Annotated in this window: 51 protein-coding genes; 23 read left to right on the top strand and 28 right to left on the bottom strand. The window is 72.2% G+C overall.

The features are described 5' to 3' along the window. Positions 1–38: 38 nt before the first annotated feature. The 9 genes from cydC to deoC form a co-directional block, all read right to left on the bottom strand. Positions 39–2,018 (bottom strand): thiol reductant ABC exporter subunit CydC, encoded by a 1,980-nt coding sequence (gene cydC / locus AB0I42_RS19070; protein ID WP_357538850.1) that lies wholly within the window; start codon positions 2,016–2,018, stop codon positions 39–41. After that, entirely contained in the window at positions 2,015–3,784 is a 1,770-nt protein-coding gene (gene cydD, locus AB0I42_RS19065) for a thiol reductant ABC exporter subunit CydD (RefSeq protein WP_357538849.1), read from the bottom strand. The genes cydC and cydD overlap by 4 nt, the downstream gene beginning before the upstream one ends. Continuing rightward, positions 3,781–4,785 (bottom strand): cytochrome d ubiquinol oxidase subunit II, encoded by a 1,005-nt coding sequence (locus AB0I42_RS19060; protein ID WP_357538848.1) that lies wholly within the window; start codon positions 4,783–4,785, stop codon positions 3,781–3,783. Before AB0I42_RS19060 ends, cydD begins: the two co-directional genes overlap by 4 nt. Before the next feature lie 10 nt (positions 4,786–4,795). After that, positions 4,796–6,052 (bottom strand): cytochrome ubiquinol oxidase subunit I, encoded by a 1,257-nt coding sequence (locus AB0I42_RS19055; RefSeq protein WP_357538847.1) that lies wholly within the window; start codon positions 6,050–6,052, stop codon positions 4,796–4,798. A gap of 112 nt (positions 6,053–6,164) precedes the next feature. Next, on the bottom strand, positions 6,165–7,085 hold the full coding sequence (locus AB0I42_RS19050; protein WP_357538846.1) for a M56 family metallopeptidase: 921 nt from the start codon (positions 7,083–7,085) through the stop codon (positions 6,165–6,167). A gap of 4 nt (positions 7,086–7,089) precedes the next feature. Beyond that, entirely contained in the window at positions 7,090–7,497 is a 408-nt protein-coding gene (locus AB0I42_RS19045) for a BlaI/MecI/CopY family transcriptional regulator (RefSeq protein ID WP_357538845.1), read from the bottom strand. 38 nt (positions 7,498–7,535) lie between these two features. Further along, complete coding sequence (locus AB0I42_RS19040) at positions 7,536–8,366, bottom strand: aldehyde dehydrogenase family protein (RefSeq protein ID WP_357538844.1); 831 nt, start codon at positions 8,364–8,366, stop codon at positions 7,536–7,538. Next, positions 8,359–9,795 carry an aldehyde dehydrogenase family protein gene (locus tag AB0I42_RS19035; RefSeq protein WP_357538843.1) on the bottom strand — a complete coding sequence of 479 codons (1,437 nt, stop codon included), beginning with the start codon at positions 9,793–9,795 and terminating at the stop codon, positions 8,359–8,361. Before AB0I42_RS19035 ends, AB0I42_RS19040 begins: the two co-directional genes overlap by 8 nt. A 2-nt stretch (positions 9,796–9,797) precedes the next feature. After that, on the bottom strand, positions 9,798–10,748 hold the full coding sequence (deoC, locus tag AB0I42_RS19030) for a deoxyribose-phosphate aldolase (RefSeq protein WP_357538842.1): 951 nt from the start codon (positions 10,746–10,748) through the stop codon (positions 9,798–9,800). A 144-nt stretch (positions 10,749–10,892) separates the two neighbouring features. On the opposite strand from deoC, the gene upp reads away from it, so the two are divergent. Beyond that, positions 10,893–11,525, top strand: coding sequence for a uracil phosphoribosyltransferase (gene upp, locus AB0I42_RS19025; RefSeq protein WP_357538841.1), 633 nt, complete (start codon positions 10,893–10,895; stop codon positions 11,523–11,525). Between the two features lie 353 nt (positions 11,526–11,878). Here upp and AB0I42_RS19020 read toward each other — a convergent pair whose 3' ends face one another. After that, positions 11,879–12,361 carry an 8-oxo-dGTP diphosphatase gene (locus tag AB0I42_RS19020; RefSeq protein WP_357538840.1) on the bottom strand — a complete coding sequence of 161 codons (483 nt, stop codon included), beginning with the start codon at positions 12,359–12,361 and terminating at the stop codon, positions 11,879–11,881. Positions 12,362–12,701: 340 nt separating this feature from the next. On the opposite strand from AB0I42_RS19020, the gene AB0I42_RS19015 reads away from it, so the two are divergent. Next, the gene (locus AB0I42_RS19015; protein ID WP_357538839.1) at positions 12,702–13,379 is read left to right on the top strand and encodes a GPP34 family phosphoprotein; all 678 of its coding nucleotides are present in this window, start codon (positions 12,702–12,704) and stop codon (positions 13,377–13,379) included. Positions 13,380–13,545: 166 nt separating this feature from the next. Here the strand turns inward: AB0I42_RS19015 and AB0I42_RS19010 are convergent, their stop codons facing one another. Both AB0I42_RS19010 and AB0I42_RS19005 read right to left on the bottom strand, forming a co-directional pair. Continuing rightward, on the bottom strand, positions 13,546–15,219 hold the full coding sequence (locus AB0I42_RS19010; RefSeq protein ID WP_357538838.1) for a phospho-sugar mutase: 1,674 nt from the start codon (positions 15,217–15,219) through the stop codon (positions 13,546–13,548). 133 nt (positions 15,220–15,352) lie between these two features. Further along, complete coding sequence (locus AB0I42_RS19005) at positions 15,353–17,362, bottom strand: protein kinase (RefSeq protein ID WP_357538837.1); 2,010 nt, start codon at positions 17,360–17,362, stop codon at positions 15,353–15,355. A gap of 769 nt (positions 17,363–18,131) precedes the next feature. Between AB0I42_RS19005 and AB0I42_RS19000 the strand changes: the two genes are divergently transcribed. Continuing rightward, the gene (locus AB0I42_RS19000) at positions 18,132–19,394 is read left to right on the top strand and encodes an amidohydrolase (protein WP_357538836.1); all 1,263 of its coding nucleotides are present in this window, start codon (positions 18,132–18,134) and stop codon (positions 19,392–19,394) included. A 415-nt stretch (positions 19,395–19,809) separates the two neighbouring features. Here the strand turns inward: AB0I42_RS19000 and AB0I42_RS18995 are convergent, their stop codons facing one another. Continuing rightward, positions 19,810–20,727, bottom strand: a complete 918-nt coding sequence (locus tag AB0I42_RS18995) for a DUF4349 domain-containing protein (RefSeq protein ID WP_357538835.1) — start codon at positions 20,725–20,727, stop codon at positions 19,810–19,812. Between the two features lie 148 nt (positions 20,728–20,875). Here AB0I42_RS18995 and AB0I42_RS18990 point away from each other — a divergent pair, with 148 nt between their 5' ends. From AB0I42_RS18990 to AB0I42_RS18975, 4 genes are read left to right on the top strand one after another with little or no spacing between them, the layout of a single operon-like run. Next, positions 20,876–21,505: an MBL fold metallo-hydrolase gene (locus AB0I42_RS18990; RefSeq protein ID WP_357538834.1), complete on the top strand. Its 630-nt coding sequence runs from the start codon at positions 20,876–20,878 to the stop codon at positions 21,503–21,505. 31 nt (positions 21,506–21,536) lie between these two features. After that, complete coding sequence (locus tag AB0I42_RS18985; RefSeq protein ID WP_357538833.1) at positions 21,537–22,559, top strand: hypothetical protein; 1,023 nt, start codon at positions 21,537–21,539, stop codon at positions 22,557–22,559. Next, on the top strand, positions 22,556–23,368 hold the full coding sequence (locus AB0I42_RS18980) for a hypothetical protein (protein ID WP_357538832.1): 813 nt from the start codon (positions 22,556–22,558) through the stop codon (positions 23,366–23,368). The genes AB0I42_RS18985 and AB0I42_RS18980 overlap by 4 nt, the downstream gene beginning before the upstream one ends. Before the next feature lie 42 nt (positions 23,369–23,410). After that, positions 23,411–24,379 (top strand): GNAT family N-acetyltransferase, encoded by a 969-nt coding sequence (locus AB0I42_RS18975; protein ID WP_357538831.1) that lies wholly within the window; start codon positions 23,411–23,413, stop codon positions 24,377–24,379. A gap of 56 nt (positions 24,380–24,435) precedes the next feature. Here the strand turns inward: AB0I42_RS18975 and AB0I42_RS18970 are convergent, their stop codons facing one another. Further along, a complete protein-coding gene (locus AB0I42_RS18970) occupies positions 24,436–24,891 on the bottom strand; it encodes a gamma-glutamylcyclotransferase (RefSeq protein WP_357538830.1) in 456 nt (151 codons plus the stop codon). A 128-nt stretch (positions 24,892–25,019) separates the two neighbouring features. Between AB0I42_RS18970 and AB0I42_RS18965 the strand changes: the two genes are divergently transcribed. Beyond that, on the top strand, positions 25,020–26,423 hold the full coding sequence (locus tag AB0I42_RS18965; RefSeq protein WP_357538829.1) for an NAD(P)H-quinone dehydrogenase: 1,404 nt from the start codon (positions 25,020–25,022) through the stop codon (positions 26,421–26,423). A gap of 43 nt (positions 26,424–26,466) precedes the next feature. Here AB0I42_RS18965 and AB0I42_RS18960 read toward each other — a convergent pair whose 3' ends face one another. Continuing rightward, positions 26,467–27,186, bottom strand: a complete 720-nt coding sequence (locus AB0I42_RS18960) for a DedA family protein (protein WP_357538931.1) — start codon at positions 27,184–27,186, stop codon at positions 26,467–26,469. A 382-nt stretch (positions 27,187–27,568) separates the two neighbouring features. Here AB0I42_RS18960 and AB0I42_RS18955 point away from each other — a divergent pair, with 382 nt between their 5' ends. The 4 genes from AB0I42_RS18955 to thrS all read left to right on the top strand — a co-directional run bounded on the left by AB0I42_RS18955 (position 27,569) and on the right by thrS (position 32,565). Next, entirely contained in the window at positions 27,569–29,233 is a 1,665-nt protein-coding gene (locus tag AB0I42_RS18955; protein ID WP_357538828.1) for a circularly permuted type 2 ATP-grasp protein, read from the top strand. Further along, positions 29,227–30,165, top strand: coding sequence for an alpha-E domain-containing protein (locus AB0I42_RS18950; protein ID WP_357538827.1), 939 nt, complete (start codon positions 29,227–29,229; stop codon positions 30,163–30,165). Before AB0I42_RS18955 ends, AB0I42_RS18950 begins: the two co-directional genes overlap by 7 nt. A 46-nt stretch (positions 30,166–30,211) precedes the next feature. Beyond that, positions 30,212–31,075: a transglutaminase family protein gene (locus AB0I42_RS18945; RefSeq protein ID WP_357538826.1), complete on the top strand. Its 864-nt coding sequence runs from the start codon at positions 30,212–30,214 to the stop codon at positions 31,073–31,075. A gap of 281 nt (positions 31,076–31,356) precedes the next feature. After that, entirely contained in the window at positions 31,357–32,565 is a 1,209-nt protein-coding gene (gene thrS / locus AB0I42_RS18940) for a threonine--tRNA ligase (protein ID WP_357538825.1), read from the top strand. Between the two features lie 24 nt (positions 32,566–32,589). On the opposite strand, the gene AB0I42_RS18935 is transcribed toward thrS, so the two are convergent. Beyond that, the gene (locus tag AB0I42_RS18935) at positions 32,590–33,033 is read right to left on the bottom strand and encodes a DoxX family protein (RefSeq protein ID WP_357538824.1); all 444 of its coding nucleotides are present in this window, start codon (positions 33,031–33,033) and stop codon (positions 32,590–32,592) included. Positions 33,034–33,123: 90 nt separating this feature from the next. On the opposite strand from AB0I42_RS18935, the gene AB0I42_RS18930 reads away from it, so the two are divergent. Then, entirely contained in the window at positions 33,124–33,696 is a 573-nt protein-coding gene (locus AB0I42_RS18930) for a TetR/AcrR family transcriptional regulator (RefSeq protein ID WP_357538823.1), read from the top strand. A 61-nt stretch (positions 33,697–33,757) separates the two neighbouring features. Here AB0I42_RS18930 and AB0I42_RS18925 read toward each other — a convergent pair whose 3' ends face one another. The 7 genes from AB0I42_RS18925 to AB0I42_RS18895 all read right to left on the bottom strand — a co-directional run bounded on the left by AB0I42_RS18925 (position 33,758) and on the right by AB0I42_RS18895 (position 41,860). Beyond that, on the bottom strand, positions 33,758–35,197 hold the full coding sequence (locus AB0I42_RS18925) for a GuaB1 family IMP dehydrogenase-related protein (RefSeq protein ID WP_357538822.1): 1,440 nt from the start codon (positions 35,195–35,197) through the stop codon (positions 33,758–33,760). Positions 35,198–35,350: 153 nt separating this feature from the next. Further along, entirely contained in the window at positions 35,351–37,123 is a 1,773-nt protein-coding gene (locus tag AB0I42_RS18920; protein ID WP_357538821.1) for a biotin carboxylase N-terminal domain-containing protein, read from the bottom strand. A 156-nt stretch (positions 37,124–37,279) separates the two neighbouring features. Beyond that, positions 37,280–37,933, bottom strand: a complete 654-nt coding sequence (locus AB0I42_RS18915; RefSeq protein ID WP_357538820.1) for an O-methyltransferase — start codon at positions 37,931–37,933, stop codon at positions 37,280–37,282. A gap of 35 nt (positions 37,934–37,968) precedes the next feature. Then, positions 37,969–38,586 (bottom strand): nucleoside triphosphate pyrophosphatase, encoded by a 618-nt coding sequence (locus tag AB0I42_RS18910; protein ID WP_357538930.1) that lies wholly within the window; start codon positions 38,584–38,586, stop codon positions 37,969–37,971. Positions 38,587–38,681: 95 nt separating this feature from the next. Further along, positions 38,682–39,809: a type VII secretion-associated serine protease mycosin gene (gene mycP, locus AB0I42_RS18905; RefSeq protein WP_357538819.1), complete on the bottom strand. Its 1,128-nt coding sequence runs from the start codon at positions 39,807–39,809 to the stop codon at positions 38,682–38,684. Between the two features lie 1,306 nt (positions 39,810–41,115). Then, positions 41,116–41,538, bottom strand: a complete 423-nt coding sequence (locus tag AB0I42_RS18900) for a hypothetical protein (protein WP_357538818.1) — start codon at positions 41,536–41,538, stop codon at positions 41,116–41,118. Positions 41,539–41,638: 100 nt separating this feature from the next. Further along, positions 41,639–41,860 (bottom strand): acyl-CoA carboxylase subunit epsilon, encoded by a 222-nt coding sequence (locus AB0I42_RS18895; RefSeq protein ID WP_357538817.1) that lies wholly within the window; start codon positions 41,858–41,860, stop codon positions 41,639–41,641. Between the two features lie 103 nt (positions 41,861–41,963). Here AB0I42_RS18895 and AB0I42_RS18890 point away from each other — a divergent pair, with 103 nt between their 5' ends. The 4 genes from AB0I42_RS18890 (at position 41,964) to AB0I42_RS18875 (ending at position 46,587) form a co-directional block, all read left to right on the top strand. Continuing rightward, positions 41,964–44,312: a protein kinase gene (locus tag AB0I42_RS18890; protein ID WP_357538816.1), complete on the top strand. Its 2,349-nt coding sequence runs from the start codon at positions 41,964–41,966 to the stop codon at positions 44,310–44,312. 38 nt (positions 44,313–44,350) lie between these two features. Continuing rightward, positions 44,351–45,091, top strand: a complete 741-nt coding sequence (locus AB0I42_RS18885; RefSeq protein WP_357538815.1) for a M50 family metallopeptidase — start codon at positions 44,351–44,353, stop codon at positions 45,089–45,091. A 91-nt stretch (positions 45,092–45,182) separates the two neighbouring features. Next, positions 45,183–45,683: a SigE family RNA polymerase sigma factor gene (locus AB0I42_RS18880; RefSeq protein ID WP_357538814.1), complete on the top strand. Its 501-nt coding sequence runs from the start codon at positions 45,183–45,185 to the stop codon at positions 45,681–45,683. Further along, entirely contained in the window at positions 45,676–46,587 is a 912-nt protein-coding gene (locus tag AB0I42_RS18875; RefSeq protein WP_357538813.1) for a hypothetical protein, read from the top strand. The genes AB0I42_RS18880 and AB0I42_RS18875 overlap by 8 nt, the downstream gene beginning before the upstream one ends. A gap of 36 nt (positions 46,588–46,623) precedes the next feature. Here the strand turns inward: AB0I42_RS18875 and AB0I42_RS18870 are convergent, their stop codons facing one another. After that, complete coding sequence (locus AB0I42_RS18870) at positions 46,624–48,189, bottom strand: acyl-CoA carboxylase subunit beta (RefSeq protein ID WP_357538929.1); 1,566 nt, start codon at positions 48,187–48,189, stop codon at positions 46,624–46,626. 136 nt (positions 48,190–48,325) lie between these two features. On the opposite strand from AB0I42_RS18870, the gene AB0I42_RS18865 reads away from it, so the two are divergent. From AB0I42_RS18865 to AB0I42_RS18855, 3 genes are all read left to right on the top strand, one after another. Next, positions 48,326–48,577, top strand: coding sequence for a hypothetical protein (locus tag AB0I42_RS18865; protein WP_357538812.1), 252 nt, complete (start codon positions 48,326–48,328; stop codon positions 48,575–48,577). Between the two features lie 9 nt (positions 48,578–48,586). Next, positions 48,587–49,462 (top strand): biotin--[acetyl-CoA-carboxylase] ligase, encoded by an 876-nt coding sequence (locus AB0I42_RS18860; protein ID WP_357538811.1) that lies wholly within the window; start codon positions 48,587–48,589, stop codon positions 49,460–49,462. 99 nt (positions 49,463–49,561) lie between these two features. Then, positions 49,562–50,134 carry a PH domain-containing protein gene (locus AB0I42_RS18855; protein ID WP_357538810.1) on the top strand — a complete coding sequence of 191 codons (573 nt, stop codon included), beginning with the start codon at positions 49,562–49,564 and terminating at the stop codon, positions 50,132–50,134. A 17-nt stretch (positions 50,135–50,151) separates the two neighbouring features. On the opposite strand, the gene AB0I42_RS18850 is transcribed toward AB0I42_RS18855, so the two are convergent. The 4 genes from AB0I42_RS18850 to AB0I42_RS18835 form a co-directional block, all read right to left on the bottom strand. Next, complete coding sequence (locus AB0I42_RS18850) at positions 50,152–50,643, bottom strand: MaoC/PaaZ C-terminal domain-containing protein (protein WP_357538809.1); 492 nt, start codon at positions 50,641–50,643, stop codon at positions 50,152–50,154. 11 nt (positions 50,644–50,654) lie between these two features. After that, complete coding sequence (locus AB0I42_RS18845; RefSeq protein ID WP_357538808.1) at positions 50,655–51,464, bottom strand: GtrA family protein; 810 nt, start codon at positions 51,462–51,464, stop codon at positions 50,655–50,657. Positions 51,465–51,530: 66 nt separating this feature from the next. Next, positions 51,531–52,067, bottom strand: coding sequence for a GtrA family protein (locus AB0I42_RS18840; RefSeq protein ID WP_357538807.1), 537 nt, complete (start codon positions 52,065–52,067; stop codon positions 51,531–51,533). 52 nt (positions 52,068–52,119) lie between these two features. Beyond that, entirely contained in the window at positions 52,120–53,001 is an 882-nt protein-coding gene (locus tag AB0I42_RS18835; protein WP_357538806.1) for a sigma-70 family RNA polymerase sigma factor, read from the bottom strand. A gap of 434 nt (positions 53,002–53,435) precedes the next feature. On the opposite strand from AB0I42_RS18835, the gene AB0I42_RS18830 reads away from it, so the two are divergent. From AB0I42_RS18830 to AB0I42_RS18820, 3 genes are all read left to right on the top strand, one after another. Then, positions 53,436–55,283: a phosphoenolpyruvate carboxykinase (GTP) gene (locus AB0I42_RS18830; RefSeq protein ID WP_357538805.1), complete on the top strand. Its 1,848-nt coding sequence runs from the start codon at positions 53,436–53,438 to the stop codon at positions 55,281–55,283. An 85-nt stretch (positions 55,284–55,368) separates the two neighbouring features. Then, a complete protein-coding gene (locus tag AB0I42_RS18825; protein ID WP_357538804.1) occupies positions 55,369–56,256 on the top strand; it encodes a hypothetical protein in 888 nt (295 codons plus the stop codon). Positions 56,257–56,309: 53 nt separating this feature from the next. Continuing rightward, positions 56,310–57,080, top strand: coding sequence for an isoprenyl transferase (locus AB0I42_RS18820; protein WP_357538803.1), 771 nt, complete (start codon positions 56,310–56,312; stop codon positions 57,078–57,080). Positions 57,081–57,671: the final 591 nt, after the last annotated feature.

Here is a 57,671-nt window from a genome sequence, read left to right as displayed (position 1 = left end):
TCCGGATCAGGGTGGCCGGCATCACGCCCGGCCATCCCCTAGGCCGGGCCGAGCGCCAGATAGCCGCGCTCGGCGGCCTCCTGGAGCTGCCACTGGTCGCGGTACCAGCCGGGCCGGTGGGCCAGCTCGGCGGCGGTGCCGCGCTGCGTGATCCGCCCGGCGTCGAGGATCAGCACCTCGTCGACGCCGGTGAGCCCGCGCAGCCGGTGGGTGACCAGCACCAGGCTGCGTCGCGGGTCGAGGCCGGCGAGCACACCGTCGAGGACAGCGTCCGCGGCCGTCGGGTCGAGGCCCTCGGTCGGCTCGTCGAGCACGAGTACGGCGGGCGCGGCGAGCAGCGCCCGGGCCAGGGCCAGCCGTTGCCGCTGGCCGCCGGAGAGCTGGGCGCCGTCCTCGCCGACCACGGTGTCCCAGCCGTCGGGCTGCTGGCGTATCCAGTCGAGCAGGCCGGCGGCGGCCGCCGCGGCGGCCAGCTCGTCGGCGTCGGCGTCGGCCCGGCCGAGCAGGAGGTTCTCGCGCACGGTGGCGTGGAACACGTACGCCTCGGCGAGCAGGCCGCCGACGAGCCGGGGGAGTCGTTCCGGATCGTGGCCGAACAGGTCGGTGCCGTCGACGGTGGCCGTGCCGGCGGTCGGCCGGACCGTGCCGGTCAGCACGCCGAGCAGGGTGCTCTTGCCCGCGCCGCTCGGCCCGACGACCGCTATCCGGCGGCCGGCGGGCAGGTCGAGGTGTACGTCGTCGAGCGCCGGGGCGGCGCCGGCCCGGTAGCGCACCGTCACGCCGTCGAGCCGGCAGTCGTGACCGGAGCCGCCCGGCGCCCGGTCAGGCGTGGACCCGGCGCCGGCCGGCCCGGCGGGCATCGGCGGGCTCGGGTCGGCGGGCATCGGCGGGCTCGGGTCGGCGGGCACCGGCGGGCCTGGGGCGGCGGGTGCGGGCGCGGCCGGCCGGTCGGGTCCGAGCAGGTCGGCGACCCGGCCGAGCGCGGTGCGCAGCAGCGTCCACTGCCGGGCGGCGCCGACCAGCGCCAGCGTCGCCTCGACCGCGGCGAGGGTGCCGACGGCCAGCACCCCGACGAGGACCCCGCCGACGTCGGCGCCCAGCGCGGCGACCACCACCGCGGCCACCGTCGCGCCGACGACCAGGGTGCCGGCGCCGTCGACCGCCCAGCCGGTGACCGCGAGCCGGCGTTCGAGCCGGGCGAGTTCGGCGGCCCGCGTCCCGGCCCGGTCGAGTGCTCCCCGGGTCGCTCCGAAGGCGGCCAGGTCGGCCGCGCCCTGGGTCAGGTCGACCGCGTCGACGGCGAGCGCGCCGCGCAGCGGGGCCACCCGGTCGGCCGTACGGCGGGTCAGTGCGGTCGCCGCGACGGGCAGCGCGACGCCGGCGACCAGCAGCCCGGCGAGCAGGCACAGCGCCGCCACCGGGGAGACGAACGCCGTGCCGGCGACCGCCAGCAGGCCGACCACGGTCGCGGCGGCGGCCGGTACGAGCACCCGCAGCACCAGGTCCTGCACGGCCTCGACGTCGGAGACCAGCCGGCTGAGCGCGTCACCGGAACGTTGACCGGCGACCGGTCCGGGCCGGGCGGCCAGCGTCGCGAACACCCGGGCCCGTACGTCGGTGACCATCCGCAGGACGGCGTCGTGGCCGGCGAGCCGTTCGGTGTAGCGCAGCACGCCCCGCCCGATGGCCAGCGCCCGTACCGAGACGATGGCGACGGTCAGGGTGTCGAGTTCGGGGCGGCCGGCGGCGGTCATCAGCAGCCAGGTCGCGGTCGCCATCAGGGCGAGCCCGGCGATCTCGGTGCCGGCGGCGAGCAGCCCCGCGCCGACCAGCCGGGGCAGGTAGGGGCGGGCGAGCCGCAGCACGGTGCGTTCGGCGCCGAGCCGGCGCGCTCCGGCCGGGGTGCCACCGCCGCCCCGGCCACCGGCGCGGGTGTCCGCCCGGCCGCCGGTTCCGGCCGGGGCCGGCGTGGGCGACGGGACCGTTGCGGTCGTCCGGTCGGCGGTGGTGGGCGTCATGCGGTCGCCACCACGTCGGGCGTCGGACGGTCGGGGGTCAGTTCGCGGACCGTCCCGTCGTCGACGCGCAGCACCCGGTCGGCCTCCCGAAGCAGTGCCGGCCGGTGGGCGACGAGCAACGCGGTCCGGCCGACGACCAGGCGACGGGTGGCGTCGAGGACGACCGCCTCGGCGGCACCGTCGAGGCGCGCGGTCGGCTCGTCGAGCAGGATCAGCGGCTCGGGGCCGGCGAACTCGACCCGCAGGAAGGCGCGGGCCAGGGCGACCCGCTGCCGCTGCCCGCTGGACAGGCCGTGACCGCGTTCGCCGAGCAGGGTGTCGAGCCCGTCGGGCAGGCCGAGTACGACGTCGTCGAGGTTCGCGGCGTGCACCGCCCGCCGTACGGCGTCGGCCGGGGCATCGGGGTGGCCGAGCCGGATGTTGTCGGCCAGCGAGGCGGCGAACAGGTGGGCGCGTTGCGGCACCCAGGCGATCCGCCGCCGCCAGGCGTCGAGGTCGACGTCGGCGGGGCCGGCGCCGTCGACGAGCACCAGCCCGGGTTCGTCGCCGGTGGCCGGCCACCGGTCGGCGCCGGTGACGACCCGCCCGCCCGTCGGGGTGACGAACCCGAGCAGCAGGCCGAGCAGCGTGCTCTTGCCGGCGCCGCTGGGGCCGACGACCGCGATCCGTTCACCGGGCCGGATGGTCAGCGAGACGTCGCGCAGGGCGACCGTACGCCCGTAGTCGACGGTCACCGACTCCAGCCGGATCGCGCCGCCCGGCGCGGGGGTGGCCGCCGCCTCGCGTGGGGTGGCCGTGGCACCGGGGCCGGGCTTCTCCCGGGTGGACAGGGTCAGCGCCTCGTCGAGCGCGGTCAGCCCTTCCATGCTGGCGTGGAAGCGGCTGCCGGCGGCCCGCAGCGGCAGGTATGCCTCGGGGGTGAGCAGCAGCACCAGCAGCGCGGTCTGGAGGGTCAGCCCGCCGCCGAGCAGCCGCAGCCCGATCGGTACGGCGACCAGCGCCACCGACAGCGTGGCGACCAGTTCCAGCACGAGTGCCGACAGGAACGCGATGCGCAGGGTGCTCATCGTGGCCCGGCGGTGGCCGTCGGCCATCCGGCGTACGACGTCGACCTGGGCCCGGGCCCGGCCGAAGGCGCGCAGCGTGGGCAGCCCGGCGACCATGTCGAGGAAGTGCCCGCCGAGCCGGGACAGCCGGCGCCACTGCCGTTCGGTCGCGGCCTGCGCCTGCCAGCCGAGCAGTGCGCCGAAGATCGGGATGAGCGGCAGGGTGACCGCGACGATCAGCGCCGAACTCCAGTCGGCGAAGGTCAGCCGGGCCAGCACCGCGATCGGCACGGTGACGCTGAGCACGAGTTGGGGCAGGTAGCCGGTGAAGTAGGCGTCGAGCGCGTCCAGCCCGCGCCCGGTGAGGGTGGCGATCGTGCCGGCCCGCTGGCCGGCGAGCCAGCCCGGGCCGCGCCGGCCGACCGCGTCGAGCAGGTCGACCCGCAGCGCCGCCTTGACCGCGGCGGCGCTGCGGGCGGCGACCACGCCCTGTGCCCAGACCAGCCCGGCCCGGGCGGCGACGGTGACGACGAAGACGGCGAGCGCGGTGCGGTCGAGCCGGCCGTGGATCGCCTCGGCCAGCACGGTCGCGAGCGCGGTCGCCTGCGTGATGACCAGTGCGGCGGCGCCGACCCCCAGGAGTCCGAGCACGGCCAGGTGGCGCCGGGTCGCGGGGACCCGGCGCAGCAGGCGCGGATCGAAGGGGCGGCGGTTGCTCACCAGTACACCGGTGCCCGGCCGTCGGTGCGTCCGCGGAAGACCCACCAGCTCATCAGTTGAAAGCCTAGTAGGGCCGGCAGGAGCGGCAGCGCCGCCCAGGTCAGCAAGCGCAGGGTGGGGTCGCTGGCGGCGGCCTCGGCGACGGTGATGCCGGCGGCCGGGTCGGCACTGGAGAACAGCGCGTACGGCCAGGTCGCGGCCCCGACGAGCAGCACCGGCAGGGCGACCGCGAGCGAGGTGGCGGTGAACGCGAGCCCGGGACGCCGGGTGATCGCGGTGCCGGCGACGGCCAGTGCGGTGACCAGGACCACGAGCATGAGTACGGCCACACCCGGCTGCTGGACGGCGGCGCGTACCCGGTCGGACAGGGCGCCGACGGCGGCGGCCAGGCCGACGGCGCCGATCGCGGCCGGTGCCAGGCGGCGGCCGAGCCGGGCGAAGTGGTCGGCCGGCTCGGCCGGCAGGCGCAGCGCGAGGAAGGCGGCGCCGTGCACGGTGACCAGGGCCAGCAGGGCGAGCGCCCCGGCGGCGACGAACGGGGTGAAGACGTGCCCGACGCCGATGGCGTGCCGCCCGGACTGGAGCGGGACCCCCTGGAGCAGCCCGGCCAGCACGGCACCCCAACCGAGTGCGGCGGTCACGGAACCGGCGATGACGGCGCGGTCCCAGGCGGTGCGGATCCGAGGGCTGGCCGGCCGGCTGCGCAGTTGTACGGCGACGGTGACGACGACGACACCGGCCAGCGCGAGCGCGAGCGCGGGGTACAGGCCGGAGAGGAGTTCGCCTTCGAGGAACGGGAAGGCGCCGATGAGGATGCCGATGGCCGCGACCAGCCAGACCTCGTTGCCGAGGAAGAAGGGTCCGACGGCGTTGAGGATGGCCCGCCGGCCGTCGACGGAGCGGGTGCGGGCGAGCAGCAGCCCGGTGCCGTAGTCGTAGCCGCCGAGCACCAGGTAGGTGGCGAAGAAGAGGCCGAACAGGGCGTACCAGAGGGTTTCCATCGGGGCCTCCTCAGACGAGCGCCGGGTCGGGGCGGGGAGCCGCGGGCTGGTCGTCGACCGGCCGGCCGAGAGCCAGGTCGGGGTGTGCGCCCCGGGCCGCGTACCGGGCGAAGATGATCCAGTTGGCGACCACGAGCGCGCCGAGCAGCAGGGTGAAGCCGATCAGCGAGGTGAGCATGAGCCCGCCGCTGGCCGGGGTGACCGCGTCGGTGGTGCTGAGCAGCCCGTAGACCGCCCAGGGCTGGCGACCGACCTCACGGGTGATCCAGCCGGAGATCGAGGCGAGGAACGGCAGCGGTACGGCGAACAGCAGCAGGTAGAGCGGGAACCGGAGCCGGATGATGTAGTCCCGCCAGCAGAGCGGCACGAGCACGGCGAGGAGCAGCAGACCGAATCCGATCATGATCATCAGTTCGAGTGGGACACCGGTCCATGCCGGTGGCGAGTACTCGCCAGGCCCGAACCGGGTGGTCCACTCGTCTATCAGCGCGGCGCTGTCGGCCGGGTCGCCGCCGAGCTTGGTGGGCTGGGTGGTGGCGAGCACGACGAACTGCGCGAAGCCGAAGCCGACCGTGGCGATCGTGGCGACCGTCGTGGTGACCAGGCCGATCCGCAGCGACCGCCGGAAGAGGTCGTGGTCGGGCGTACGCCGGATCAGGTGCCAGGCGCTGACCCCGGCCATCAGAGTCCCGCCGGTGACCAGCGCGGCGGCGACGACGTGCCCGAGCGCGCTGCCCAACGCGGGGTTGGTGAGCAGGGCGCCGAAGTCGGTGAGGTGCGCGACGCCGTCCTCGATCCGGTAGCCGACCGGGTTCTGCAGCCACGCGTTCGCGACCATGACCCAGAACGCCGACAGGTACGCGGTCAGCGCGACGCCCCAGAGCAGTGCCAGGTGTACGCCCCGCCGCAGCCGGTGCCAACCGAAGATCCACATGCCGAGGAACGTCGACTCGAGGAAGAACGCGACCAGCGTCTCCATCGCCAGCGGCGCCCCGAAGACGTTGCCGACGTAGCGGGACAGCCCGCTCCAGTTGAGCCCGAACTGGAACTCCAGCACGATGCCGGTGCCGATGCCGAGCACGTAGTTGATCACGTAGAGGGTGCCCCAGAAGCGCAGCAGCCGCTCGTACTCCGGCTTCTTGGTCACGAACCAGGCGGTGTGCAGGTAGACGAGCAGGGTCACGAGGCCGAGCGTCACCAGTACGAAGAGGAAGTGCGCCGAGGTCGTCGTGGCGAACTGCAGGCGCGCGAGGAGCAGCGGGTCCATGGCCACCCTCCGGTCTTCGGGCCCAGGCCGGGCCACCATTGCGGGGCAGGCTACACGTAGTTTGCCTACCTATAGGAGTCGGTATCCCGCGTGCCCGGGCGGCTGGCCGGGCTCAGGAAACGAAGAGGGTGACCGGTATTGACACCAGCAGCGCCGCCACGCCCAGCGCCGACGCCACCCGCAGCCGCGGCGGCCGGCCGGTCGCCCGCAGCCGGCGTACCCGGGCGTCGAGATGGCTGTCGGCGATGCCGAGCGCCCCGGCCGGGGTCACCCGCGACGGCGCGGTCGCGAACCGCAGCAACGCCGCCGCCAGCGACTCGTCGGCGTGCAGCCGCCGCGCCTTGTCGTCGGCGCGCATCTCCACCAGCAGCGCCACCTCGTCGTGCGCCGTACGCACCCAGCGCACCCAGGGCAGCGCCCGGCACAGCGCGGTGAACGGCAACAGCACCAGGTCGTGCCGCTCGTCGGCGTGCGCCCGTTCGTGGCTGAGCACCGCCGCCAGCTGCGACCGGTCGAGCAGGGAGAGGGTGCCGGCACTGACCACCACGCGCGGCCGTACGCCGGGCAGGCAGTAGGCCGCCGCGCTCGGATGGTCGAGTATCAGCGCGCCCGGCACCGCCGGATCGTTCCGCGCCACCAGGGTCAGCAGGTCGCGGTGCCGGCGCTGGACGCGCAACGCACCGAGCAGGCTGCGGGCCAGCGTCCCGAGCAGCGTCGCGGCCACCCCGAACCCGATCCCGACCAGCCCCAGGTGCACCACGGTCATCCCCGCCGGCAGCCGGCCACCGAACAGGTCGGTCGCCAGCATCCACAGGGCCGCGCCGGTGCCCGTCCCGTACGGCCCGAGCCCCAGCGCCATCGGCAGGCCGATCGCCGACAACCCGAACGCCAGGCCGAGCGCCTGCCAGCACACGATCGCCACCCGTGGACTGTGCCACGTCCACGAGCGACCCAACCAACCCGTACGCAGCAGCACCTGGGCGGTCACATAACAGGCCAGGAGCGATGCGGCGAAGTGGACGGCCTGGACCACCGGATCAGCCTCGCCGGTCCGCGGCCTCGTCCGCCATGGCCGGCTCGGCCTCGGCGGCCAGCGCCGCCCGCAGCACGTCGGCCTCGGTTCCGGTCACCGACCGGGCGAACCGCACCAGTGCCGCGTCCCGGCTGCCGGCCAGGTCGAGCGCGTCCAGCATCAACTGGGCGATGTATGCCTCGCGGGTCGCCGCCGGCCGGTAGCTCCAGGCCCTACCCTCGCGCTCGCGCTCGACCATGCCCTTGCCGGCCAGCCGGTCGAGGACCGTCATCACCGTCGTGTAGGCCAGCTCGCGGTCGTGCAGTGCCTCGGCGACCTCACGGACGCTCACCCCGACCCGCCCGTCAGCGGCGGGGCCGCGATCCCACAACACGTCCATCACGGCCCGCTCGAGGTCACCCAGTCGTATCACGGGCTAAGCCTACAGCGTGTAGTAGATGCCCGGTGCGGTCAGATCCCCCGGGGATGCCAGACCGTCTTGGTCTCCAGGAACGCGGTCATCCGGTGCACGCCCGGGTCGGCCGACCAGTCCGGTGCGTCCGCCGGCGGGCGGAGCACCCGCTTCAGGTTCTCGGCCGCCGCCCGCTCCAGGTCGGCGGCCAGCTCCGGCTCGGTCACCCCGGTCAGGTCGACGGCGTTGACGTCCATGTGCGCGGCCAGCCACGGCGCGGTCTCGGCCACCCGGCCGGTCAGGATGTTGACCACCCCACCCGGCAGGTCGGAGGTGGCCAGCACCTCGGCGAGGGTGATCGCCGCCAGCGGCGACTCCTCGGCCGCCAGCACCACCACCGTGTTGCCGGTCACGATCGCCGGCGCGACGACGCCGACCAGGCCGAGCAGCGCGGGCGCCTGCGGTGCGACGACCGCCACCACCCCGGTCGGCTCCGGCGCCGACAGGTTGAAGTACGGCCCGGCGACCGGGTTGGCCCCGCCGTACACCTGCGCGATCTTGTCGGCCCAGCCGGCGTACCAGACCCACCGGTCGATCGCCTCGTCGACCTCGTCGGCCGCCAGCCCCAGGCCGACGAACTGGTCGCGGCGGCCCTCCAGCATCTCGGCGATCCGGTAGAGGATCTGCCCCCGGTTGTAGGCGGTCGCCCCGGACCACCCCTTCACCGCCGCCCGCGCCGCGACGACCGCGTCCCGGGCATCCTTACGCGAGGCCAGCGCCACGTTCGAGTCCTGCACCAGATACGACCGTCCCGACTCGCTGCGCGGGAACTTCCCGCCGACGAACAGCTTGTACGTCTTGCGCACCGCCACCCGCTGCCGCTCAGACATCGAGGTAAGCCTCCAGCCCGTGCCGGCCACCCTCGCGGCCGTAGCCCGACTCCTTGTAGCCGCCGAACGGCGAGGTCGGGTCGAACTTGTTGAACGTGTTGGCCCACACCACACCGGCACGCAGCCGGTCGGCCATCCACAGGATCCGGGAACCCTTCTCGGTCCAGATCCCGGCCGACAGCCCGTACGGCGTGTTGTTGGCCTTCTCGACCGCCTCGGCCGGAGTGCGGAACGTCAGCACCGACAGCACCGGGCCGAAGATCTCCTCGCGGGCGATCCGGTGCGCCTGGGTGACCCCGGTGAAGATCGTCGGGGCGAACCAGAACCCGCGGTCGGGCAGCTCGCACGGCGGCGACCAGCGCTGCGCGCCTTCCTCGGCGCCGATGTCGGACAGCGTACGGATCCGGTCCAGCTGCTCCGCCGAGTTGATCGCGCCGATGTCGGTGTTCTTGTCGAGCGGGTCACCGACCCGCAGCCGGGCCATCCGCCGCTTCAGCGACTCCAGCACCTCGTCGTACGCCGACTCCTGCACCAGCAGCCGCGAACCCGCGCAGCAGACGTGGCCCTGGTTGAAGAAGATGCCGTTGACGATGCCCTCGACCGCCTGGTCGACCGGCGCGTCGTCGAAGACGATGTTGGCGGCCTTGCCACCCAGCTCCAGGGTGACCTTCTTACGGGTGCCGGCCACCGAGCGGGCGATCTGCTTGCCGACCTGCGTCGACCCGGTGAACGCCACCTTGTCCACGCCGGCGTGCTCCACCAGCGCCCGGCCGGTCTCGCCGGCCCCGGTCACGATGTTGACCACGCCCGGCGGCAGGTCCGCCTGCTGGCAGATCTCGGCGAACAGCAGCGCGGACAGCGGCGTCGTCTCGGCCGGCTTGAGCACCACCGTGTTGCCCGCCGCCAGCGCCGGCGCGATCTTCCAGGCCAGCATCAGCAGCGGGAAGTTCCACGGGATCACCTGGCCGGCCACGCCCAGCGGGCGCGGGTCCGGGCCGTACCCGGCGTGGGCGAGCTTGTCGGCCCAGCCCGCGTAGTAGAAGAAGTGTGCCGCCACCAGCGGGATGTCGACGTCACGCGACTCGCGGATCGGCTTGCCGTTGTCGAGCGACTCCAGCACCGCCAGCTCCCGGCCGCGCTCCTGGACGATCCGGGCGATCCGGTAGAGGTACTTGGCCCGGTCCCGGCCGGGCATCGGACCCCACACCTTGTCGTACGCCTTCCGGGCGGCGCGCACCGCGCGGTCGACGTCGGCCGCGCCCGCCTCGGCGACCTCGGCTAGCACCTCCTCCGACGCCGGATTCACCGACTTGAAGCTGCCGCCGTCGGCCGGCTCAACGAACTCGCCGCCGATGAACAGCCCGTACGACGGCTTGAGGTCGACCACGGCGCGCGACTCGGGCGCCGGGGCGTATTCGAAGACACCCATGATCAGTCCAGCGTGAAGTAGTCGGGGCCGGAGTAGGCGCCGGTGGTCAACTTGGTCCGCTGCATCAGCAGGTCGTTGAGCAGCGTCGACGCGCCGAACCGGAACCAGTCCGGGTCGAGCCAGTCTTCCCCGGCGGTCTCGTTGACCAGCACCAGGTATTTGACCGCGTCCTTGGTGGTGCGGATGCCGCCGGCCGGCTTGACCCCGACCTGCCGGCCGGTGCGGGCCCGGAAGTCGCGTACGGCCTCCAGCATCACCAGCGTCACCGGCAGCGTCGCCGCCACCGGGACCTTGCCGGTGGAGGTCTTGATGAAATCGCCGCCGGCCAACATCGCCAGCCACGAGGCACGGCGCACGTTGTCGTACGTCGCCAGCTCGCCGGTCTCCAGGATCACCTTCAGGTGCGCGGCGCCGCACGCCTCCTTCACGGCGGTGATCTCCTCGAAGACCTCCAGGTAACGGCCGGACAGGAAGGCGCCCCGGTTGATCACCATGTCGATCTCGTCGGCGCCGGCCGCCACCGCGGCCCGGGTGTCGGCGAGCTTGACCTCCAGCGGCGCCTGCCCGGACGGGAACGCGGTCGCCACGCTCGCCAGGTGCACCCCGGTCCCGCGCAGCACCTCGGCCGCCACCGGCACCATCGCCGGATAGACACAGACCGCCGCCACCGCCGGACAGGACGGGTCGGCCGGGTCGGGGCGTACCGCCTTCGCCGACAGCGCGCGGACCTTGCCCGGGGTGTCGGCGCCCTCCAGCGTGGTCAGGTCGACCATCCGGATCGCCAGGTCGATCGCCCGCGCCTTGGCCGTCGTCTTGATCGACCGGGTGCCGAGCATCGCGGCCCGCTGCTCCGCGCCCACCTGGTCGACACCGGGCAACCCGTGCAGGAAAGCACGAAGAGCCGCCTCTGACCCTGTCACATGGGACAGCTCGGACACCGTTGTCGCCGTCATAGGCCCGAGTCTACGCACGCGCCGATCCCGCGATCCGGCTCGCCGGACGGCGCCCATCGACCCACCTACGCCCGGGACGGGGCCGACGGGTACGCCCACGCCTCGGTAAGGGCAGGTGCGTACGGGCGGGTAGGTTGAGCGATCGTGGACGTACTCGTAGTTGATCATGTTTTGGCCGGCTCGCGACTCACCGCGATGCGCGACGCCCGCACCGACTCGGCGGCGTTCCGCGCCGCCCTGCACGAACTCACCACCATGCTCGTGTACGAGGCGGCCCGCACCTTCCCCGCCGAGCGCTACCCCGTCGAAACCCCGGTCGGCCCCACCCAGGGCACCCGGCTCGCCAACCCGCCACTGCTCGTACCGGTCCTGCGCGCCGGCCTCGGCATGGCCGACGCCGCCCTCGCCCTGCTCCCCGAATCGTCGATGGGCTTCGTCGGCCTCGCCCGCGACGAACACACCTACGAGCCCCGCGCCTACATGGAGTCGCTTCCCGCCGACCTCACCGGCATCCCGGTCCTCGTCCTCGACCCGATGCTCGCCACCGGCGGATCGCTCGAACACTGCTGCCGGCTGCTCACCGAACGCGGCTGCACCGACATGACCGTGCTCTGCGTACTCGCCGCCCCCGAAGGCATCGACCGGCTGCGCCGCTCCGGCCTGCCGCTGCGCGTCGTCACCGCCTCCATCGACGAAGGGCTCAACGACCGGAAGTTCATCGTCCCCGGCCTCGGCGACGCCGGCGACCGCCAGTTCGGCGGTATGCCCCGGTTCTGAGTTGGTTGGCCTCGCCTGCGGCTCGGCTGGCTCGCTCCGCTTCGCGCCGCCTAAGTGCACCGTCTTCGCCCTGCGGGCCGCGACCGCTTCGCGGCGCGGTCCTCGGGCTCCAGACGGTGCGGCGGCGCTCGGTCGACTCGCGACTTCGGTCGCGGTCTAAAGCTGTCCGTTGATTGCTTCGTCGGGGTGTTTCGGTTTGTGGTGGTTGCGGGCGGGGCGCTGTCTGGTTTGTCGGGGGCGTTGGCGTTGTGCGTTGTTGATCTGAGCGGGAGAGACCTATCCGGGCTGGATTAGGTCTCTCCTGCTCAGATCAGCGTTGCTGCCGGCCTTCGCGACGGGGGGTGACGGCGGAGTCAGCTCCAGCTCCAGCTTTGGGCCTTGCCGTCCTTGAAAGGCATGACGCCGTGGAAGACGCGGGGCTCGGGGGCGAAGACCAGGGGCAGGAAGTGGTGGTCGCTCTCCCACATCGGCACCCGGCCGGCCAGGATGTCGGCCAGGTCGGTCCAGAGCAGGGTGCCCTCGGGGCAGTCCTGCTTCGGCTCGCCGGTCCAGGACGGGATACGGAAGACGAACCCGAACCAGTTCTCGCCGGACCGCCCGAAGCCCGGCCACGACACCGTGCCGGCCAGCTCGACGGTCTCGCACTCCAGGCCGGACTCCTCGTGGATCTCGCGGCGCATGCCGGCGACCACGTCCTCGCCCGGCTCCAGCTTGCCGCCGAGGCCGTTGTAGTACCCGTAGTGCAGGTCGTCGGGGCGGGCGTCGCGGCGGAGCATCAGCACCTGCCGGCGGTCGGGGGACAGCACGTAGCCGAGCGTCGCGATGATGGCCTGCACCGGGCCACCTTAAGCGAACCGGCCCGGCCGGGCCGTAGGCGCGGTCGTCCGGCGGCCCGACCGCGAGAACCGGTCCGGCCGCGAGGAGCGGTCCGGCCGCGAGGAGCGGTCCGGCCGCGAGGAGCGGTCCGGCCGCGAGGAACGGCCCGGCCGCGAGGAGCGGTCCGGTGGCGAGGAGCGGTCCGGTGACCGGGCCCGGTGGTGGGGGACCGGCCCGGGCGCTGGTGCGACGGTCGGTACCTCCGGATACGGCGCCGCTGGCAGCGGCGGCGGAGCGTGTCTACGATCGGACGGCCAGGATGGATGCGGGACATGCGCGGACCGACTACCGTTCCGGGCCATGACGTCTGTTGCTCTCGCCGAAGAGCTGCTGCTGCTGGCCTACGACGACGAGTCCGGTAAGGCGACCGGCTCGCGGATCGGCCTGGACCTGGGGATGGCCGCGGCGGTGCTGGTCGACCTGGCGCTCGCCGGCCGGTTGGCCTATTCCGATGGCTCGATGGTCGTGATCGACGAGACGCCGACCGGCTCACCGCTCGCCGACGAGGTGCTGGCCCGGATCGCGGCCGACACCCCGAACAGTCCGGCCGCCTGGGTGCAGCGGCTGCGGCACGGCCTGCGCGACCGCGTGCTCGCCGGCCTGGTCGCCCGTGGGATCGTCCAGGATGTCGACGAGACCGCCCTCGGGTTCATCCACGTGCACCGCTACCCGATGACCGACGCGACGGCCGAAACCGATGCCCGGGACCGGCTGGCGAAGGCGCTCACCGGGGACGGGACGCCCGACGAGCGTACGGCGGCACTGGCCACCCTGATCGCCGCCGTGCGGATGGAGCCGACCCTCGGGCTCAGCGGCTCCGCCATCGACGACGCGCACCGCCGGCTGCAGGAGATCGCCGGCAGCGCAGGGTTCGGCGGGACAGTCAGCCTCGACGAGTCGACCGTACGGCCGTCGGTGGCGCTGGTGATCGCCACGCTGACCCGGGCCATCGACGCCGCCCTCGGCGCCCGCGCCTGACCGGCCGCCGGGCCGCCTGACCGGCCGCCGGGCCGCCTGACCGGCCGCCGGGCCGCCTGACCGGCCGCCGGGCCGCCTGACCGGCCGCGTGGCCGACGAGCCGCCTGGCCGACGGGCAACAGCAGCCCGGGCGCCCGCACCGGTCGGCCCGGGCGCCCGGCACCGGTCACCAGATGCCGAGCGCGGCGGCGGTTTCGGTGCGCAGTGCCTGCAGCGACGCGGCCGCCCGGCCCCGGGCCCCGGGGACGTCGTCCGCGGCGACCGGTTCGATCACCTCGAGGTACGCCTTCAGTTTCGGCTCGGTTCCGGAGGGGCGTACGACGACCCGGGTCGACGCGGTGCGCAGGATCAGCACGTCGGCGGCGGGCAGCAGGTCCTCCGTGGACGTGACCGGCTCGTCGAGCAGCGTGTCGGGGGTGCGGTTGCGGATGTGGGTCATGGCGGCGTCGATCTCGGAGAGGTCGTCGACGCGTACCGAGAGTTGGTCGGTGGCGTGCACCCCGAACTCGGCGGCCAGTTCGTCGAGCCGGCCGGTGAGCGTACGGCCCTCGGCCTTGAGCCCGGCGGCGAGTTCGGCGACGGTCAGCGCGGCGGTGATCCCGTCTTTGTCGCGTACGTGGTCGGGGGCGACGCAGTAGCCGAGCGCCTCCTCGTAGCCGTAGGCGAGGGGCTCGTCGCCCGCCCCGGCCCGGACGATCCACTTGAAACCGGTGAGCGTTTCGTCGAACGGCAGGCCGCGGGCGGCGCAGATGGTCCGCAGCATCGACGACGACACGATGGTGGTGGCGTAGAGGCCGGCCCGGCCCCGGCGGATCAGGTGGTCGGCGAGCAGTATGCCGACCTCGTCGCCGCGCAGCATCCGCCACTTTCCGCCGTCGGGTACGGCGACCGCGCACCGGTCGGCGTCGGGGTCGTTGGCGATGGCGATGTCGGCGCCGGTCTGTTCGGCGAGGGCTGTCAGCAGGTCGGTGGCGCCCGGTTCCTCGGGGTTGGGGAAGCTGACCGTCGGAAAGTCGGGGTCGGGTGCGGCCTGCTCGGTGACGACGGCGGGGGTGCCGAAGCCGGCGCGGGCGAAGGTGGCGGTGAGCACGGTGGCCCCGACCCCGTGCAGCGGCGTGTAGGCGATCGTCAGGTCGCGTGGCCCGTCCCGGTCGATCACGGCGGCGGCACTGTCCACGTACGACTCGACGAGGTCTTCGCCGAGGACGGTGCCGGGGTCGCCGAGCGGCACCGCGGACAGCGGCCCGACGGCCCGGATCGCCGCCTCGATCTCGGTGTCGGCGGGGGGCACGATCTGGGCGCCGGCGCCGGACGGGCCGCCGAGCGCAGTTCCCAGGTAGACCTTGTAGCCGTTGTCCTGGGGCGGGTTGTGGCTGGCGGTGACCATCACTCCGGCCGCCGCGCCGAGCCGCCGTACGGCGTAGGCCAGGACCGGGGTCGGCAGCGGGCGGGGGAGCAGGACGGCCTCCCGGCCGGCACCGGTCGCCACCCTGGCGGTCTGCTCGGCGAACGCCCTGGAGCCGTGCCGGGCGTCGTACCCGATGACCAGCGGGCCGTCGGCGTCGCGGGCGGCGAGCCAGGCGACCAGGCCGGCGGCGGCCTGGGTGACGACGGCGAGGTTCATGCCGTTGGGGCCGGCCCGTAGCGGCCCGCGCAGCCCGGCGGTGCCGAAGGTCAGCGGCCCGGCGAACCGGTCGGTGAGTTCGGCCGCGCTGCCCGGCAGCCGGTCGATCACCTGCCGGAGTTCGTCGCGGGTGGCGGGATCCGGGTCGTCGTCGAGCCAGATCCGGGCGCGCTCGCGCAGTTCGTCTAGTCCGGTCGTGCCGGTGCCGGTTGCCATCCCGTCTTGATAACACGGGCCGGCCCGGTATGCCGCCCCGGCCCGGCCGTCCCGCCGGGACCGGAACCGGCCGGGATACGCCGCGGCCCCACCCCGCCGGAGCGGGATGGGGCCGCTGGTGGTCTGGCGACGGCTATCCGTTGCCGGTCACCTGGAAGGTGCGGGTCATCTCGTCGAAGACCGGCCGGCTCTCCTCGAACCGGGCCTCGGGCGAGGTCAGGTAGAACGAGTAGGCCGTGCCGTTGGCGATGACTGCCTGCCACACGCCGTGCCGCTTGGTCTCGCCGTCACCGCAGGTGTATTCGAGTTCGGCGGCCGGCTGGCCGGCGAGCTCGACCTGACGCAGGACGATCTGGTTGTACGGCTTGGCGCAGGAGGAGGCGTTCTTGTCCAGCCGCCCGGCGGCGGCCTGGAGGAAGCGCATCGGGTCGGTGTTGGCCTTCTCCACCAGGATGCGTACCCGCCGGCCGGAGTCCTCCGGGTCGGTGAAGTCGATCCACACCCCGGTGCCGGTCTGCTTCCAGTCCTTGGGCACGTTGACCGACAGCCCGCGTTCGGCGTGCGTCTGCACCTCGAACGCCGGCCCGGCGGGTTCGGTGGGCGCGACCACCGGTGGCGTGGACGGTGCCTCGTTGTCGGAGCCGTTGAAGACCACGAAGGCGCCGATCAGCAGCAGCACAACCAGCCCGCCGGCGGCGGCGAGCTGGATCTTGCGCGGCCAGCCCTTCACTGTGGTGATCAGGGAGTTTCCGGTGCGCTGTACGCCGGCGACGGCCTGCGAGACGGCACCCGGCCCACCTGCGGCGGGGGGTGCCGGGGCGCCGACGGTGACGACCGGGGCGGCGACCGTGGCCGGGCCGGGTGGCGGCGACGGTCGGGCGGCGATGGTCGGGCCGACCTGGGTGGCCGCCGCGTTCGCGCCGCCGGGCGCCCAGGCCTGGGCGGTCGGCTCGTCCCACCGTTGAGGTTGCGGTGCCGGCATCTCGCCGGTCGCGCCGGGGTTGTCGGGGTCGAGCCCGGCGGCCGCGTACTGGGCCGGGGTCGGCATCTGCCGGCCGGCCTTCCGTAGCGCGGCGAGCCGGTCGGTCAGCGACTCGCCGGGGGCGATCATCGCCCGGCCGCCGATGCTGCCGGTCGGTGCCGGCTGCTGCGGCTTCGCGGGCTGGGCCGGTGCCGGCGCCGCCGGTGGGGTCGGCGGCTGCCAGGCCGGCCGCTGCGCGGGTACGACCGAGTAGGGATCGGTCGTCAGGTGGCCCGGCGCCTTGCTGGCGAGCTGGCCGGCCAGCAGTTCCCGGAGCATGTTGCGGGCGGTGTGGGTGTCGAGCCGGCGGGCCGGGTCCTTCTCCAGCAGCCCCATCAGCATCGGTCCGAGTACGCCGGCCCGGGTCATCGGCGCGGGCGGGTCCTCGACCACGGCGTGCATCGTCTCGATCGGGTCACCGCGGTCGAACGGCGGACGACCCTCGACGGCGGTGTAGAGCGTGACACCGAGGGAAAAGAGATCGCTGGGCGGCCCGAACTCGCTGCCCATGGCCCTTTCGGGAGAGATGAAGTGCGGCGAGCCGAGAACCATGCCAGGGGTCGTGAGCTGCACGTCCGTCGGCATCCGGGCGACACCGAAGTCGGTGAGTACGCAGCGGCCGTCGGAACAGATCAGCACATTGGCGGGCTTCACGTCGCGGTGCAGTACTCCGATTGCGTGCGCCACCTCCAGTGCGCCGAGCAGCGCGATGCCGATCTTGGCGACCGCCCGGAGGGCCAACGGGCCGTCCTCGATCACCATGTCGGCGAGGCTGCGGGCGTCGAGCAGTTCCATCACGATCCATGGCCGACCGGCTTCGGTGACCACGTCGTAGACCTGCACGACCGCGGGGTGTTGCAGAGCCGCCGCGGCCCGCGCCTCGCGCAGTGTGCGTTCGTACATGGCGTCGCGGTCGCTGGGGGCGAGTCCGGGCGGGAGGATGACCTCCTTCACCGCCACGTCGCGGCGCAGCAGCGTATCGGCTGCCCGCCACACCGTGCCCATGCCGCCGTGGCCGACGGCTGCGCGAAGTGCGTACCGTCCGCCGATTGTGGTGCCTGGTGCCGCGCGTCCGCTGGTAGGGCTGATTGGTCCGCCACTCCACGTCGGAATTTGAGTCACAGGAAATGCCGCCGAGGTAATCGAGGGTCCCGGATAACAACCCCTCTATCTTGGCGGTTGGGACGCCAGAAGGAAAAGGCGAGGGTGGACCTCGATCCGAAGTTGACTGGTTGCAGCCGCGCCGTTGCCCTAAGTCCCGAAAGTTGTACGCAGCGTGCGGAATCCCTTACCCGTTCGGCGGAGTGTGGATCCGGCGAACGTGCTCCATTCGCCGAAAGGGGCGCGCCGGCGGCCGCATACGGTCGGCGAAGACTGTGGGACGCTGCGTAACGTGGGGTGTCCGGGTCGACGGGCCCCGCCGGGCCGAAGGTGGGTGCCGCTGCCGCTGCCCGTCGTTTCGTCACGCCCCGTAGGGGCTGGGGTGTATCGGCCGGACCTGCGGGTACCTACGGTGGGTGACGGCGACGGACTGCCTGTGCGGGCGAAACGTGCGCGGGTGTGGCACGGTGGGGAGCGGGCTCGGGTCTGATCGATGTTCGCCGTACGCGTTCGTCAGGACTGGACGACACCTCCACTTGGTGGTGGTCTAGGGGTTTACGTCCGTTTTGTTATGCACCCGACGTGACCATCGCGACTGTCACACGTTGTAGGAGGTGTGCGAGACATGGCGGCGAACGAAACCAGTGCACACGCTGCCGCGCGAGCAACTCAGCAGGGATTTCGTGACTCTGTGCGATCTGAATACTACCGTAACGAAGTTGCGCAGCGTCACCGTCCTCGGTCTAGGCTGTCCAACGGATCACAAACTTCTACTGATCGAGAATTCGACGTGACGAGTGCGTTGACACTGCCCACCAGCAGTCCACTGGCGTCGTCCTGGCCCGAAACTCCGCCCGGGGCCGACGCGTTGCCCGGTCAGCTCGACCGCTGGCTCGCCTCCCGTGGAGCCGAACTGGTAAGCGTGCGTCGCCACATCCACGCGCATCCCGAGCTGTCCCACCAGGAGTTCGAAACCGCCGCGCTGATCGCCCGCGAGCTGGCCGTGGCCGGTCTCAACCCGCGCCTGCTGCCCAAGGGCAACGGAGTCATCTGCGACGTCGGCGAAGGCGACCGGGTCATCGCGCTGCGCGCCGACCTCGACGCGCTGCCGCTGCCCGACACCAAGGCCGTGCCCTACCGCTCCACGGTCGACGGGGTGGCGCACGCCTGCGGGCACGACGTACACACCACCGTCCTGCTCGGCGTCGGCCTCGCGCTCGCCCAACTCGCCGACCGCGACGAGCTGCCCGGCCGCGTACGCCTGCTCTTCCAGCCGGCCGAGGAGGTCATCCCGTCCGGCGCACCCGAGGTGATCGCCGCCGGCGGGCTGAACGACGTGGCCGCGATCTACGCGTTGCACTGCGCCCCCCAACTGGCCGCCGGCCTGGTCGGCGTCCGCTCCGGACCGCTGACCGCCGCCGCCGACACCGTCGAGGTCCGGCTCACCGGCCGGGGCGGGCACACCGCCCGCCCACACCTGACCGCGGACCTGATCCACGCGCTCGGCCGCGTGATCGTCGACGTACCGGCCCTGCTCGACCGGCGGATCGACGCCCGCGCCGGCGTCTCCATGGTCTGGGGACGGGTGCACGCCGGCGAGGCGTACAACGCCATCCCCGGCGAAGGCAGCATCAAGGGCACCGTACGGATCCTCAACCGCGAGGCGTGGCGGGAGGCGCCCGAGCTGATCAGCCAGCTCGTCAAGGACGTCGTCGCCGGCACCGGTGCCGAGGCCGAGGTGGTCTACACCCGGGGCGTACCACCGGTGATCAACGACCGGATGGCATCGGCGATCGTCGCGGGCGCCGCCGGGGCCGCGCTCGGACCCGACAGTGTCGTCGAAGCCGAGATCAGCATGGGCGGCGAGGACTTCGCCTTCTATTTGGACCAGGTGCCCGGTGCGATGATCCGGCTCGGCACCGGCGTCCCGGGCGTCGACAGCGGCTTCGACATCCACCAGTCCGCGTTCGACGTCGACGAGCGGGCGATCGGGTACGGCGTGCGGGTGATGGTGCACACCGCACTGGCCGCACTGGCCGCCGGCACGTTCTGAGCTGGCTCGGCTGGGCTGGCTGGCCCCGCCTCCGGCGGGGCTGGCTCGCTCCGCTTCGCGCCGCCTGAATGCACCGTCTTCGCCCTGCGGGCCGCGACCGCTTCGCGGCGCGGTCCTCGGGCTCCAGACGGTGCGGCGGCGCTCGGTCGACTCGCGACTCCGGTCACGGTCGACCCACGACCTGGTCGCGGTTTACTCGCGGCTCTGGTCGGGGACTACTCGCGACTCCGGTCGGGTCTGTTCGCGGCCCCGGTCGCGGTCGAGTTCGTCGTCTGCTGCGTTGAGGGGCCGGGCCGTCATACGGCCCGGAAGTGGCGGACGGTGCTGGGCCGGTCCGCCCACCCACCCTCATAGGGGAGTTTGGGGTGGGTGGGCGGACGTGGCTCGAAGCGGTGGCCGGCCCGGCGGCCGCGGGTCAGGACCGCGGGGGTGCGGTGACCGTGGCGGGCTCGACCGGCGGGCGGCGGTTGCGGCGCCGGAGCAGCCAGACGAGTGCGGCCACCGGCAGGCCGAGCACGATCAGCCACGGCAGCAGCGCGCCGACGATGGTCAGCAGCACCAGCAGCGATGTGACGAACATCTCCCAGCCGCCCTTGAGGCCCTGGACGAAGCCGAGTTCCTCCCCGTCGCGCTCCGCCTCGGGGCCGAGCAGCACCAGGGTGATCGTGGACAGCGCGGTCAGGTCGTCCAGCCGGCGCTTCTTCGCCTCCAGCGAGGCCAGGTCGGCCTCCCGCTTGGCCAACTCGCTCTCCAGCATCACCAGTTCGGTGAGGTTGGTGGCGCGGGCCAGCAACTGCCGGCCGCTCTCCACCCGGGCCCGCTGGCTGGCGAGCCGGGCGTCGAGGTCGAGGGCCTCCTCGGTGACGTCCTGCGTACTGATGTCGCGCTGCTCCTGGTCACCGAGCCGGGCCAGGTCGTCGACGACCGGGCCGAACCGGTTCGCCGGGATCCGCAGCTCCAGCGAGGCGGTCGAGCGCCGGTCGTCGCTGGTGCGCTTGTCCACCCCGACGAACCCGCCGGCCCCGGTCGCGATCGCGGTCGCCCGTCCGGCGGCCCGTTCGACGTCGTCGACCCGTACGGTGATCGAACCGGTGTAGATGATCGCCCGCTCGTCGATCCGGAACCGCACCGGCGCGCCTGCCGCCGGCTGCCCGGCCCCGGGCCCGCCGCCGGCCTCCGGCGCCGCCGCCACGTCGTCCTGCCCGGACTGCTGCTGGTGGTACGGCGCCGCCGAGTCCGCCGTGGACTCCGTGGTCGAACTGCACCCGGTGAGCGCGAGCGCGGCCGCCACGCCAACGGCGGTCAGGACCACGCCGACCCGTCGTACTGCCATGTCCCCCTCCGATCAGTGCCGTCGCCGGCCCACCCGGTGGCGGTTGCGCCCGCCCACCGTCCGGCGATCCGTCAGACGCGCGGCGCGGGTACGCCGGTTCCGGCAGACTTCCGGGAAGACATCTCGATTCGGTGCCGAGGGAGTCACGATGCAACTGACCAAGTACGGCCACTCCTGCGTCCGTATCGCGCACGACGGAGCGGTGCTGGTCATCGATCCGGGTGGCTTCAGCGAGCCGGCCGCGCTCGACGGGGTGGACGCCGTCCTGATCACCCACGAGCACTTCGACCACATCGACGTGGACGCCCTCGGTGACGCGCTCGCGAAGCGGGCCACGGTGACGGTGCACACCCACGCCTCCGTGCTGCCCAAGCTCGCCGGGCTCGGCGGCGTGGTCACCGCCGTGGAGCCGGGCGACACGTTCGCCGCCGCCGGGATGCGGATCCAGACGTTCGGCGGCTGGCACGCCGAGATCCATCCGGAGATCCCCCGGGTGCCCAACCTCGGCTTCCTGGTCAACGATCAGGTCTACCATCCGGGCGACTCGTTCGACGTGCCCGAGGGGGTGCAGGTCGACACGCTCTTCGTGCCGGTCTCCGCGCCCTGGCTGAAGCTCTCCGAGGCGGTCGACTTCGTCCGCGCCGTCGCCCCGCGCCGGGCGTTCGCACTGCACGACGCCCTGCTCAGCGACGCCGGCCACACCGTCACCGACGCCAACATGAGCAAGCTGTCCGGGTGTGAGTACGCCCGCCTGGAGCCCGGCACCCGCGTCCGCTGACCCGCTGCGCGGCCCGAACGGACACGGCAGGATGGCGGACGTGGCCGATGACATCGAGCAGCGCCTCTACACGGTGCCACCGGACCGGTTCGTCGCCGCCCGTGACGACGCGGTCGCCGCCGCCCGGGCCGCCGGTGACCGCGACGCCGCCCGGCGGATCGCCCGCCTGCGCAGACCCACCCTCGCCGCCTGGCTGGTGAACCTGCTGGCCATCAACCGGCCGGAGCTGGTGGCCGACCTGGTCGAGTTGTCGGCGGCGCTGCGGACCGCCCAACGGGAGCTGCGCGGCGAGCGGTTGCGGGAACTGTCCAACCAGCGCCGCGCTGCCGTGAACGCGCTGGTCGCCGCCGCCCGCGACCTCGCCCGGGCGGCCGAGCCGGCCGTCGCGGCCGGCAAGCTGCCGCTGCCCGAGGTCGAGGCGACCCTCAACGCGGCACTGTCCGACGCGGATGTCGCCGAGCAGGTGCGGTCAGGACGGTTGCTCCGGCCGGTCAGCTACGCGGGCTTCGGCGAGGTGCCGCGCCCCCAGCTGCGGCTGCTGACCGGTGGCGCGGGCCCGGCCGAACCGGCGGCCGGCCCACCGGGGAAGGGCGGGCGGGAGCGGCCCGGCGAGGAGCGGCCCGAGCCGCGGCGGGAGCAGGCCGAGCAGCGGGAGCAGGCCGAGCGGGAGCGCGCCGAGGAGGCGGCCCGGGCCGGGCAGCGCCGGGAGCTGACCCGCGAGCTGACGGCGGCCCGTAGCCGGCAGAAGCGGGCCGAGACGGACCTGCGCCGGTGCGAGGCGGCCGAACACGACGGGGTCGGGGCACTGAACCGGATCGAGGCCGAGTTGGCCGAGGTGGAGCGCCGGAGGGCCGCGGCCGAGGAGGAGATCGGCCGGCGCCGGACGGCCCGCCGCGCCGCCGAACGGGCCGCCAGCACCGCCCGCCGGCACGCCGGTGAGGTCGAGGCGGCGATCGAGGCGTTCGACGCCGAGACTGTTCCACAGGCGGCCCGGAGGGCAGACTCAGGGAGCGCCGGTCGCCGGCCGGCGCCGAAGGAGAGGCGGCGCGGTTGACCCCCGAACAGACCGCCGGCGCCGTCCGGGCCAGCGTGTCGGAGATCGGTACCGCGTTCAGCGAGTCCCCCCGCACGCTGCGCCGGGCCCGGCTGCTCGGCCTTTCCGGCTGGGCGTTCCACGTCGCCGGCCGGGCCGGCGCGCTGGGTGACGTACGTGCCGAGACGGTGGCGGCGGCCCTGGGCTTCATCGCCCCGGAGGCGGTCGCCGACGGCTGGGACGGGGCGCTGCGGGTGGCCGCCCCGGCCGACGTCGCCGCCCACAACCTCGCCGAATGCTGCCGGTGGGGGGTCGAGAACCTGGGCGACTTCCCACGGGTGTCCCGGCTGGTCGAGCTGGCCGGCCGGGTCGTCGAGGCCGCCGACCCGGCCGGCATGCCGCTCTTCGCCGCCTGGCGGGCGATGCCGGTGCCGGACGACTCGCCCGGTGCCCGGGCGGCGGTGCTGCTTCTGCTGCTGCGTGAGCACCGGGCCGGTGCACATCTGCTGGCCGTGCGGGCGAGCGGCATGACCCCGCTGGAGGCGATCATCGCCGGCCCGGAGGGGGAGGGCGGGGCGCTCGCGTACGGCTGGTCGCCACCGTTCCCGCCGGCCGAGCCGCTGATCCGGCGCTCGCTGTGGGCCGACGCGGTCGCCGACGGGATCACCTCGGGCGCGTACGTCGTACTGGGCATCGCCGAGCGGGTCGAACTGGTCGGGCTGCTGGAGAGCACGGTGGCCAGGCTGCGGGCCGCACCTGCCGGTGACCTCGACGACCCGGTGGGTGGGCGGGCGGAGCCGGGCAGTCGGCATGCGGACAGAAGCCCGTAATTCAACGGCGCGGGGCGGCCCGTCACGGGTTCAATGCCAGGCGTGATCCTTCCTGACGGCTGGTCGACCCGGCCCCCCACCATCGACGACGTGCCGGCGCTGCTCAAGGTGACCCATGCCAGCGACATCGCGGCCGTCGGCTATCCCGATTTCCCCGAGTACGAGGTCCGGGAGGTGCTGGAGGCACCGCACACCGACCTCGCCCGCGACCAGCTGGTCGCCGTCGACCCCGACGGGACCGTGGTCGGCTGGGCCTACCTCGACAACCCCAACCAGGCCACCCGCGAGTTCGTCGAGGTCTACGTACACCCCGAACTCGGCGTCCCGGCGCGGGCGGTGCTGCTGTCCCGGCAGCTCGCCCGGGTCGCGGAGAAGGCGGCCGAACTCGGGCTCGACCGGATGACCGTCCGGGCCGGAGCCGTCCCGACCGAGACCGGCTGGGCCGGTGACCTGCGGGCGGCCGGCTTCGGGTTCGTGAAGCGGTACGCCCGGATGTCCCGCCCGCTGGACGGCGTGTCGACCACCCCGCCGGCGCCGCCCGCCGGGGTGGAGGTACGGGTGGTGGACCCGTCCTCCGACGACGACATGCGGACCTTCCACCGGGTGCTGGACACCGCCTTCCGGGACACCCCGGACTACGACCCGATGACCTACGAGCACTGGCGGGAGCGGATCGCCGCGCTGAGCAGCGTCGCCTACGACGAGTGGTTCGTCGCCACCGTCGACGGCGCGGTCGCCGGCATCCTGCAATCGTCCGACCAGGGCGTCGAGGACGACGAGGGCTGGGTGCGCTACCTCGCCGTGCTGCGCGGGCACCGCAAGCGGGGCATCGGCGCGGCGCTGCTCGGGCACGCCTTCGCCGGCTACGCCGCCAAGGGGCGCAAGCGGGCCGGGCTCGGCGTCGACCTGAGCAACCCGACCGAGGCGGCCCGCCTCTACCGCGCGGCCGGCATGACCGCGTCGTACGAGGCCGACATCTTCGAACGGAGCGTCGAGGCGACCGCCGGGTGACCCGGCCGGGCCGGGTGCGGTGCCCCTCGGCGCCGCACCCCGGGGCCGGACCCGGGCTAGGGCGACGTGGTGCGGGTCGGCCGGGTCCGCAGCTGGGCGACGTAGTCGTCCGGCGCGCCCGCCTTCTCCGCCGCGTTGGCGATCTCCGACAGGTACCAGGCGGTCGGCAGGCCGCCCTCGTAGCCGTCGAAGACGAACACCCAGGCGGTGACCTCCCCGTCGAGGGTGGCCACCCGGACGTGTAGCTTGCGGTAGGTCCCGGCTACGACGCCTTCGACCTCGTCAAGCTGGGCAGCGTCCCAGGGATGTACGTCGTAGAGGGCGACGAACACGCGGTCGCCGGGCGACTCGACGACCGTGGTGACGGCACCTTCCCAACCGATCACCCCCTCCCCGGCGAAGGTGAGGCGCCAGCCTTCCAGCCAGCCGGTGCCCACCATTGGCGAATGCGGACAGTAGGCACGCATCCGAGCGGGGTCGAGGTTTGAGCCGTACGCGGCGTAATGACGCACGGCGATGACGATAGCTCGGCGAAGCGGTCGTGGAGAATACGACTGTGCGTGTCGGCACGGATCGAGGGAAGAAAGTCGCGGCGAGTGTTGCCGTGGATACCGAGGGTGACTAGGGAAGGGCGAGTGTCGTGAGCCGAATCGTGATCATCGGAGGTGGGCCGGCCGGCTACGAGGCGGCGCTGGTCGCCGCCCAACTCGACGCCGAGGTCACGGTGGTCGAGGCCGACGGCGCCGGTGGCGCCTGCGTGCTCTCCGACTGCGTCCCCTCGAAGACCTTCATCGCCAGTTCGGACGTGGTGACCGGCTACCGCGACACCGAGGAGTTCGGGGTGCACTCCGACGGGCTCGAGGCGGTCACCGTCGACGCCCTCGCCGTGCACGAGCGGGTCAAGCGGCTCGCGCTGGCCCAGTCCGGCGACATCCACGCCAAACTCGTCAAGGCCGGGGTGATCTACGTCCACGGCACGGCGCGGCTCGGCGACGACACACTCGGTCACACCCACCGGGTGTTGGTGACGCCCGCGCACGGTGACGCCCCGTACTCGATCGACGCCTCGACCGTGCTCATCGCGACCGGCGCTACCCCGCGCGTGCTGCCGTCGGCCCGACCGGACGGCGAACGGATCCTCACCTGGCGCCAGATCTACGACCTGCCGGCCCTGCCCGAGCGGCTCATCGTCATCGGATCCGGCGTGACCGGCGCCGAGTTCGCCAGCGCCTACCTCGCGATGGGCGTCGACGTGACGCTGGTCTCCAGCCGCGACCGGGTCATGCCGCACGAGGACGCCGACGCCGCGATGGCCATCGAGCGGGTCTTCCGGTCCCGGGGCATGACCATCCTCAACAACTCGCGGGCGGCCGGGGTGACCCGTACCGCCGACGGGGTGCGGGTCGAGTTGGCCGACGGGCGTACGGTCGACGGCTCGCACGCCCTGATGGCCGTCGGCTCGGTGCCCAACACCGAGGGCCTGGGCCTGACCGAGTACGGCGTCAACGTCGCGCCGGGCGGCTACGTCGCCGTCGACCGGGTGTCACGGACCAACGTGCCCGGCATCTACGCGGCCGGCGACTGCACCGGAGTGCTGCCGCTGGCCAGTGTCGCCGCGATGCAGGGCCGGATCGCCATGTGGCACGCGCTGGGCGAGGCGGTCCAGCCGCTGCGGTTGCGGACGGTCCCGGCGAACGTCTTCACCGATCCCGAGCTGGCGACCGTCGGCGTCTCGCAGAACGAGGCGGACGCCGGCAGTGTCCCGGCCCGCCAGGTGATGCTGCCGCTGGCCGGCAACGCGCGGGCCAAGATGGCCGACCTCCAGGACGGCTTCGTCAAGCTCTTCTGCCGGCCGGCCAGCGGCCAGGTGATCGGCGGGGTCGTGGTCGCGCCGAAGGCCAGCGAGCTGATCCTGCCCATCGCCATCGCGGTGGAGAACCACCTGACGGTGAACCAGCTCGCCCAGACCATCACGATCTATCCGTCGCTGTCCGGGTCGATCACCGAGGCGGCCCTTCAGCTGATGCTGCACGAGCCGGAGTAGCGGCGCCACCGGCCCGGCGGCCGGGCCAGTGGCGGCAGCGGCGTCACCGGTCCGGTCGGCCCGGCCCGGCAGCGGCGGCGGCCCGGCGGCCGGCCGGGTCGGCGAGCGCCAGCGCCCAGCCGGCGCCAGCGAAGACGACCGCGGCCAGCGCCGCCACCACCAGCAGCCGCCACGCCGACTGGGTGAGCGCCGAGCCGCCGACGTGGCCGACGAACCCGCCGTACGCCGCCCAGCCGAGCGCCGCCGCCGCGTCGTACGTCACGAAGAGCCGGGCCGGATAGCGTGCCCGACCGGCGTGGAAGCACGCCGCCATCCGGCCGCCGGGAACGAACCGGCAGATCAGGATGACCAGCGGCCCGGGCCGGCGCAGCCCGCGACCGAAGCGGCTCGCCGCGCGGCGGGCCCGGGCCCACCGCCGGGCGGCGCCGAGCAGCGGGGCGGTATCCCCGTCCGGCGGCTGCGTGCCGGCGGGGAGTGGTTCGGCGCCCGCGGGCGCGACCTGGCGGGGCCGGCGCAGGGCGGGCAGCCGGGCACCGGCCGGCGTCCACCGGCCGAGCAGGTAACAGGCCAGGTCGCCGGCGAACATACCGGCCGCGCCGACCACGATGGTCAGCCGCAGGTCTAGCTGACCGTAGACGGTCAGCGCCCCGCCGGTGATCATCACCGCCTGGGTCGGTACGACGGGTACGACGGCGTCGACGGCCAGCAGCCCGAGCAACGCGAGATAGGCCCAGGTGGGCGACGCGGTGAGCAACTCGGTCAACGTAACCTCGGCGCGGTCGGCCAGCGGTGGAGAGCCGGCGGTGTCCGGCACTTGACGACGATCGTCACGGTACGCGGCCGGACGCGACAGGTGCCGGACGTGCGCCCAGGTGTCGACCTCGGCACACCGGCGACGGACCGCACGTGCGTCGAACGCCCGCCGGCCGGCGTACCGTTGAGACGCGCGGCCGTCGACCTCCGGGTCCCCGTTCGGCGACGGGTCCGGCCGCCAGCGGGTCGCGGACAGGTCCCGTGTCCGCGACCCGCCATCGTGTCCGTCGCCGGTCCGGTGTTACCCGCCCGCAACGCGGCCGGCGTAGGTTCGACCCACGCGGGGTACGGGGCACTCTGGACCGCGGTCGCGAGCGGAAGGCGGCATCGCCATGGCTGACCTGTTCGAGGACTACCGCCTCGGTCCGGGCTGGGACGAGATGTTCGTCGACCAGGGCCTGCCGCGCGAGACGTACGAGGCCCTGCACGCCACCCTCCAGCCACTGTCGAGCGCCGAACTCGGCGTACGCGCCGACGTGCTGGCCCGCGCCTTCCTCGACCAGGGCATCACCTTCGCGCTCAAGGGCGTCGAGCGGCCGTTCCCGCTCGACATCGTGCCGCGCATCATCGCCGCCGAGCAGTGGCGGACCGTCGAGGCCGGGGTCGCCCAGCGGGTACGCGCCCTGGAGGCGTTCCTCGCCGACATCTACGGCGCCGGCCAGGCGCTCGCCGACGGGATCGTGCCCCGGCGGATCGTGGTCACCAGCGCGCACTTCCACCGCGAGGCGGCCGGCATCAACCCGCCGAACGGGGTACGCATCCAGGTCGCCGGCGTCGACCTGATCCGCGACGAGCAGGGCACCTTCCGGGTACTGGAGGACAACGTACGGGTCCCGTCCGGGGTCAGCTACGTGATGGAGAACCGGCGGGCGATGGCCCACGTGCTGCCCGAGGTCTTCGCCGCCACCCGGATCCTGCCCGTCGAGTCCTACCCGGCGCAGCTGCTGCGGGCGCTGCGCGCGGCCGCGCCGACCGGGGTCAACGATCCCACGGTCGTCGTGCTCACCCCCGGCGTGCACAACTCCGCCTACTTCGAACACGCCCTGCTCGCCCGCGAGATGGGCGTCGAACTGGTCGAGGGGCGCGACCTGGTCTGCCTGGGCAACGAGGTCGCCATGCGGACCACGGCCGGCGAGAAGCGGGTCGACGTCATCTACCGGCGCATCGACGACGAGTTCCTGGACCCGGTGCACTTCCGGGCCGATTCGATGCTCGGCGTCGCCGGCCTGCTCAACGCCGCCCGCGCCGGCCGGGTCACCATCGCCAACGCGGTCGGCAACGGCGTCGCCGACGACAAGCTCCTCTACACGTACGTGCCCGACCTGATCCGGTACTACCTGGGCGAGGAGGCGATCCTGCCCAACGTGGAGACCTACCGGCTGGAGGATCCCGACGTCCTCGGGCACGTCCTCGACCGGCTCGACCAGCTCGTCCTCAAGCCGGTCGACGGCTCCGGCGGTGCCGGCATCGTCATCGGCTCGCAGGCCACCGACGCGCAGCTCGCCGAACTCCGCGCGCGGGTCAGCCACGACCCGCGCGGCTGGATCGCCCAGCGCGAGGTCGCCCTGTCGATGGTCCCCACCCTGATCGGCAACCGGCTGCGGGCCCGGCACGTCGACCTGCGGCCGTTCGCCGTCAACGACGGGGACAAGGTCTGGGTGCTGCCCGGTGGCCTCACCCGCGTCGCGCTGCCCGAGGGCGCGCTGGTGGTCAACTCCAGCCAGGGCGGCGGCTCCAAGGACACCTGGGTGCTCGCCGGCAGCGCGTCGGCCGCCACCCCGGTCGACGACCCGCCGGTCCTCGTCGCGATCCCGGAGCCGGTGGAACCGGTCAGCGTGCCCGCGCCGCGCAGCCCCGATCCCGGGCCGGGGCTCGGCCCGGCGATAGCCCAGCAACAGCAGCAACAGCAGTCCGCCCGGACGAACGGGGAGGAGTCCGCCCGGGCGGTCGGGGAAGGGTCCGCCCGAACGGTCGGGGAGGAGGAGGTCGGATGCTGAGCCGGATCGCCGAGTCGCTCTACTGGATCGGCCGCTACGTGGAGCGGGCCGAGGACACCGCCCGCATCCTCGACGTACACCTGCACCGGATGGTCGCCGACCCGTGGGTCGACGAGGAGGTCGCCTGCCGGTCGTTGCTCGCCGTGATGGGCGTCGCCGGCGCCGACGGGCCGGTCACCTCGGCCCGGGTGGTGGGGCTGCTCGGCCTTGACGAGCAGAACCCGAGTTCGGTGGTCGGGGCGCTGGCCGCGGCCCGGGAGAACGCGCGTGGCGCCCGCGAGACGGTGTCGTCGGAGATGTGGGAGTGCCTCAACACGACCTGGCACGGGCTGCCGGACGCCCGGCGGCGGGTCGAGCAGCAGGGCGTGCACGCCTTCTTCCGTTGGGTCCGGGAACGCTGCTCGGTGATGGCCGGTCTCACCGACGCCACCATGAGCCGCGACGAGGGCTGGCACTTCCTGGTGCTGGGCCGCAGCGTCGAACGGGTCGACATGACCGCCCGGCTGCTGTCCACCCACGTACGCGCCGGCGGCAGCATCCCGTCCTGGTTGACCCTGCTGCGGTCCTGCGGGGCGTGGGAGACGTTCCTGCGCACCTACCGTGGCTCGCTCGACGACCGCTACGCCGCCGAGTTCCTGCTGCTCGACCGGCTCTTCCCACGCTCGGTCTTCGCCGCGCTGTCGCGCGCCGAGGCGTGCCTGTCCGAACTGGAACCCGACCCGGGCCGGGCCGGGGTCGCCACCGACGTGCAGCGCATCGTCGGCCGGGCCCGGACCGGCCTGGAGTTCCGCGGCGCCGACGAGCTGATGACCGACCTGGGTGGCGTACTGGCCAGCCTGGAGGGAACCTGCTCGCAGATCAACGACGCGGTGTCCCGCCGCTACTTCCGGCAGACGTCGGCGGTCTCCTGGGTTTCCGAGGCCGTGGCATGACGAGTTCCGGTCCCCGATCCGCCGGTCGGCAACGGAGGTACGACGCGTGACGGTCAGCAGTTGGCGGTTGAAGATCCAGCACCGGACCGGGTTCACCTACGCCGGCAAGGTCGACTCGTCGTACAACGAGGCCCGGATGTCGCCGCGCAACGAGACCCGCCAGGCGGTGCTGGACGCGCGGGTGGAGGTGTGGCCGACGGCCCGGACCTACCGCTACGAGGACTACTGGGGCACCATCGTCACCGCGTTCGACGTGCACAGCGCGCACGAGTCGTTGCAGGTGACCGCCACCGCCACGGTCGAGACGCTGCCCGCCGGCGACCTGCTGCCGAGCACCGGCGGGGTCGGCTGGGAGGAGTTGGCGACGCCGGCCAACGTGGACCGCTGGCACGAACTGCTGCTGCCGACCCCGCGCACCGCGATCGACGAGGAGCTGACCGAACTCGCCGAGTCGGTGCGGGCGGACCACCCGACCCCGCACGCGGCGGCGATGGCGCTCTGCGAGCTGATCCGCGCCGAGATGACGTACGAGGCCGGGGCGACCGGGGTGCAGACCGACGCGGTGCAGTCCTGGCGCCAGCGCAAGGGGGTCTGCCAGGACATCAGCCACCTGGTGGTGGGGCTGCTGCGGGCGATGGGCACCCCGGCCCGGTACGTCTCCGGCTACCTGCATCCGAACCCGGACGCGGCGGTCGGCGAGACGGTGGTCGGCCAGAGCCACGCCTGGGTGGAGTGGTGGGTGGGCCGCTGGACGGCCTTCGACCCGACCAACGGCGTACCGGTCGGCGAGCGCCACGTCGTCGTCGGCCGCGGCCGCGAGTACGCCGACGTCCCCCCGCTGAAGGGTGTCTATTCGGGGCCGCCCAACACCGGCCAGGGCGTGGAAGTCTCCCTGACCCGCCTCCGCTAGCCCCCGAAGATCCGCGTGATCAGGGACCTGGACGGGCGTGTCGTCGGCGTGTCGGGGGGCAAACTCCCTGATCGCGGTGATCAGAAACGGGTGGCGGCGCGGTGCGCGCGAGAGCTAGGCTGTGCGGCATGCGTAATGCGGCAGTGCTGACGACGACGCCGGGGAACCCCGGCGCGGCGCGCTGACGTAACCAGTCGACGACGAAGCCCCGGGGCGACCGCCCCGGGGCTTCGTCGTGCTCCGCGAGTGGGTCGCCCCCGTACCCGATCGAGGAGACCGACATGGTCGACCACCGCAAGCTCGGCCGCGAGCTGGGCATCTTCCACTCCGACCCGCTCTCCGGAGCCGGCCTGCCGATCTGGCTGCCGGACGGCGCGGCCGCCCGGCACGCGGTCGAGGAGTACATCCGCGAACTGGAGCGCCGGGCCGGCTACCAGCACGTCTACTCACCCCCGCTCGGCCGGCGGGACCTCTTCGAGCTCTCCGGCCATCTCGGGCATTTCATCGACGACATGTTCCCGCCGCTGCGGATGGGCGACGACGAACTGATCCTGCGGCCGGCCCTCTGCCCACACCACTGCCTGGTGTACGCCGCCCGCGGCCGTTCCTACCGCGACCTGCCGCTGCGGATCGCCGAAATCGGCGGGATGTACCGTTCCGAACGGTCCGGCGTGCTCGGCGGCCTGACCCGGGTACGCGCCATCTCCCTCAACGACTCGCACAACTTCTGTGCCCTGGAGCAGGTCGGTGCCGAGGTGGCCGACGTGCTACGACTCACCTCCGAGGCGCACGCCGCGCTCGGCGTACGGCCGGCGGGTTACCGCCTGTCGTTGCGCGGGCCGGGCGTCAGCTACGTCGGGGACGACGAGTCGTGGCGGCGGGGCGAGCAGTTGCTGCGCGAGGCGCTGTCGGGGCTGCCGTACGAGGAGGCGCCCGGCGACGCGGCGTTCTACGGACCGAAGATCGACATCCAGGTACGGGACGCCGCCGGGCGCGAGTCGACCCTGTCCACCGTGCAGATCGACTTTGACAAACCGGAGCGCTTCGACCTGTCGTACGCCGATCGTGACGGTGGCCGGCGGCGGCCGGTGCTGGTGCACCGCAGCCTGGTCGGCAGCATGGAGCGGCTGTTCGCCTACCTGATCGAGGTGCACGCGGGCGCGTTTCCGTTCTGGTTCGCCCCGGTGCAGGTCGAGGTGCTGCCGATCGTTGCCGACCAGTTGCCCGCCGCCGAGGCGTTCGCCCGGTCGGCGGTCGAGGCCGGCCTGCGGGTACGGGTCCAGTCCGACGGGTCGCTCGGCGCCCGGATCAGGGACAGCGCGAAGCGGAAGGTTCCGTACGCGGCGGTGATCGGTGCCCGGGAGGCGGCGGACGGGTTGGTGGCGCTGCGTTCGCGGGACGGCCGGGCGCTGGATCCGCTGCCGGTGGCCGTGGTGCTGCGCAGGCTCACCGAAGCGGTCGCCTCCCGCTCACCGGCGCTGCTCTCCTGAGCGTGACGCGCCGGGCGTGCCAGATCATGGCAGCGCGGCGGCCACGGCCAGCGCGACGAAGAAGATCTGCTCGATGGTGCGGGGCACCAGTGGGGTGGCCGGCCGGCCGTCGAACGGGACCCCGCGCCGGGCCGCCGAGACGTTCGCCGGAAACATCGCGACCATCAGCAGCGCGAGGGCGACGGCGGCCCAGGGGGCGGTGGCCGGGATCAGCAGGCCCACGGCTCCGGCGAGTTCGAGCACACCGGTCACCGTGACCAGCAGTTCGGGGCGGGGCAGGCCGGGCGGGACCATCGCGACCAGGTCGGCCCGGAGCTTGGGTACGAAGTGCGCGCCGGCGGTGACGACGAACATCACGGCCAGCCCGACCCGTAGCGCGGGTTGCCAGGCGTCGAGGGCCCCGATCCCGAGCAGCCCGGTCAGGCGGGCGACGGCGAAGCCGGCGACAAGGGCGATCAAGGGAGCCACGGGTTCTCCTTGTCCAGGTGAACGGGAACTTGTCGACGTCAAGATTTGCTCACGAGAGCCAACTTGTCAACGACAAGATATGGTGGGGGTGTGAGCAAGAAGGATGGGGCGTACCACCATGGCGACCTGCGTCGTGCGCTGCTCGCCGCGGCGGTCGAGGCGATCGGTGAATCGGGCCCGTCGGCGGTCAGCCTGCGTGACCTCGCCCGGCGTGCCGGCGTGTCGCATGCCGCCCCGGCCCACCACTTCGGTGACAAGGCCGGCCTGCTCACCGTGCTGGCCGCGGAGGGCTTCGACCGGCTCGCCGACACCCTGCGACCGGTCATCGCGCAGACCGGAAGCCTGCTGGAGACCGGCGTGGCGTACATCCGGTTCGCCGTCGACCACCGGGCACATTTCGAGGTGATGTTCCGGCCGGAGCTCTACGAGCACGACAATCCGGCCGTGGTCGCCGCCCGGCAGCGCGCCACCGACACGCTCGCCGCGGCGGTCGCCACCCGGGGCGAAGCCGGCGCCGACGCCCGGATGGACGGGCTCGCCGCGTGGTCGATCGTCCACGGCTTCGCGACCCTGTGGCTGGGTGGTGCGCTGCCCGCGGACCTGGGCTCGGACCCGGAGGAGGCCGGGCGGCCGGTCCTCCGCCGCCTCGTCGACCGGCCCTGACCTCGCCCGGCGCGGCTCGACGACTCCCCGGATCCGGTCCCGACCGCCGCCCGGGACCAGATCACCAACTTGTCGGCAGTGGCATCCCCTCGGTGTAACCGGCCGCGCTCTGCGTACCCACCACGGCCCGGGTGTGGAACTCGGCCAGGTTTGCCGCGCCCGCGTAGGTGCACGCGCTGCGCACCCCGGCCACGATCTCGTCGATCAGGTCCTCGACCCCGGGGCGGGCCGGGTCGAGGAACATCCGCGCCGACGAGATGCCCTCCTCGAAGACCGCCTTACGGGCCCGGTCGAAGTGGCTGTCCTCCGCGGTGCGCGCACTCACCGCCCGGGCCGACGCCATTCCGAAGCTCTCCTTGTAACGCTGCCCGTCGGCGTCGGTGTAGATGTCGCCGGGGGACTCGTAGGTCCCGGCGAACCAGGAACCGATCATCACGTTCGAGGCGCCGGCGGCCAGGGCCAGTGCCACGTCCCGGGGATGGCGCACGCCTCCGTCGGCCCACACGTGCCGCCCGAGCCGGCGGGCCTCGGCGGCGCAGTCGAGCACCGCCGAGAACTGCGGTCGGCCGACCCCGGTCATCATCCGGGTCGTGCACATCGCACCCGGCCCCACGCCGACCTTGAGGATGTCCGCGCCCGCCTCGATCAGGTCGCGCACGCCCTCGGCGGTCACCACGTTGCCCGCCGCCACCGGCACCGGCGGGTCGAGGGCCCGGACCGCCCGCAAGGCCGCGATCATCCGCTCCTGGTGGCCGTGGGCGGTGTCGACGACGAGCGTGTCGACACCCGCCGAGATCAGGGCGGCGGCCTTGCCGGCGACGTCACCGTTGATGCCGATGGCCGCGGCGACCCGCAGCCGGCCGTGGGCGTCGAGTGCCGGCCGGTAGAGAGTGGCGCGCAGCGCACCCTTCTGGGTGAGCACACCGACGAGCCGGCCGTCGGCGTCGACGACCGGTGCGAGCCGCCGGCGGACCTGGGCCAGCAGGTCGAAGCCGGCACGCGGGTCGGCGTCGACCGGCACGGTGTGCAACTCGGTGGACATGACGTCGCGGAGTTGGGTGAACCGGTCGACGCCCGCGCAGTCGGCCTCGGTGACGACGCCGACCGGACGGCTGTCGTCGTCGAGCACGACCACCGCACCGTGCGCCCGCTTGGGCAGCAGGTGCACCGCGTCCCCGACCGTGTCGGTCGGGGAGAGGCTCAGCGCGGTGTCGTGCACCAGGTGACGTTCCTTGATCCAGGCGATCACGTCGGCGACCACGTCGATCGGGATGTCCTGGGGTAGCACCGTGATCGCGCCGCGCCGGGCGACCGTCTCGGCCATCCGCCGCCCGGCGACGGCGGTCATGTTCGCCACCACCAACGGGATGGTGGTGCCGGTGCCGTCGCTGGTGGACAGGTCGACGTCGAGCCGCGAGCTGACGTCGGACCGGGCCGGGGCCATGAAGACATCGCTGTAGGTCAGTTCGTGCGCGGGTGCCGCGCCGGATAGAAACCGCACAAGAACATCATGACCCGCGCCGGCCGACCGTGCCGCCGGTGTCACCGGTAGCGTCGTACGAAGATCAGTGGATCTGGCCGGAGCACCCCGCCCCACCAGGCGTTATCCGCCGGTGGCCGGCGACAACCCCGGGCTCGGGGATCAAGGCCGTCGTCAGGCGGACTCGGCGGCGGTGATGGTGCAGATCGCCGCGCCGGCGGTGACGACCGCGCCGACCTCGGCGGACAGGCCGCTGACCACCCCGGCCCTGTGCGCGTTGAGCGGCTGCTCCATCTTCATCGCCTCCAGCACCACGACCAGGTCGCCCTCCGCCACCGTGTCGCCGTCCGCCACCGCGATCTTCACGATCGTGCCCTGCATCGGAGAGGCCAGTGCATCGCCTCCCGCGGCACCCGACGCGCCCGCCCCACCGGCCTTCCGCTTCGGGCGGCGGGCCACGCCAGCCGGTGCGGCGGTGGTCGTGCCGGCACCGAGGCCGGCGGGGAGACGGACCTCGAGCCGCTTGCCACCCACCTCGACCACCACGGTCTCCCGCTCGGCGGCCGGTTCGGCGGCGGTCGTCGCGCCGGTGAACGGCGGCACCGTGTTGTCGAACTCGGTCTCGATCCACCTGGTGTGCACCGCGAACGGCTCGGCGGTGAACGCCGGATCACGCACGACCAGCCGGTGGAACGGCAGGGCCGTCGCCATACCTTCGACCACCATCTCGTCGAGCGCCCGGCGGGCCCGTTCGAGCGCTTCGGTGCGGGTCTCCCCGGTGATGACGACCTTCGCCAGCAGCGAGTCGAAGTTGCCGCCGATCACGTCACCGGCGCTGATACCGGTGTCGACCCGTACGCCCGGGCCGCTGGGCAGGCGCAGCGCGGTGACCGAACCGGGCGCCGGCAGGAAGCCACGACCCGGGTCCTCGCCGTTGATCCGGAACTCGATCGAATGGCCGCGCGGCACCGGGTCACCGGTCAGCCGCAGCTTCTCCCCGTCGGCGATCCGGAACTGCTCGCGTACGAGGTCGATGCCGGCCGTCTCCTCGGTGACCGGGTGTTCCACCTGGAGCCGGGTGTTGACCTCCAGGAACGAGATCGTGCCGTCGGCGCCGACCAGGTATTCGACGGTGCCGGCACCGTGGTAGCCGGCCTCGCGGCAGATCGCCTTGGCGCTGTCGTGGATCTGGGCCCGCTGGCCGTCGGTGAGGAACGGCGCCGGCGCCTCCTCGACCAGCTTCTGGTGACGGCGCTGCAACGAACAGTCCCGGGTGCCGACCACCACCACGTTGCCGTGCTGGTCGGCGAGCACCTGCGCCTCGACGTGCCGGGGGCGGTCCAGGTAGCGCTCGACGAAGCACTCGCCCCGCCCGAACGCGGCGACCGCCTCGCGGGTGGCCGACTCGAACAGGGCCGGGATCTCCTCCAGCGTGCGGGCGACCTTGAGTCCCCGGCCGCCCCCACCGAAAGCCGCCTTGATCGCGACCGGCAGGCCGTGCTCGACGGCGAAGGCGATGACCTCGTCGGGCCCCTTGACCGGATCGGGGGTGCCCGGCACCAGCGGGGCACCCGCCCGCTGCGCGATGTGCCGCGCGGTGACCTTGTCGCCGAGGTCGCGGATCGCCTGCGGGGTGGGACCGATCCAGATCAGCCCGGCCTCGATGACGGCCTGGGCGAAGTCGGCGTTCTCGGCGAGGAAGCCGTAGCCGGGGTGGACCGCGTCGGCACCGGCCTGCGCGGCGACCGCGACCAGCTTGTCGATCCGCAGGTAGGTGTCGGCCGCGCTGTCGCCATCCAACGCGTAAGCCTCGTCGGCGAGCGTGACGTGCAGAGCGTCCCGGTCGGAGTCGGCGTAGACGGCGACACTGCCGAGGCCGGCGTCGCGGCAGGCCCGCACGACCCGTACGGCAATTTCGCCGCGGTTGGCGATCAGAACCTTGCGCACCGTGTGCTCCCTCCGGCGGGCGATGACGGGCAGTTTATCGGCATCGCTGAACCGCTCGACCAGCGTTGAGCGTGTGGGATGTTGCACTCGGTGGGCGTATCCGCCGGCCGGGGTGGGGGCATCACCGACCCACCCCGGCCTCGTCGTACGGGTCGGTCAGCGCTTGCGGGCCAGCGTCAAACCGTCGGCGACCGGCACCATCACCAGGTCGACCCGGTCGTCGCGGAGCACCTCCTCGTTGAAGGTGGCGATCGCCCGGTCCGGCTCGGCCGCCGGGTCGAGCACCCGGCCGCCGCGCAGGACGTTGTCGACCACGATCAGACCTCCGGTACGGACGCGCGGCACTGTTTCGGCCCAGTAGACCGGATAGCCCGGCTTGTCGGCGTCGATGAAGACGAAGTCCAGGTACGGCTCGTCCGGCAGCATCCGCAGCGACTCCGCCGCCGGCCCGATCCGCAGGTCGATACGGTCCTCGACGCCGGCCCGCGCCCAGTAGCGGCGCGCGACCGAGGTGAACTCGGCCGAGATGTCCAGGCACGTCAGGTGCCCGTCCGGCGCCAGCCCGCGCGCGATGGCCAGCGACGACATCCCGGTGAACGTGCCCACCTCGAGCGCCTGCCGGGCACCGGTCAACCGGGCCAGGAAGGTCAGGAAGCCGGCCTGCTCGGGCGCCACCTGCATGCCCGCCTTCTCCGGCAGGAGCGCCAACGTCTCCTCGATCAGGTCCCGTGCCACGGGGTCCGGGGACGAACCGTGCGCGATGACGTACTGGTGTAGTTCATCGGTCAGTACCAGAGGCTTCGTGGTCATCCCCAGACGCTAACCGCGCGGAAGCCCCTGCGGGGTCACCGCCACAGGTCGAAGATCCGTACCCCCAGTTGGGCCAGCAGCCGGCGCAGCAGCGGCAGCGACAGGCCGATCACCGTGCCCGGATCACCCTCGATCCGCTCCACGAACGGCCCACCGATCCCGTCCAGGGTGAACGCGCCGGCGACGTGCAGCGGCTCCCCGGTCGCCACGTACGCGGCGATCTCGTCGTCGTCGACCTCCGCGAAGTGGACGGCTGTCGCGGCGACCGCCTCCGCGTGCCCACCCCGGTCGAGGTCGATCAGGCAGTGGCCGGTGTGCAACACCCCGGACCGCCCACGCATGCGTGCCCAACGCTTGGTGGCATCGTCGGCGTCGGCCGGCTTGCCGAAGATCTCACCGTCGAACGCCAGCACCGAGTCACAGCCCAACACCAGGGCGCCGGACCCGACCCGGCCATCGCGGCGCAACCGCTCGGCGACGGCTTCCGCCTTCATACGGCTGAGTGTGAGACTCAACGTATCCGGGTTGGTCGAGTCGACAGTGGACTCGTCCACGCCACTGACCAGCACCTCCGGTTCGATGCCGGCCGCCTGCAGGGTCCTGAGCCGGGCCGGGCTCGCCGAGGCGAGGACCAGCCGGGGCGCGTCTGTCATTGCCACGGCGAGAACGCTACCGTCCCGGTCGATGCCCATCGGTGGTGCGGCCGGTACGTCTCGTCGCAATGGGCCTGCCAGCGACCGGCGCGGGCTCAGCCGGCACCGCGGCGGCGACGCCGGCTGACGAACAGCGCGACAGCGGCCAGCCCTGCGGCGGCGACCGCGCCGAGAAAGTGGAACCCCGGTCGCCAGCCCTCGGACGGCCCGTGGTCCGGTCCGTCACCGGCGGCCGACGACCGGCTCGGGCTGGGACTCGGGCTGGCGCTCGGGTCGGGGCTCGCGCCGAGCGGCGGTACGTCCGCGGTCAGCGCCGCCACGAGATCGAGAACGCCGTACCCGTACTGCTCGTCCCGGCCGGGCGGTCCCTTGTCGACGGCCGTGGCGGTCAGCCGGTGTACGACCTCTTCCGCCGACAGGTCCGGGAATTTGCTCCGTACGAGCGCAGCCGCCCCCGAAACAATTGCCGCAGCCCCAGACGTCCCCGTCCCCTTCCGGTAGCCGCCGTTGAGCCCGGTGCTGACGATGTCAACGCCTGGGGCGACAATCTCGACCTTGCTTCCGGTGACTGATGTGGGGGAATGATTGCCGTTACGATCCACGGCGCCAACCGCAACAACGCCATCAAGGATTGCTGGAAACGCAAGTTGGGTGTCTCGTGGGTTATTTCCAGCAGCCGCGATAATCAATACGTCTCGTTCGATAGCGCGTTTTACTGACGCTCGTAGCCGAGGTGAAGGGGCTCCCGAGGAGGAGATGTTGATAATTGATGCTCCGCTGTCGATGGCCCATTCTATTCCTGCTGCTAGGTCGTCACTACTTCCGATGGTCGTCGAAGAGGCGTTCCTGATGGGCAGTATTTTTGCACTGGGGGCGATGCCGAGGGCTCCATTGTTTCCGGTTTTGCCGTGCGCAGCGACCAGTCCGGCCATTGCTGTACCGTGGGAGTCTGCATCTTGCTGGCCGTCTCCATTTCCGCCCGGCATCACATCAGTGCCCTCGAGTAGATTGTTGCGTAGATCTGGATGTGCCTGTGTTCCTGTGTCGATGACCGCAACTGTTATGTTCTGACCAGATGTAAGTCTGTGAGCCGCTGAAGTGTTGAGGAAGTCTAGGTGCCACTGATCATTGCGAATTTCATCGGCATAGGTCGGCGTTGGACTGATTAGGGCGACTGTGGTAAGCGTCGCTACTGCCAGCGGAATTGCTAAGCGACGTCTCACCTGTGATGGCCAATCATTGGCCCGGGATCTATGTGATCGGAGTCGTGCGGCGGCACGAGTATCGGGGGGACTCCCCGATCGATTGTCCAGGGGAAGTTTGGATCCCAGTGTCGCTCCTGTTCGTTGTCCCGGTAGTCAGCGGGTTGTAGTGACGATGGTGGCGGTTGGTGACGCGGCAGGCGGTGCGTAGGTGCCGAGTGGTGGCTTCCAATGATGCCGCCGACTGGGTTGATGCGTCGGGGCGGTTGGGCGGCACTTATCGGCTGCCCTGGGTTGCCGATCGGCATGCCTCCGATTATTTGACCGGGTGGCATTGCGCGAGGAATTGCTGAGGGAGTGCCGGGAGTGGGGCCGGCTGATGGGTTATAGCTGATCGAAGTCGGTCGTGTCGGTGGGCTATTTGGCCCTTGCCTCGGGCCTAGCGTTACTGCACTGTCGATAGGTGAAACAATCGTACCGGTAGTTGAGGTGCTCGTGCTTGGCAATGTGGGCGCAGGTAGGGGCGGTGACGGAGAAAGGGTGCCTGCGCCGCCCAAGCTAGGGCCGCCGGAAACCCCGGGTGATGGCGTTGATGGGAATACTTGCCCGATTGGGGCTTCGGCAGTCCATCTTGGTGAGAGTGGTGTTGACGTCGGAATTGGTGCGATTAGTGGTATTGGTGGGCCGCTGCCGGCCGAGTTGCCCCCATAGTCTAGAGCGCTGCCATCTGGGTCTGCTGGAGCTTGCGAAGGTGTATACGGCGGTGGTTGTTTGATTTGGATGCTGGCTTCGACGAGGGTGTTGCTGAGGCTGGACATGAGTGCGCGGGCGCGTGCGTTCAGCTCTTCCAGTTCACGTCTGGTGGCGGGTAGGTTCTCGAAATCCAGGTTGGGCGGCGTGGGCGCGTTCCGATCCTTGAACCGCCGCTCGTGCGACAGTTTCGCCTGGTATCCGGCCTCGTATTCGTCGTGGATTTTCTTGAGTTCCGCCCGCGATGTTGCGATGGCGGCCGTCACGACGCTGAGCGTGCTGAAGTTGGCGACCGCGACGTCGTGGACCTGCTGGACGTGCTGGATCAGGTAGTCGAGGCGGGCGCAGTAGGCGGCCGAGGCCGGGCTCTGTTCGGGTGGCCAGGCGGTGGCCAGGCCTTCCCGGTAGGTCTTCAGTCTGAGCAGGTGGGTCGACGTCAGTTCGTAGGCCCTGGACCAGCCGGCGACCAGTCGCCAGTGGTTGTCGGTCTGCTGGTTTTCCATGAAGGCCCACATGGTTGGCACGTCGAAGAGGTGCCATCCGGTGCGCTCGCCGCGTTCGTTGACTTCGAGGCGCATCAGTGGGCCTGGTCGGTGGTCGCGGCGTCCGGTGCGGCGGCGGCGGTCCGGTCGAGGGCCTGGTTGACGTCGGTGACCGTGGCGGCGCTGAACGCGTCGGTGTCGGCGTATCTCCGGCTGATCTCGGCTGCCGAGGTGGCGAGGCCGCCGGTCACGTTGTGGTAGTGGTAGACGAGATCGGACGTGCTCTGCTGGGACAACTGGTGCACGGTCAGGAACGACACCAGTTCGGCGAAGAGTGCGGCGGGCTGCGGTATCTCGGTCGCCATGTGTTCGTAGACGGCTGACATGTGGGGCGCGTAGTTGTCGCGTACTTCGGCTGCCAGGTTGGCCGCGAACTCCTCCATGGCGCCGATGTCGGCCTCGATGTCGCCGTAGCTGTGCAGCCACCGTGGACCCAGGTGGTCTTCGGCCAGCCCCACGGACCCTCCCCAGCGTCACGATGAGGTATCCGAGGGTAGCTAACTGTCGGGTTGGTTGGCAGCCCGGAACCAGGGCCCGGGCGGGCTGCTGAGCGGTGAATCAGCGCGGGAGGGCGGATGCCCGCCAGCCGTCGGCACCCGGCCGGACGAGCGCGCCTCCGGCGCCGGGGCGGGCGGCCCGGACCCAGGGGGAGAGCCGCGGTGCGGGCGTCGGCGCGGCGGCCGGTCGGGACCGGGCGAAGAGGACTCCGACGAGAGCGGCGAGTTCCTCGGCCGTGGGGGTGCCTCGTACCACGCTGAACTGCGGATCTGCCTCCGACATGCCAGGAGCGTACGCCGCCGCGCCGGCACCGGCACTGACGTACGCCTCACACCCGCGCGTGGCGCAGGTGTGACCCTCAACTCGTCCGGGTACCGTGCACGGGATGTCCGCCGTGCCGTCCCAACTTATCGCCGACCGTTACCGGCTAGTCGAGCCGCTCGGTCAGGGCGGCATGGGCAGGGTGTGGCGGGCCCGCGACGAGGTGCTGCACCGCGACGTGGCGATCAAGGAACTGGTGCCGCCGCCTGGCCTGACCGAGGACGAGCGCCGCGAGATGCGGGAGCGTTCGCTGCGCGAGGCGCGGGCCATCGCCCGCCTCAACCACATCAACGTCGTACGGGTCTTCGACGTCCTGCGCACCGACGCCGACCCGTGGATCGTCATGGAGTACGTCCCGTCGCGGTCGTTGCAGGACGTCCTCGCCAGCGACGGCCCGGTGACCCCGGCGCGTGCCGTCGAGATCGGCATCGGGGTTCTCGGCGCACTGCGGTCGGCCCACCGCTCCGGGGTCGTGCACCGCGACGTCAAGCCGGGCAACGTCCTGCTCGGCGAGGACGGCCGGGTCGTGCTCACCGACTTCGGGCTGGCCACCGTTCCCGGCGACCCCAACGTGACCCGGACCGGGCTGGTGCTCGGTTCGCCGGCCTACATCGCGCCGGAACGCGCCCGCGACGGCAACAACGGGCCGGAGGCCGACCTCTGGTCGCTGGGCGCGACCCTCTACGCGGCGATCGAGGGTGCGTCGCCGTACGCGCGGCCGTCGGCGATCGCGACACTCGCCGCCCTGGCCACCGAGCCGCCCCCGGTCTCCAAGAAGGCGGGCCCGCTCAAGCCGGTGCTCGCCGGCCTGCTGCGCAAGGATCCCGAGACACGGATCAACGCGGCCGAGGCCGAACGGCTGCTCCGTCGCGCCGCCGGCCGACGCCCGAAGATCGGTCTGTCGCTGTTGGAGGGGGCCCGGCGGCCGAGCCCGCTCGGGCCGCGCGAGCCCCGCCCGACCGTCGTTCCGGGGCAACGTACGCCGAGGACCGGCACGCCGGTGTCGCCGGCCCCCGTGTCGCCCGCCCCCGTGTCACCGGCGCCGGTTTCGCCGGCCCCGGTATCGCCGGCAGCCGGCGACGACCCGGCTGTGTCCGTACCGACCGTGCCGGCCGACGAGACGGCCGTGGTGGAACAGTCCCAGGCCGCCGACCGTACGGCGGTGGTGGGCCAGTCGCAGGCCGCGGACCGCACGGCGGTGGTGAAGCCGGCCCAGCCGGAGTCGCCGACCGCGGCGGACCGGACGGTCGTGGTCCGGCAGACCGGAAACCTGACGGTGGGCAAGCCGGCCGACCGCGACGCCCGGTCGGAGCCGTCCAGTGCCGCGGCGGTCGCCGCGGGCACCGCCGCCGGGCAGGATGCCGCCGACACCGCGCCGGCCGATACGTCCGAGCAGGCCGGGACAGCCAAGACCGGCCCGGCCGACGGGACCACGGCCGCCGAAGGCAAGGCGGGCACCGCAGACAAGACCGCCGCCGAAGACAAGGCGGCCATCGAAGACGAGGCGGGCGCCGAAGACAAGGCGGCCGCGCCCGAGCGCTCCACGCCGACGACGGCGAAGTCCACCCCCGAGCCGGCCGCGAAGCCGGCCAGGTCGACCCCGGTTGCCCTACCGGCACAGCGGACCGGAACGGACCCCGGTCGTACGGCCGTGGTCAGCGGTGAGCCGACGACGGTGATCGGGGCCGCCGAGGCACCCGGACGATCCAGTCCCGACCGGAAGCAGCGGATCTGGCTGGGCGCCGCGCTCGCCGTCATCCTGGTGCTGCTGGTCGCTATCCTGGTGCCCTATCTCGGTAACGATGACGACGAGCGGTCCGTCGCCCCGCCGACGGACGTGCCCACCAGCGCCCCGGCCGAAACCGGTGCCGCCGAGACGCCGTCCGCGACGCCCGAGCCCGCTCCGACCAGCGTCGCGCCTCCCAGCCCCACCCCGAGTCCGGAGCCGACCGGACTTGGCGACCCGGTGGTGCCGGAGGGCTGGCGGTTGCACCGGGACCCGACCGGCTTCTCCGTGCCGGTGCCCGAGGGCTGGCAGGTCCGGCGGGAAGCGACCCGGGTCAGGTTCGAGGAGCCCCGGTTCGGCCGGCTGCTGATGATCGACCAGACCGACCAGCCGCAACCCGACCCGGTCGCGGACTGGAGGTCGAAGGAGGGGCACCGGCGGTCGACGACGCGCAACTACCAGCGGGTGGGCGAGATCCGGGCGGTCGACTACTGGGACAAGGCCGCCGACTGGGAGTGGACCTACACCAGCAACCGGGGCAACAAGCTGCATGTCCGCAACCGTGGCTTCATCACCGCCCCGGACAAGGCGTACGCGATCTACTGGTCGACGACCGAGGACCGGTGGAACGACGACCTGGCGATGTTCGACGTGATCGCCGCCGGGTTCCGCCCGGTCCGTAGCTGATCTCGACGTACGCGACCGGACGGGTAGGCTCGCGGACTGTGTCGATCGACGGGCTGACAGACCTCTGGAACCGCCTGTTCGGTGCGCAGCCGGACCCGCCGCCGCTGCTCGTGTTGGTGACGGCCCTGCTCGCGCTCCTGGTGGTGGTGACCCGGCTGCCGTGGCGGATCGGCCGCAACGCGATCACCATCGCCCACGAGGGCGGGCACGCCCTGGCGGCCCTGCTCACCGGGCGCAAGCTGCACGGCATCCGGCTGCATTCCGACACCTCCGGACTGACCCTGTCGGCCGGCCGCCCGACCGGCCCCGGCATGGTGTTCACCCTGCTCGCCGGCTACATCGCCCCGTCCCTGATCGGGCTCGCCGGCGCCTGGCTGCTCGGCGGCAACCGGATCACCCTGCTGCTGTGGATCGCGGTCGCGCTGCTGCTGGCGATGCTCGTGATGATCCGCAACGTCTTCGGCATCGTGTCCATCGTGGTCACCACCGGGGTGGTGCTCGGCGTCTCCTACTTCGCGCCGCCGGACGTGCAGGCCGCGTTCGCGTACACCGGGGTCTGGTTCCTGCTCCTCGGCGGGGTACGGCCGGTCGGTGAGCTGCAGCGGCTGCGCCGGCGCGGCGGGATGCCGGAGTCCGACGCCGACCAGCTCGCCTGGCTGACCCGGATTCCGGGGCTGGTCTGGGTCGGCGTCTTCGGCGCGGTCAACCTGCTGGCCCTGCTCATCGGTGCCGCGATGCTGGCCGCTCCCGCGCTGGACGGGCTCGACCTGCCGCTCTGAGCGCGGTCCGGCCAGCCGGCGGGAAATTCTCAAGATCTGCAACCTCCGGCCGGGTGCCAGGCGTATTGCCTGCGACACCAGGGAGGTGCAGGTGCCCGATACCGAGGGCTTCGACGAGTTCTACCGGTGCAGCCGGCAACGGGTGCTCGGGTACGTCTACCTGTTGACCGGCGACCGGTCCGAGGCGCAGGACGCGGTGCAGGAGGCGTACGTCCGGGCCTGGCAGCGCTGGTCAACCGTCCGCGACCACCACGACCCGGAGTCCTGGGTACGGGTGGTGGCCGCGCGGGTCGCGGTCAGCCGCTGGCGCAGCCTGCGTAGCCGGGCCCGCGCCTACCTGCGGCACGGTCCGGCGGACGAGGCGGCGCCGCCGAGCACGGACACGGTCGCGGTCGTGGCGGCCCTGCGCCGGCTGCCCGAGGAGCAGCGCACCGCGATCGCACTGCATTACCTGGTCGGGCTGCCGGTCGCCGAGGTGGCCCGGGAGACCCGGGCGCCGGTCGGCACGGTCAAGGCGCGGCTGTCGCGCGGCCGGGCGGCACTGGCCGATCTGCTCGCCATCATCGACTCGAAGGAGGCCATCGATGCGTGATCCACAGGCGCCGTCCGTTGCCGACGGCGATCCCGTTCCCGGACCGGCGGTGCTGCGGCAGGTCGCACTCGACCTCGAAGGGGTCTCCTGGCCGGCGCCGGAGGAGATCCGTGCCCGGTCGCGTCGGCGGACCCGGGTACGCGCCACCGTCGGCGCCGTGCCGGTGGTCCTGGTACTCGCCATGGTCTTCGGGTACCTGGCGCCACTGGGCGGTCCCGACGGGAGCCCGCCCGACGTGCCAGCGGCCCTGCCGGCCGGGCCGGGCGGCGAGCGGGTGGAGATCCCGGACAGTGCGGTGTTGCAACCGGAAGACGTCGGACCCGGACTGTACGCCCGTCACCCGGTCGGGCTGGACCTCGACGGCTCACGCATCGACCTGGACAAGCTCCCTTACAAGGGTCCGTCCCCCCTCCCTCGTTGTTACTGGGGGCCGCCCTGGCCCCACAGTACGTGGGCTCGACCGTACAACGCGACCAAGATCCTGTTCGACCCAGAGGCAGGCATATCGAGCCCCGTGGTGGCGTCGCAGTGGGTGTTCCGACAGCCGGTGGAGGACGCCAGCAGCGCTTTCGACGAACTTCGTCAGAAGGTCTCCGAGTGTGCGAGTTACAAAACGTCCATAGTGCCGAGGAAGAGCGATGCGCCGTTCCGCCTGCTCGAGGGGATCGACACCTGGAAGGTGCTGGACGACGGCTTTGTCGGCGACGAGTCGCTGCTGGTGGAGCACCGGACCGTCGTCGAGGAGGACGAGATCGAGCCGGTGCGGGTCCATATGTACGTGGCGCTACGCTTCGGCGACCTGTACGCGGTCATGGTGCTTGTGTCCGACGACCGGCAGCGGACCGACGCGATCGTGGCCCGGGCCGTGGAACGGCTGTGCACGGTGGCCAACTCCGGATGCTGATCGACGCCGGGCGGTGGTCGCCGCCCGGCGGTCCGGTCACAGCGGGATGTTGCCGTGCTTCTTGGGCGGCAACGTCTCCCGCTTGGTCCGCAGCACCCGCAGGGCGCGCACGATCTGCCGGCGGGTCTCGGACGGCGCGATGACCGAGTCGACGTAGCCGCGTTCGGCCGCCACGTACGGGTTGGCCAGGGTCTCCTCGTATTGGGCGATCTTCTCGGCCCGTACGGCGGTCGGGTCGTCGGCGGCGGCCAGTTCGGCGCGGTAGAGGATGTTGACCGCTCCCTGGGCGCCCATCACCGCGATCTGCGCGGTCGGCCAGGCGAAGTTGAGGTCGGCGCCGAGGTGCTTGGACCCCATGACGTCGTACGCCCCGCCGTAAGCCTTGCGGGTGATCACGGTGACCTTGGGGACGGTGGCCTCGGCGTACGCGTAGATGAGCTTGGCGCCGCGCCGGATGATGCCGTCCCACTCCTGGCCGGTGCCGGGCAGGAACCCGGGTACGTCGACGAAGGTCAGCACCGGGATGTTGAACGCGTCGCAGGTGCGGACGAACCGGGCGGCCTTCTCCGAGGCGGCGATGTCGAGGGTGCCGGCGAAGTGCATCGGCTGGTTGGCGACGACGCCGACCGGACGCCCCTCGACCCGGCCGAAGCCGATCACGATGTTCTGCGCGTAGAGCGGCTGCACCTCCAGGAACTCGCCGTCGTCGAGGACGTGCTCGATGACCCGGTGCATGTCGTACGGCTGGTTGGCCGAGTCGGGGATGAGCGTGTCGAGTTCCCGGTCGGTGTCGGAGACCGCGAGGTCCGCCTCGACCGGGAACGTCGGCGGCTCGTCGAAGTTGTTGGCCGGCAGGTAGGACAGCAGTGCCCTGACGTATTCGATCGCGTCGTCCTCGTCGGTGGCGAGGTAGTGGGCGTTGCCGCTCTTGGTGTTGTGGGTGCGGGCGCCGCCGAGGTCTTCCATCGCCACGTCCTCGCCGGTGACCGTCTTGATCACGTCGGGGCCGGTGATGAACATGTGCGAGGTCTGGTCGACCATGACGGTGAAGTCGGTGACGGCGGGGGAGTAGACGGCGCCGCCCGCGCACGGGCCCATGACCAGCGAGATCTGCGGGATGACGCCGGAGGCGCGCACGTTGCGGAAGAAGATCTCGCCGTAGAGGCCGAGGCTGACCACGCCCTCCTGGATGCGGGCGCCGCCGGAGTCGTTGATGCCGACGATCGGGCACCCGGTCTTCATCGCCAGGTCCATGACCTTGACGATCTTCTCGCCGAAGACCTCGCCGAGCGATCCGCCGAAGACGGTGAAGTCCTGGGCGAAGACGCACACCTGACGGCCGTCGACGGTGCCGTAGCCGGTGATCACGCCGTCGCCGTACGGGCGGGTCTTGTCCAGTCCGAAGTTGGTGGAGCGGTGCCGGGCGAGTTCGTCGAGTTCGACGAACGAGCCCTCGTCGAGCAGCATCGCGATCCGTTCCCGGGCCGTCTTCTTGCCCCGGGCGTGCTGCTTCTCCACGGCCCGCGCGGACCCGGCGTGGACCGCCTCGTCGACCCGGCGTTCCAGGTCGGCCAGCTTGCCGGCGGTGCTGTGGACGTTGATCTCGGTGGCGCTCGGCTGTCCGGTCACGTTTGGGATCGTAACGATGGTTCAGGTGTTTGCCGCCGGGCCGTCGTGTGCATTTCACTACAATCCCGCCGGGCGTTTCGTGGTGATTGATCCGCTCGTTAGGCAGAACGTGCTGGTTCTGGGCGTCGCCCTGCTGGCCGGTGGCCTGTGGGTGCTGGTCACGCTGCGTCGCGGCCGGTGGCCGTTCGGCGCCGACCCCGCACCGGTCCGGCACCCGACGGTGAACGGCCACGATCATCCCGGTGTTGTGGACGCGGGACCGGTCCGGGCGGCCGTCCGGCCGCCGGAGTCCGCCATCTACGTGCCACCGCCGCGTGGCACCGTCTACGGCAGCGGCACACCGCCGTACGACTGGCCGTAGGCTGGCCTGATGCCGGGCTCGCCGTACACCGATCTGGACCGTCCGCCGCTCGACCCGCGGGCACTGCACCGGGCGCTGGTCGTACCGGGCGGGTTCTGGACCCGGATCGACGTACGCCGGGAGACCGGCTCGACGAACGCCGACGCGGTCGCGGCGGCCGGCGAGGGCACCCCGGAGGGCTTGGTGGTGGTCGCCGAGCGGCAGACCGCCGGGCGGGGCCGGCTCGGCCGGCAGTGGTCCTCACCGCCGCGGGCGGGCATCGCGGCCAGCGTCCTACTGCGACCCGGCGTCGCCGTACCGGACCGGGACTGGCCGCCGGCCCCGGTCACCGGATACGGCTGGCTGCCGCTGCTGGCCGGTGTCGCGCTGGCCGAGAGCGTGCTTCTGCTGGCCGAGCTGCCCGCCGAACTGAAGTGGCCCAACGACCTGCTCGTCGGCGGGGCCAAGTGTGCAGGCATCCTCGCCGAGTCGGTGCCGTCGGCCGGTAACGGCGAACCGCCCGCGATCGTGGTCGGCATCGGGCTCAACGTCACGCTGCGCGCCGACGAGTTGCCCACCAACCCCGGCGGCCTGCCGGCGACGTCGCTGCGGCTGGCCGGCGCCGCGGCCACCGACCGCGACCCGTTGCTGCGGGCCCTGCTGCGCGGCCTCGCCGACTGGTACGGCCGCTGGCGAGCCGCGGCCGGCGACGCGGACGAGTGCGGGCTGCGCGACGCCTACCTGCGGCACTGCGCCACGGTCGGCCGCGAGGTACGGGTGTCGCTGCCGGGCGGCGAGACCCGCACCGGCACCGCGACCTCGGTGGACGGTGCCGGCCGGCTGGTCGTGGACACGGTGGACGGTCCGACGGCGGTCGCCGCCGGTGACGTGCTGCATCTACGTTGACCGTCGGACCGCCGCAGGACGCGACGGTCAGGTGACCCCATCCGGTGCGGCGAACCGCTACCGTCAGCGCGGATCGATCCGGTACGCGAGGAGGATGGCGTGGCGTTCCCCGATGACGTGCTCACCGAAGACGAGCATGTCGTACTGCACCTGCACCCACACTGGAAGGCGTTGATCCGGCCGGTCGTGGTGCTGCTTCTGGCCGTCGCCGCGGTGGTCGCGTCGATCGTGCTGCTGCCGGCGGGCACCGCCGGCACGATCGGCATGTGGGTGGTGGTCGCGGCGGCCGTGGTGGCGGTCGTGCCGTTCGCCATCTGGCCGTGGCTGGTCCGACGCACCACGCACTACGTGTTGACCAACGAGCGGGTACTTCTCCAGCACGGGGTGCTCTCCCGCGACCGGCGGGACATTCCGCTCAACCGGGTCAACGACCACTCGATGTCCCAGCGGTTCGTCGAGCGGCTGCTCGGCTGCGGCACGCTGACGATCGAGTCGGCCGGTGAGCGCGGCCAGTCGGTGCTGGTCGACATCCCGCACGTGGAGCGGGTGCAGACCACGCTGTACGAGTTGATCGAGGCCAACCACGACAAGCACACCCTCGGCGACGGCGAGATGCGGGAGATCCTCAAAGAGGCGCGGGAGACCCGGCCGGCCGGGGAGACGGTGCAGTAGGGGACGGTCCGGCCCGCTCAGGCCGGACCGGCACGCATCACGAACCAGCCCCGGAACCGGGTACGCAGCACCTCCCGCTCGGGGCGGCCGTACGCGTCGACCCTTGTCATGGTCGCGCCGAGGGTGACGGTGCCGAGGCCGGGGCGGGCCGTCGACGGCTTGCTGCCCAGCACGTCGAGCCGTACGGCCAGCCGGTCACCGGCGTGCACGGGAGCCAGCCAACGCAGCTCCTCCAGCCCGGGGGAGGCGTCGGCGGCGGCCCGGGAGAGCAGGTGGTCGACGTAGGCACGCATGAAGAGACTGACCGTGAAGAACCCGCTGGCGATCAGCCGGCCGTGGTGGCTGCCGGCGGCCGTCGCCGCGTCGACGTGGTACCACTGCGGGTCGAACCGGCGGGCGAACGCCACCATCTCGGCCTCGTCGACGGTGGTGACGCCCAGGTCGAAGGTGCGTCCGGGGGTCAGGTCCTCGAAGAACAGCTCGGCTTCGGCACCCGTTCCCGACCGCACCGGCGTCCCGGTCAGCGGGAGGCGGGACGCCGGCTGGCGGCGTCGAGTTCAGCGGCGAGTTCGGCTTCGAACTCGACGTCGATCGGGTTGGCCAGTTCGCGTTCGAGCGGGGTGGTGAGCCTGGTGAAGTCGATGTGCGGCGTCTCGCCGGTACCGGCATCCTTTGCCGGTCGTGCGTCGGCCGGCTGGGTGTCGGCGTCGGCCTTCGCCGGGGCCGGGCGGGCGGGTTCGGTCTCGGCCGGATCGTCGTCGGCTTTCGGGCGGGCCGGCCGCTCGGGCGGGCCGCTGGTCGCGTCGGGCTCGTCGGTGGCGTCGCCGGGCGTCCCGGCGGACGCGGCAGCGGCCGTGGGATCGGCCGGGTCGGGCGCCGAGCTCGCGGCGGCGGCCGGCACCGGCCGGAAGACGAACGTGCGGTAGGACCAGAACCGGAAGAGTGTGGCGAGCACGACACCGATGGTCTTGGCGATGTTGAGCGCGATCAGACCGTGGAAGCCGAGCCCGTACTTCGCCAGTGCCAGCACGCCCAGTTCGATCGCGAGGCCGGTGGCGTTGAAGAGGAAGAAGAGTGCGTATTCGCGGCGCATCGCCGACTTCGGCCGGTCCCGGTAGGTCCAGTGCCGGTTCATGAGGTATGAGGTGATCGTCGCCACGATGGTGGCGATCACAGTGGCCTTGAGCTGCCCGTTCGCGAAGATCGTCAACGCGAGGGCGTTGAAGACCGCGTAGTTGATGACCGTGTTGATGCCGCCTACGACGCCGAACTTGGCGGCCTCGCTGACGAACTTCTGCCATCGATCAGGCAGTAGACGGACAAAGGGCATTGGATCACCTTACGGCAGGAAGTCGTTCGGGCAGCGGCCCGACGAGGGGTGGCGAGGGCTCGGCGCTCAGTCGCTCTTCGCGATCACCTCTGGCGCGTCCACCCTGGCCGGCCCGACGAAGACGAAACGACGGTAGGACCAGAACCGGAACAGCGTGCCCAGCGCGGCGCCCACGAGGTTTGCCGAGATGTTGTCGGCGATCAGGGACTGGAAGATCCGGGGCCAGATGCTGCCCAGGACGTAATGGCTGATACCCAGGCAGGCCAGGCCTATACCTAGCCCGACCGCGTTGAAGAAGAAGTAGAGCAGGTATTCCCGGGCCAGGCCGGAGCGCTCACGGTGGCGCCAGGTCCAGAAGCGGTTACCGATGAAGGCGACGGTGGCGGCGACCGCGGTGGACAGGGTCTTCGCGGCGAGGACCTCCATGCCCTGACCACGCGCCAGGTTGAAGATCACCAGGTCGACGACGAACGCGATGCCGCCCACCGCGCCGAACTTGCCGAGCTCGCGGACCAGGTGACCGAAACGGTCGATGATCCTCCGGACGAGCCCTGGTCTATCGATGGAGTTTGGCGGCTGCTCGCCCGTCGCGGTCACTGGCACGCCGTCGAGCGTACCGGTTGCTCCCCATTCTGACGGGCGCGAGCGACGAGGTTTAACAGAGGCGCCCGTGGCCTCCGGGGTCACTCGACACGGGGTGACCGGTGGGTGACCGAACGCAGCTCTCGCGGGCGGGGCGGGTGCGCGGGCGCCGGCCGGTCGGGGCGCACCCCGGCGTCGGGGCCATCCGCAGGTCGGCGTTCACCTCGTCCAGTTCCGTACGCAGACCGTGGCACGCCCGGCAGCGGCCGAGGTGGGTCTCGACCGTGGTACGGGCGCGCGTGGCGAGCCGTTCGCGGACGTACGCGGCCAGCAGTTGCCGGATCGGGTGGCAGTCCGGATCGACGGCGGTGCTGATGTGCTCCCGCAGGTACATCTCCCGCAGGCGCTCCCGTGCCCGGTAGGCCAGTGCGGCGACCCCGTTGGGGGTGAGGCCGAGTCGGGGCGCCACCTGCGCCGGGGTTTCCCCCTGCACCTCGGTGTGCCAGAGCACCAGCCGCCACCGGTGGGGCAGGCGGGTGAATGCGCGAATGGCGTACGACCGTTCGAGTCGGGCGAGGGTGACGTCCTCGTGTTGCCCACCCACCTCGAACCGGGTCAGGTCGTCGGTGAAGGCGAGGCGGCGGTCGCGGCGGAGCCGGTCGTGCCGGACGTGCCGCAGCGTGGTGTGCAGGTAGGGGCGGAAGACGACCGCCGGGCCGCGCCCCGCGCGGAGCATGGCGAGCACCTTGACGAAGGTCTCGGCGACCAGGTCGTCGGCGTCGGCCTCGTTGCTCACCAGGGTGTAGGCGAGCCGCCTGGCGGCGTGCGAGTGCCGGATCCACAGCGTCGCGTAGGCGCCGGTGTCGCCGTCTCGTACGGCGGCCAGCAGGTCGGCGTCGGTGGCGACGCACGTGGCCACGGCAGCGGCGGGGCCGGGGTCGGCGGGGATCGTCACGGGTCCGCTCCAGCGGTCGAGGGGGAGGGGTGGGGGCGGCACTCTCCCGGGCGGCACTCCGGGAGGGAGCGGGGCACTAGGGGAAAAGCACCCTTATGGGTCATAACCCTAGGACAAATCGGGCGGCAGGGGAAGGTGTGATACATGCCCCGACGTGCAATTGATCACGCACAGCGACGGTCGTCGACGGGTGGCTGTGATGATCTCCGCGTAAAGTTTGCGCGAAACTGCGCAGGTAAGCGCGAAAAGATTCCCAATACGGCAGGTCGGCCGCACCTTGTGCACTTCTTCACAACCGACCCCACTGCCCAGGTCGGCGGATCGGTTTACGCTGAGCGCAACTTCCGTGACTTCATTACGGCGTGGCGGTTAACCGCCCGCCGGATTCGGGCATCCCGCATAACGGTCAGCGTCGACCTGAAGGAGACCAAGTCATGACTGCTCCGGCTACCAGCCGTGGCCTCGCGCAGGCCCCGACCTCGCACTCCAAACTGCTCGCGTGGGTTCACGAAGTCGCCGAGCTGACAACGCCCGACCAGGTCGTCTGGGTCGACGGTTCCGACGAGGAATGGCAGCGGCTCACCGACGAACTCGTCGCCGCCGGCACCCTCGTGCGACTCGATCCCGAGCACAAACCAAATTCTTTCTGGGCGCGCACCGATCCCACCGATGTTGCCCGCGTCGAGGAACGCACCTTCATCTGCTCGGTCGACGAGGCCGACGCCGGACCCACCAACAACTGGATGGCGCCCGGCGAGATGAAGCGGACCATGACCGAGCTCTACCGCGGATGCATGCGGGGCCGGACCATGTACGTCATCCCGTTCGTCATGGGACCCCTCGAAGCCGAATCGCCGATGTTCGGCGTCGAGATCACGGACAGTGCTTACGTCGTCGCGTCCATGCGGATCATGACGAGGATGGGCGCCAAGGTCCTCGAAGGGATGGGCGACGACGCCGACTTCGTGCACGCCCTGCACTCCATCGGCGCGCCGCTGGCCCCCGGCGAGGCCGACGTGCCGTGGCCGTGCAGCCAGACCAAGTACATCTCGCACTTCCCCGAGACCCGCGAGATCTGGTCCTACGGCTCCGGGTACGGCGGCAACTCGCTGCTCGGCAAGAAGTGCTACTCGCTGCGGATCGCCAGCGTCATGGCCCGCGACGAGGGCTGGCTCGCCGAGCACATGCTGATCCTCAAGATGACCTCGCCCGAGGGCAAGGTGCACTACATCGCCGGCGCCTTCCCGTCCGCCTGCGGCAAGACCAACCTGGCGATGCTGGAGCCGACCATCGCCGGCTGGAAGGTCGAGACCGTCGGCGACGACATCGCCTGGATGCGCTTCGGCGACGACGGCCGCCTCTACGCCCTGAACCCCGAGTTCGGGCTCTTCGGCGTCGCACCCGGCACCGGCTGGACCACCAACGCCAACGCCATGCGCACCCTCGACCGCGGCAACTCGGTCTTCACCAACGTCGCCCTGACCGACGACGGCGACGTGTGGTGGGAGGGCATGGGCGAGCCGCCGGCACACGCCACCGACTGGAAGGGCGCCGACTGGACGCCGGACAGCGGCGAACTGTCGTCGCACGGCAACAGCCGGTTCTGCACCCCCATCAACCAGTGCCCGATCCTCGCCGACGAATACCACGACCCCAAGGGCGTGCCGATCGACGCGATCCTCTTCGGCGGCCGGCGCAAGACCACCGTGCCGCTGGTGACCGAGGCCCGCGACTGGGTGCACGGCGTCTACATGGGGGCGACGCTCTCGTCCGAGACGACCGCCGCCGCGGCCGGCCAGGTCGGCGTCGTACGCCGCGACCCGATGGCGATGCTGCCGTTCATCGGCTACAACGCCGGCGACTACTTCCAGCACTGGATCGAGATGGGCAAGGGCGTCGACGGCGACGCCGCCAAGCTGCCGAAGATCTTCTACGTCAACTGGTTCCGCCGCGACGACGACGGCAAGTTCCTCTGGCCGGGCTTCGGCGAGAACTCCCGGGTCCTCAAGTGGATCGTGGAGCGGCTCGAGGGACGGGGCGCCGCCGTCGAGACGCCGATCGGCTACGTACCCACCGCCGACGCCCTCGACGTCGAAGGTCTCGGCCTCACCCGTGCCGAGATCGAGACCGCGCTCAAGGTCGACATCGACGAGTGGCGGGCCGAACTGCCGCAGATCACCGAGTGGTTCGAGAAGTTCGGCGACAAGCTGCCCGCCGTACTCTGGGCCGAACTCGACGCGCTGCGCGCCCGGCTCGACGGACAGTCCGGCCCGACGGCCTGACCGCAACCGGCCGGCCCGCGGACACCGGGCCGGCCCACCCCGCCCGCCGGTGTGCCGCTGGCGCCGGCCGGGCATCATCGCAGGCATGACGACGGCCGCCGCGACTCCGAAGGGGGTCCGGCGGCCGCCGGCCGTCCGGGGCCTGACCGCACTGCTCGCGACCACCGCCGCCGCGACCGTCGCGGTCGAACTGCTCAACTGGTGGTACGCCCCCGAACAGGGCTTCGGGCTCGCCGTACGCAGCGGCTGGGCACTGCTGCGCTCGGTCGGCTTCCTGGTGCTCATCTGGCACGTACGCCGCGGCCGGACGGCGGCCCGCCCGCTCGGACTGATCCTCGCCGTCACCACCGTCTTCGCCGTCGGCCGGCTGATCGTGCCGCGCGCCGGCCTGCCGCCGCTGCCGGGCCTGCTCGGCTTCGCCGCGCTCACCCTGCTCTGCGCCGCCGTCGTGTGGATGCTCTACCGTTCGCCGCAGGTCGACGCCCACCTCGTACGCCACCCCGGCCGGCTCGTCATCGACCGGCAGGGCATCTCCTGGCGGGCGACGCCGCCGCGCAAGCCGCCGGTCGCCGCCTGGCTGCTCACCGCCCGGGTCGCCGCGTTCACCTACAGCCCGCTCATGCTCGTACCCTGCCTGATCGCCGTCGGCACGATCTTCGACGGGAAGCTCGTCGCCGTACCCGCCGTGGTCGGCTGGTTCGTCGCCGGAGTGGTGGTGGGCAACGTCGTACTGCTCGACGCGTTCTTCCTGCTCCGCGGCAAAAGGTGGGCCCGGGGAGTGCTGGTCGCCGTCACCGTCGCCGTCCTCGCCGTCGACCTACCGTTGTGCTGGTGGCTGCTCGGCGTCGACGGACTCGTCCGCGACGGCGCGCCGCTGGTCGCCGCCGCCGCGCTCACCTGCTACGCCCTGTGGCGCGCCGGCCGTGCCGGACCGGCCACCGCCGTACGTCCGCCGGAACAGGCACCGTCCTGACCACCTGAGGTGCCCGGCTGCCTTCCACAGCGATGGTCGCTAGTCTGCAAGAGATGAAACTGCGGGACCTGCTCTACTCGGTTTACGAACGGCGGCTCACGGCGGGGCTCGCCGGTAAGCCGGTACCCCGCCACATCGGTGTCATGTGCGACGGCAACCGGCGCTGGGCCAAGGAAATGGGCTACGTCGACCCCAACGACGGCCACCGCGTCGGCGCAGTCAAGATCAAGCACCTGCTGAACTGGTGCGACCAGGCCGGCGTCGAACACGTCACGCTCTACCTCCTGGCCACCGACAACCTCCGCCGCCCGGCCAGCCAACTCGACCCGCTACTCAAGATCATCGAAGATCTCGTCGTCGAGTTCGCCGAGGAGGGCAACCCCTGGCGGCTGCGGATCGTCGGCGCCCTCGACCTCCTCCCCGCCCAGACCGCCGCCGCACTCAAGGCAGCCCAGGAACGCACCCAGGAACGCACCGGCGGTGCCGAGGTCAACATCGCCGTCGGCTACGGCGGCCGCCGCGAGATCGCCGACGCCGTACGCTCCCTGCTGCACGAACACGCCGCCGCCGGCGGCACCCTCGAAGAACTCGCCGAGATCCTCGACGTCGAGCACATCGCCGAACACCTCTACACCCGCGGCCAACCCGACCCCGACCTGGTCATCCGCACCAGCGGCGAACAGCGCCTGTCCGGCTTCCTGCTCTGGCAGTCGGCCCACTCCGAGTTCTACTTCTGCGACGTCAACTGGCCCGACTTCCGCCGCGTCGACTTCCTCCGCGCACTGCGCTCGTACGCCCACCGCCAACGCCGCTACGGCGGTTAGTTGAGTCTGTGTTGTTGGCCTCGCCTTCGGCTCGGCTGGCTCGCTCCGCTTCGCGCCGCCCAAGTGCACCGTCTTCACCCTGCGGGCATGACGGCTTCGCCGCATGTCCTCGGGCTCCAGACGGTGCGGCGGCGCTCGGTCGACTCGCGACGTGAGTTGCGGTCAGACCTGTCCGTCGCTTGCTTCGCCGAACGTCGCGGGTCCGCAGGGGCCGGGAGGACCCGCTGGCGCTCACCCTGACCGCCGCAGCGCCCGCCCCGAAGCCCTGACCGGAACAAAAGGGACAACCGCCACGGCAACCTCGCACGGGTACTGCCGGGCGTGACGTTGATCTGAGCGGGAGGGACCCTACCCGCGCCGGATAAGGTCCCTCCCGCTCAGATCAACAATGTCCACCGCCCACGATCCCGGCAAAGTGGACAGTGGTCGCCAGCCGCGCGACGGGCGGTGACCACCGAAGACCCGGACGCTCGACGAAGCAATCGACGGACAGGTCTGACCGCAACTCACGTCGCGAGTCGACCGAGCGCCGCCGCACCGTCTGGAGCCCGAGGACCGCGCCGCGAAGCGGTCGCGGCCCGCAGGGCGAAG

It is taken from the genome of Polymorphospora sp. NPDC050346 (genome assembly GCF_040655695.1).
Lineage (GTDB): Bacteria > Actinomycetota > Actinomycetes > Mycobacteriales > Micromonosporaceae > Polymorphospora > Polymorphospora lycopeni.
The sequence above is the reverse complement of the archived record's forward strand: the minus strand, read 5'-3'. Positions and strand labels throughout refer to the sequence as shown.

Coding starts and splice junctions, on each gene's coding strand:
- AB0I42_RS19060 (WP_357538848.1), bottom strand. CDS start 4,785: ATGGAAACCCTCTGGTACGCCCTGTTCGGCCTCTTCTTCGCCACCTAC.
- AB0I42_RS18825 (WP_357538804.1), top strand. CDS start 55,369: ATGACGACGGCCGCCGCGACTCCGAAGGGGGTCCGGCGGCCGCCGGCC.
- AB0I42_RS19040 (WP_357538844.1), bottom strand. CDS start 8,366: ATGTCTGAGCGGCAGCGGGTGGCGGTGCGCAAGACGTACAAGCTGTTC.
- AB0I42_RS19055 (WP_357538847.1), bottom strand. CDS start 6,052: ATGGACCCGCTGCTCCTCGCGCGCCTGCAGTTCGCCACGACGACCTCG.
- AB0I42_RS18830 (WP_357538805.1), top strand. CDS start 53,436: ATGACTGCTCCGGCTACCAGCCGTGGCCTCGCGCAGGCCCCGACCTCG.
- AB0I42_RS19035 (WP_357538843.1), bottom strand. CDS start 9,795: ATGGGTGTCTTCGAATACGCCCCGGCGCCCGAGTCGCGCGCCGTGGTC.
- AB0I42_RS18820 (WP_357538803.1), top strand. CDS start 56,310: ATGAAACTGCGGGACCTGCTCTACTCGGTTTACGAACGGCGGCTCACG.
- AB0I42_RS18910 (WP_357538930.1), bottom strand. CDS start 38,586: ATGACAGACGCGCCCCGGCTGGTCCTCGCCTCGGCGAGCCCGGCCCGG.
- AB0I42_RS19015 (WP_357538839.1), top strand. CDS start 12,702: ATGACGTCTGTTGCTCTCGCCGAAGAGCTGCTGCTGCTGGCCTACGAC.
- AB0I42_RS18990 (WP_357538834.1), top strand. CDS start 20,876: ATGCAACTGACCAAGTACGGCCACTCCTGCGTCCGTATCGCGCACGAC.
- AB0I42_RS18860 (WP_357538811.1), top strand. CDS start 48,587: ATGCCGGGCTCGCCGTACACCGATCTGGACCGTCCGCCGCTCGACCCG.
- AB0I42_RS18895 (WP_357538817.1), bottom strand. CDS start 41,860: ATGTCGGAGGCAGATCCGCAGTTCAGCGTGGTACGAGGCACCCCCACG.
- AB0I42_RS19010 (WP_357538838.1), bottom strand. CDS start 15,219: ATGGCAACCGGCACCGGCACGACCGGACTAGACGAACTGCGCGAGCGC.
- AB0I42_RS18915 (WP_357538820.1), bottom strand. CDS start 37,933: ATGACCACGAAGCCTCTGGTACTGACCGATGAACTACACCAGTACGTC.
- AB0I42_RS18950 (WP_357538827.1), top strand. CDS start 29,227: ATGCTGAGCCGGATCGCCGAGTCGCTCTACTGGATCGGCCGCTACGTG.
- AB0I42_RS18995 (WP_357538835.1), bottom strand. CDS start 20,727: ATGGCAGTACGACGGGTCGGCGTGGTCCTGACCGCCGTTGGCGTGGCG.
- AB0I42_RS18985 (WP_357538833.1), top strand. CDS start 21,537: ATGGCGGACGTGGCCGATGACATCGAGCAGCGCCTCTACACGGTGCCA.
- AB0I42_RS18955 (WP_357538828.1), top strand. CDS start 27,569: ATGGCTGACCTGTTCGAGGACTACCGCCTCGGTCCGGGCTGGGACGAG.
- AB0I42_RS18845 (WP_357538808.1), bottom strand. CDS start 51,464: ATGCCCTTTGTCCGTCTACTGCCTGATCGATGGCAGAAGTTCGTCAGC.
- AB0I42_RS18875 (WP_357538813.1), top strand. CDS start 45,676: ATGCGTGATCCACAGGCGCCGTCCGTTGCCGACGGCGATCCCGTTCCC.
- AB0I42_RS18890 (WP_357538816.1), top strand. CDS start 41,964: ATGTCCGCCGTGCCGTCCCAACTTATCGCCGACCGTTACCGGCTAGTC.
- thrS (WP_357538825.1), top strand. CDS start 31,357: ATGGTCGACCACCGCAAGCTCGGCCGCGAGCTGGGCATCTTCCACTCC.
- cydC (WP_357538850.1), bottom strand. CDS start 2,018: ATGACGCCCACCACCGCCGACCGGACGACCGCAACGGTCCCGTCGCCC.
- deoC (WP_357538842.1), bottom strand. CDS start 10,748: ATGACGGCGACAACGGTGTCCGAGCTGTCCCATGTGACAGGGTCAGAG.